58 protein-coding genes and 3 tRNA genes are annotated in these 56,450 nt (G+C 49.4%); 33 read left to right on the top strand and 28 right to left on the bottom strand.

The genetic code is table 11. The annotated features are described in order from the left end of the window. Positions 1–151 precede the first annotated feature (151 nt). The 4 genes from G465_RS0102955 to G465_RS0102940 form a co-directional block, all read right to left on the bottom strand. Positions 152–670: an REP-associated tyrosine transposase gene (locus G465_RS0102955; RefSeq protein ID WP_022652995.1), complete on the bottom strand. Its 519-nt coding sequence runs from the start codon at positions 668–670 to the stop codon at positions 152–154. Between the two features lie 168 nt (positions 671–838). After that, positions 839–1,363 carry a single-stranded DNA-binding protein gene (gene ssb, locus G465_RS0102950; RefSeq protein WP_022652994.1) on the bottom strand — a complete coding sequence of 175 codons (525 nt, stop codon included), beginning with the start codon at positions 1,361–1,363 and terminating at the stop codon, positions 839–841. Positions 1,364–1,407: 44 nt separating this feature from the next. Continuing rightward, entirely contained in the window at positions 1,408–2,115 is a 708-nt protein-coding gene (locus tag G465_RS0102945) for an SAM-dependent methyltransferase (protein ID WP_022652993.1), read from the bottom strand. After that, positions 2,115–2,705, bottom strand: coding sequence for a Maf family protein (locus G465_RS0102940; protein WP_022652992.1), 591 nt, complete (start codon positions 2,703–2,705; stop codon positions 2,115–2,117). Before G465_RS0102940 ends, G465_RS0102945 begins: the two co-directional genes overlap by 1 nt. A 54-nt stretch (positions 2,706–2,759) precedes the next feature. On the opposite strand from G465_RS0102940, the gene G465_RS0102935 reads away from it, so the two are divergent. The 10 genes from G465_RS0102935 to G465_RS13210 all read left to right on the top strand — a co-directional run bounded on the left by G465_RS0102935 (position 2,760) and on the right by G465_RS13210 (position 11,720). Continuing rightward, positions 2,760–3,257, top strand: coding sequence for a YceD family protein (locus tag G465_RS0102935; RefSeq protein ID WP_022652991.1), 498 nt, complete (start codon positions 2,760–2,762; stop codon positions 3,255–3,257). Positions 3,258–3,283: 26 nt separating this feature from the next. After that, positions 3,284–3,463 (top strand): 50S ribosomal protein L32, encoded by a 180-nt coding sequence (gene rpmF / locus G465_RS0102930; RefSeq protein WP_022652990.1) that lies wholly within the window; start codon positions 3,284–3,286, stop codon positions 3,461–3,463. Between the two features lie 96 nt (positions 3,464–3,559). Further along, positions 3,560–4,612 carry a phosphate acyltransferase PlsX gene (gene plsX / locus G465_RS13215; RefSeq protein WP_052165365.1) on the top strand — a complete coding sequence of 351 codons (1,053 nt, stop codon included), beginning with the start codon at positions 3,560–3,562 and terminating at the stop codon, positions 4,610–4,612. Continuing rightward, positions 4,609–5,571 carry a beta-ketoacyl-ACP synthase III gene (locus G465_RS0102920; RefSeq protein ID WP_022652988.1) on the top strand — a complete coding sequence of 321 codons (963 nt, stop codon included), beginning with the start codon at positions 4,609–4,611 and terminating at the stop codon, positions 5,569–5,571. Before plsX ends, G465_RS0102920 begins: the two co-directional genes overlap by 4 nt. Positions 5,572–5,598: 27 nt before the next feature. Further along, positions 5,599–6,531 (top strand): ACP S-malonyltransferase, encoded by a 933-nt coding sequence (gene fabD, locus G465_RS0102915; RefSeq protein WP_022652987.1) that lies wholly within the window; start codon positions 5,599–5,601, stop codon positions 6,529–6,531. A gap of 5 nt (positions 6,532–6,536) precedes the next feature. After that, positions 6,537–7,277, top strand: a complete 741-nt coding sequence (fabG, locus tag G465_RS0102910) for a 3-oxoacyl-ACP reductase FabG (protein WP_022652986.1) — start codon at positions 6,537–6,539, stop codon at positions 7,275–7,277. 128 nt (positions 7,278–7,405) lie between these two features. Continuing rightward, positions 7,406–7,648, top strand: coding sequence for an acyl carrier protein (acpP, locus tag G465_RS0102905; protein WP_022652985.1), 243 nt, complete (start codon positions 7,406–7,408; stop codon positions 7,646–7,648). A 285-nt stretch (positions 7,649–7,933) separates the two neighbouring features. Next, entirely contained in the window at positions 7,934–9,175 is a 1,242-nt protein-coding gene (gene fabF, locus G465_RS0102900) for a beta-ketoacyl-ACP synthase II (protein ID WP_022652984.1), read from the top strand. Between the two features lie 84 nt (positions 9,176–9,259). Further along, on the top strand, positions 9,260–10,585 hold the full coding sequence (locus G465_RS0102895) for an aminodeoxychorismate synthase component I (protein WP_022652983.1): 1,326 nt from the start codon (positions 9,260–9,262) through the stop codon (positions 10,583–10,585). Positions 10,586–10,634: 49 nt separating this feature from the next. After that, the gene (locus G465_RS13210; protein WP_022652982.1) at positions 10,635–11,720 is read left to right on the top strand and encodes an alpha/beta fold hydrolase; all 1,086 of its coding nucleotides are present in this window, start codon (positions 10,635–10,637) and stop codon (positions 11,718–11,720) included. 33 nt (positions 11,721–11,753) lie between these two features. Here G465_RS13210 and G465_RS0102885 read toward each other — a convergent pair whose 3' ends face one another. Both G465_RS0102885 and phaR read right to left on the bottom strand, forming a co-directional pair. Further along, positions 11,754–14,273 (bottom strand): EAL domain-containing protein, encoded by a 2,520-nt coding sequence (locus G465_RS0102885; protein ID WP_027405112.1) that lies wholly within the window; start codon positions 14,271–14,273, stop codon positions 11,754–11,756. 138 nt (positions 14,274–14,411) lie between these two features. Then, positions 14,412–15,011 carry a polyhydroxyalkanoate synthesis repressor PhaR gene (gene phaR, locus G465_RS13205; protein ID WP_022652980.1) on the bottom strand — a complete coding sequence of 200 codons (600 nt, stop codon included), beginning with the start codon at positions 15,009–15,011 and terminating at the stop codon, positions 14,412–14,414. 487 nt (positions 15,012–15,498) lie between these two features. On the opposite strand from phaR, the gene G465_RS0102875 reads away from it, so the two are divergent. The 3 genes from G465_RS0102875 (at position 15,499) to G465_RS0102865 (ending at position 17,816) form a co-directional block, all read left to right on the top strand. Next, positions 15,499–16,044, top strand: coding sequence for a phasin family protein (locus tag G465_RS0102875; protein ID WP_022652979.1), 546 nt, complete (start codon positions 15,499–15,501; stop codon positions 16,042–16,044). Between the two features lie 169 nt (positions 16,045–16,213). Next, the gene (locus G465_RS0102870; RefSeq protein WP_022652978.1) at positions 16,214–17,344 is read left to right on the top strand and encodes a M14 family metallopeptidase; all 1,131 of its coding nucleotides are present in this window, start codon (positions 16,214–16,216) and stop codon (positions 17,342–17,344) included. Between the two features lie 271 nt (positions 17,345–17,615). Beyond that, on the top strand, positions 17,616–17,816 hold the full coding sequence (locus G465_RS0102865; protein ID WP_022652977.1) for a hypothetical protein: 201 nt from the start codon (positions 17,616–17,618) through the stop codon (positions 17,814–17,816). Positions 17,817–17,864: 48 nt separating this feature from the next. Here the strand turns inward: G465_RS0102865 and nadC are convergent, their stop codons facing one another. Continuing rightward, positions 17,865–18,710, bottom strand: coding sequence for a carboxylating nicotinate-nucleotide diphosphorylase (gene nadC / locus G465_RS0102860; protein ID WP_022652976.1), 846 nt, complete (start codon positions 18,708–18,710; stop codon positions 17,865–17,867). A 75-nt stretch (positions 18,711–18,785) separates the two neighbouring features. On the opposite strand from nadC, the gene G465_RS0102855 reads away from it, so the two are divergent. After that, positions 18,786–19,460, top strand: coding sequence for an energy-coupling factor ABC transporter permease (locus G465_RS0102855; protein ID WP_022652975.1), 675 nt, complete (start codon positions 18,786–18,788; stop codon positions 19,458–19,460). Between the two features lie 3 nt (positions 19,461–19,463). Here G465_RS0102855 and G465_RS0102850 read toward each other — a convergent pair. Continuing rightward, positions 19,464–19,535 (bottom strand) — tRNA-Arg (locus G465_RS0102850). 70 nt (positions 19,536–19,605) lie between these two features. Between G465_RS0102850 and G465_RS16130 the strand changes: the two genes are divergently transcribed. Then, the gene (locus G465_RS16130; RefSeq protein ID WP_022652974.1) at positions 19,606–20,526 is read left to right on the top strand and encodes an isochorismatase family protein; all 921 of its coding nucleotides are present in this window, start codon (positions 19,606–19,608) and stop codon (positions 20,524–20,526) included. Positions 20,527–20,578: 52 nt separating this feature from the next. Here the strand turns inward: G465_RS16130 and ispB are convergent, their stop codons facing one another. Continuing rightward, positions 20,579–21,556, bottom strand: coding sequence for an octaprenyl diphosphate synthase (gene ispB, locus G465_RS0102840; RefSeq protein WP_245556739.1), 978 nt, complete (start codon positions 21,554–21,556; stop codon positions 20,579–20,581). Positions 21,557–21,750: 194 nt separating this feature from the next. On the opposite strand from ispB, the gene rplU reads away from it, so the two are divergent. The 5 genes from rplU (at position 21,751) to G465_RS13195 (ending at position 27,943) form a co-directional block, all read left to right on the top strand. Further along, complete coding sequence (gene rplU / locus G465_RS0102835) at positions 21,751–22,062, top strand: 50S ribosomal protein L21 (RefSeq protein WP_022652972.1); 312 nt, start codon at positions 21,751–21,753, stop codon at positions 22,060–22,062. Positions 22,063–22,080: 18 nt separating this feature from the next. After that, positions 22,081–22,359 carry a 50S ribosomal protein L27 gene (gene rpmA, locus G465_RS0102830; protein WP_022652971.1) on the top strand — a complete coding sequence of 93 codons (279 nt, stop codon included), beginning with the start codon at positions 22,081–22,083 and terminating at the stop codon, positions 22,357–22,359. A 139-nt stretch (positions 22,360–22,498) separates the two neighbouring features. Further along, entirely contained in the window at positions 22,499–23,653 is a 1,155-nt protein-coding gene (gene obgE, locus G465_RS0102825) for a GTPase ObgE (RefSeq protein WP_022652970.1), read from the top strand. Positions 23,654–23,698: 45 nt separating this feature from the next. Beyond that, positions 23,699–24,595 carry a DMT family transporter gene (locus G465_RS0102820; RefSeq protein ID WP_022652969.1) on the top strand — a complete coding sequence of 299 codons (897 nt, stop codon included), beginning with the start codon at positions 23,699–23,701 and terminating at the stop codon, positions 24,593–24,595. A 66-nt stretch (positions 24,596–24,661) separates the two neighbouring features. Then, positions 24,662–27,943: a response regulator gene (locus G465_RS13195; protein WP_022652968.1), complete on the top strand. Its 3,282-nt coding sequence runs from the start codon at positions 24,662–24,664 to the stop codon at positions 27,941–27,943. Here G465_RS13195 and G465_RS0102805 read toward each other — a convergent pair whose 3' ends face one another. The 5 genes from G465_RS0102805 to G465_RS0102785 all read right to left on the bottom strand — a co-directional run bounded on the left by G465_RS0102805 (position 27,944) and on the right by G465_RS0102785 (position 30,938). Continuing rightward, positions 27,944–28,522, bottom strand: coding sequence for a peroxidase-related enzyme (locus G465_RS0102805; protein WP_022652967.1), 579 nt, complete (start codon positions 28,520–28,522; stop codon positions 27,944–27,946). It lies immediately after the preceding gene. Positions 28,523–28,534: 12 nt separating this feature from the next. Beyond that, entirely contained in the window at positions 28,535–29,518 is a 984-nt protein-coding gene (gene acuI / locus G465_RS0102800; protein ID WP_022652966.1) for an acrylyl-CoA reductase (NADPH), read from the bottom strand. 65 nt (positions 29,519–29,583) lie between these two features. Next, a complete protein-coding gene (acuR, locus tag G465_RS0102795; protein ID WP_022652965.1) occupies positions 29,584–30,222 on the bottom strand; it encodes an acrylate utilization transcriptional regulator AcuR in 639 nt (212 codons plus the stop codon). A gap of 44 nt (positions 30,223–30,266) precedes the next feature. Further along, positions 30,267–30,689 (bottom strand): Arm DNA-binding domain-containing protein, encoded by a 423-nt coding sequence (locus tag G465_RS0102790; RefSeq protein ID WP_022652964.1) that lies wholly within the window; start codon positions 30,687–30,689, stop codon positions 30,267–30,269. A 173-nt stretch (positions 30,690–30,862) separates the two neighbouring features. Then, a tRNA-Phe gene (locus tag G465_RS0102785) sits at positions 30,863–30,938 on the bottom strand. Positions 30,939–31,238: 300 nt separating this feature from the next. Between G465_RS0102785 and G465_RS0102780 the strand changes: the two genes are divergently transcribed. The 8 genes from G465_RS0102780 to G465_RS0102745 all read left to right on the top strand — a co-directional run bounded on the left by G465_RS0102780 (position 31,239) and on the right by G465_RS0102745 (position 40,115). Next, entirely contained in the window at positions 31,239–32,501 is a 1,263-nt protein-coding gene (locus G465_RS0102780; RefSeq protein WP_022652963.1) for an EAL and HDOD domain-containing protein, read from the top strand. A gap of 96 nt (positions 32,502–32,597) precedes the next feature. After that, positions 32,598–33,089, top strand: coding sequence for an Lrp/AsnC family transcriptional regulator (locus G465_RS0102775; protein WP_022652962.1), 492 nt, complete (start codon positions 32,598–32,600; stop codon positions 33,087–33,089). 131 nt (positions 33,090–33,220) lie between these two features. Then, positions 33,221–33,595, top strand: a complete 375-nt coding sequence (locus tag G465_RS0102770; protein WP_022652961.1) for a CidA/LrgA family protein — start codon at positions 33,221–33,223, stop codon at positions 33,593–33,595. Then, a complete protein-coding gene (locus G465_RS0102765) occupies positions 33,592–34,299 on the top strand; it encodes an LrgB family protein (RefSeq protein ID WP_022652960.1) in 708 nt (235 codons plus the stop codon). The genes G465_RS0102770 and G465_RS0102765 overlap by 4 nt, the downstream gene beginning before the upstream one ends. Before the next feature lie 148 nt (positions 34,300–34,447). Continuing rightward, positions 34,448–36,538, top strand: a complete 2,091-nt coding sequence (locus tag G465_RS15880) for an AAA family ATPase (protein WP_022652959.1) — start codon at positions 34,448–34,450, stop codon at positions 36,536–36,538. A gap of 4 nt (positions 36,539–36,542) precedes the next feature. Then, the gene (locus G465_RS0102755; RefSeq protein WP_022652958.1) at positions 36,543–38,213 is read left to right on the top strand and encodes a VWA domain-containing protein; all 1,671 of its coding nucleotides are present in this window, start codon (positions 36,543–36,545) and stop codon (positions 38,211–38,213) included. 73 nt (positions 38,214–38,286) lie between these two features. After that, complete coding sequence (locus G465_RS0102750; protein ID WP_162138803.1) at positions 38,287–39,447, top strand: AAA family ATPase; 1,161 nt, start codon at positions 38,287–38,289, stop codon at positions 39,445–39,447. Next, complete coding sequence (locus G465_RS0102745) at positions 39,447–40,115, top strand: DUF3226 domain-containing protein (RefSeq protein WP_022652956.1); 669 nt, start codon at positions 39,447–39,449, stop codon at positions 40,113–40,115. Before G465_RS0102750 ends, G465_RS0102745 begins: the two co-directional genes overlap by 1 nt. Before the next feature lie 47 nt (positions 40,116–40,162). On the opposite strand, the gene iscX is transcribed toward G465_RS0102745, so the two are convergent. From iscX to iscR, 8 genes are read right to left on the bottom strand one after another with little or no spacing between them, the layout of a single operon-like run. Then, positions 40,163–40,357, bottom strand: a complete 195-nt coding sequence (iscX, locus tag G465_RS0102740; RefSeq protein ID WP_022652955.1) for a Fe-S cluster assembly protein IscX — start codon at positions 40,355–40,357, stop codon at positions 40,163–40,165. Between the two features lie 11 nt (positions 40,358–40,368). After that, complete coding sequence (gene fdx / locus G465_RS0102735) at positions 40,369–40,707, bottom strand: ISC system 2Fe-2S type ferredoxin (protein ID WP_022652954.1); 339 nt, start codon at positions 40,705–40,707, stop codon at positions 40,369–40,371. Between the two features lie 11 nt (positions 40,708–40,718). After that, the gene (hscA, locus tag G465_RS0102730) at positions 40,719–42,578 is read right to left on the bottom strand and encodes a Fe-S protein assembly chaperone HscA (protein ID WP_022652953.1); all 1,860 of its coding nucleotides are present in this window, start codon (positions 42,576–42,578) and stop codon (positions 40,719–40,721) included. A gap of 57 nt (positions 42,579–42,635) precedes the next feature. Continuing rightward, positions 42,636–43,163 (bottom strand): Fe-S protein assembly co-chaperone HscB, encoded by a 528-nt coding sequence (hscB, locus tag G465_RS0102725; protein ID WP_022652952.1) that lies wholly within the window; start codon positions 43,161–43,163, stop codon positions 42,636–42,638. Next, entirely contained in the window at positions 43,160–43,483 is a 324-nt protein-coding gene (iscA, locus tag G465_RS0102720) for an iron-sulfur cluster assembly protein IscA (RefSeq protein ID WP_022652951.1), read from the bottom strand. Before iscA ends, hscB begins: the two co-directional genes overlap by 4 nt. Positions 43,484–43,507: 24 nt before the next feature. Beyond that, a complete protein-coding gene (gene iscU / locus G465_RS0102715) occupies positions 43,508–43,900 on the bottom strand; it encodes a Fe-S cluster assembly scaffold IscU (protein WP_022652950.1) in 393 nt (130 codons plus the stop codon). Positions 43,901–43,927: 27 nt separating this feature from the next. Beyond that, positions 43,928–45,151 carry an IscS subfamily cysteine desulfurase gene (locus G465_RS0102710; protein WP_373277219.1) on the bottom strand — a complete coding sequence of 408 codons (1,224 nt, stop codon included), beginning with the start codon at positions 45,149–45,151 and terminating at the stop codon, positions 43,928–43,930. 31 nt (positions 45,152–45,182) lie between these two features. Further along, on the bottom strand, positions 45,183–45,668 hold the full coding sequence (gene iscR, locus G465_RS0102705; RefSeq protein WP_022652948.1) for a Fe-S cluster assembly transcriptional regulator IscR: 486 nt from the start codon (positions 45,666–45,668) through the stop codon (positions 45,183–45,185). A 227-nt stretch (positions 45,669–45,895) separates the two neighbouring features. On the opposite strand from iscR, the gene coaD reads away from it, so the two are divergent. The 3 genes from coaD to G465_RS14930 are packed head-to-tail and all read left to right on the top strand — an operon-like array spanning position 45,896 to position 47,816. After that, a complete protein-coding gene (gene coaD / locus G465_RS0102700) occupies positions 45,896–46,405 on the top strand; it encodes a pantetheine-phosphate adenylyltransferase (RefSeq protein ID WP_022652947.1) in 510 nt (169 codons plus the stop codon). After that, on the top strand, positions 46,402–47,352 hold the full coding sequence (locus tag G465_RS0102695) for a Nudix family hydrolase (protein ID WP_022652946.1): 951 nt from the start codon (positions 46,402–46,404) through the stop codon (positions 47,350–47,352). Before coaD ends, G465_RS0102695 begins: the two co-directional genes overlap by 4 nt. Further along, the gene (locus tag G465_RS14930; protein WP_022652945.1) at positions 47,352–47,816 is read left to right on the top strand and encodes a hypothetical protein; all 465 of its coding nucleotides are present in this window, start codon (positions 47,352–47,354) and stop codon (positions 47,814–47,816) included. Before G465_RS0102695 ends, G465_RS14930 begins: the two co-directional genes overlap by 1 nt. On the opposite strand, the gene ubiA is transcribed toward G465_RS14930, so the two are convergent. The 3 genes from ubiA to G465_RS0102675 form a co-directional block, all read right to left on the bottom strand. Beyond that, a complete protein-coding gene (ubiA, locus tag G465_RS0102685; RefSeq protein ID WP_022652944.1) occupies positions 47,813–48,676 on the bottom strand; it encodes a 4-hydroxybenzoate octaprenyltransferase in 864 nt (287 codons plus the stop codon). The genes G465_RS14930 and ubiA overlap by 4 nt on opposite strands. Before the next feature lie 7 nt (positions 48,677–48,683). After that, positions 48,684–49,289 (bottom strand): chorismate--pyruvate lyase family protein, encoded by a 606-nt coding sequence (locus tag G465_RS15305; protein ID WP_027405108.1) that lies wholly within the window; start codon positions 49,287–49,289, stop codon positions 48,684–48,686. 106 nt (positions 49,290–49,395) lie between these two features. Then, positions 49,396–49,486: transfer RNA gene (locus tag G465_RS0102675), tRNA-Ser, on the bottom strand. A gap of 117 nt (positions 49,487–49,603) precedes the next feature. Between G465_RS0102675 and G465_RS0102670 the strand changes: the two genes are divergently transcribed. Then, positions 49,604–51,196, top strand: a complete 1,593-nt coding sequence (locus G465_RS0102670; RefSeq protein ID WP_022652942.1) for an NAD+ synthase — start codon at positions 49,604–49,606, stop codon at positions 51,194–51,196. Between the two features lie 25 nt (positions 51,197–51,221). Next, a complete protein-coding gene (lolA, locus tag G465_RS0102665; RefSeq protein WP_245556738.1) occupies positions 51,222–51,860 on the top strand; it encodes an outer membrane lipoprotein periplasmic chaperone LolA in 639 nt (212 codons plus the stop codon). Between the two features lie 5 nt (positions 51,861–51,865). Here the strand turns inward: lolA and G465_RS0102660 are convergent, their stop codons facing one another. From G465_RS0102660 to G465_RS0102650, 3 genes are all read right to left on the bottom strand, one after another. Then, positions 51,866–53,020: a GGDEF domain-containing protein gene (locus G465_RS0102660; protein WP_211213661.1), complete on the bottom strand. Its 1,155-nt coding sequence runs from the start codon at positions 53,018–53,020 to the stop codon at positions 51,866–51,868. A gap of 368 nt (positions 53,021–53,388) precedes the next feature. Then, entirely contained in the window at positions 53,389–55,194 is a 1,806-nt protein-coding gene (aspS, locus tag G465_RS0102655) for an aspartate--tRNA ligase (RefSeq protein ID WP_022652939.1), read from the bottom strand. 61 nt (positions 55,195–55,255) lie between these two features. Further along, the gene (locus G465_RS0102650) at positions 55,256–55,882 is read right to left on the bottom strand and encodes a DUF502 domain-containing protein (RefSeq protein WP_022652938.1); all 627 of its coding nucleotides are present in this window, start codon (positions 55,880–55,882) and stop codon (positions 55,256–55,258) included. Positions 55,883–56,450: the final 568 nt, after the last annotated feature.

Genomic DNA, 56,450 nt, shown 5'->3' with positions numbered 1-56,450 from the left:
GTGGATGCGCTACGCTTATCCCCCCTACGTTATTTGTTTCGCAATCTTTTTTTTCGGCAATTCCATGCCGTACGTAAACATTCAGATCACCAAAGGTGCAACACGGCAGCAGAAGGCGGAGTGGATGCGCTATGTTTATCCACCAAATTACTCACTCAAACTCCATCTGCTTTACTATATCCGGTAACGGGTAACCCCAATCGTTCGGATACCAGCCTTTAGCGAAAAATTTATGAAATGATGACCACGGCCAATCTTTAACTTGCTGTACTAGGCCATGTTTAACTGGATTAAAATGAATGTAATCTAAATGATTTTGCCAATCTATTTCATCACGAATTTGGTGTTCCCAAAATCGGCGTTGCCATACTTGGCGTTCATTTCTGTGATTGGTCTGTCTATCTAAATCTCGTGATACGCGTTTCTTTATTTCTCGCCAACGAGATGAAAAATCGCTATCACCCTGCGGTAATTGCCAAATGCAGTGCAGGTGATCCGGTAAAATTACAATGGCTTCAATGATAAAAGGTTTTTCAAGCAATGTTTGCCTGAAAGCCTGCCGTAAACAATCAATATGATTTTCGTTGTTAAACCATGGTTTTCTGTTTTTTGTCACGACGGTGAAAAAATATTTTCCGCCCGGGCTTTGGGCTCGTCGATAGTTGCTCATGTTTGAAGTTGGGCAGGTGTTGGTGGATGCGCTGTGCTTATTCGCCCTACGCCGGTGTATTCCTTTTGGTTGGTGGATGCGCTACGCTTATTGACCCCACACCAGTATTCGGGTTGAGATAATCGTAGCGCGTCCACTCAATAAAAATCCGTTTAAATAAATTGAGATTTAAAACGGAATATCATCGTCCATATCGTCAAAATTCGCCGGCTGATTGCTGATTGGCGCGGGGGCTTGACGGCGTGGGGCGGGTGGGGGTGCGCTGGGGCGGGCGGGGGGCGTATCGTCACGCATCGCGTGATAACCGTTATCTTCCATCATCGGTGGCACAGCATCATAGCCACCGCCCATTCCACCACTGTCACGCCCCCCTAACATCTGCATTTGGTCAGCAATAATCTCTGTGGTGTAACGATCTTGGCCGTTTTTATCTTGCCACTTACGGGTTTGCAAACGGCCTTCGATATACACCGGACGGCCTTTTTTCAAATACTCACCAGCAATCTCAGCCAAACGGCGATACATCACAATATTGTGCCACTCGGTACGCTCTTGTTTTTGGCCGTTTTTATCTTTCCATGTATCCGTTGTGGCAATACTGAAATTGCACACCGCTTCACCGCTGGCCATATACCGAACTTCTGGGTCACGTCCCAGATTGCCTACCAAAATCACTTTATTGACAGAGGCCATGTTGAAATTCTTTCATCAGAGGTTAGGGAAAATAGCGTTTATGCTTATTGGGTTGAGTCTACAATAAATAAAGCAGGTCGCTTGTGAAAGTCAACCTGATTGCGTGGCCATTTTGCCACGGGTTGGCTGATGATCGTCTCGCTGGCGAGAGTCAGATCACAGGCCACCGTTAAACGTGTGTCAGGGGCCAGCGTTTGTAACAAGCTGTCGATCATCGCCATATTGCGGTAGGGCGTTTCAATAAATAACTGTGCCGCCTTTTCTTTGCGTGAACGCTGCTCCAACTGTTTCAACGTTTGCTGTCGTGTGGCGGTATCCGCTGGTAAATAACCATGAAAACTAAAACGCTGCCCATCCGAACCCGATGCCATTAAAGCCAAAACAATCGACGAGGGCCCCGCTAGTGGGCAGACGGTAAAACCGGCTTGGTGCGCACGCTTTGCTAATTTCGCCCCCGGGTCGGCAATGCCGGGGCAACCCGCATCAGAAATCAATCCCACATCGTGCCCAGCTTGTAGCGGCGCTAATAACGCAGCAACGGCATGATCTGGCGTATGTTCATTCAGCTCTTGTAACCATAATTGCTGCAATGGGGTGTGCAAACCCAGCGTTTTCAGATGGCGGCGCGCTACTTTGGCTGTTTCGACCACAAAATGCTGTAAATGTTGTACCCGCTGTAACTGCGCGGGTGCGAGCCAATCGGGCATTGGCATCTCACCCAGTGGTGTTGGAATCAGAAATAGCGTGGCCATTACAATACCTCAAGCCCTTCGGCTGCCAAAAAGCCAATCAAAGCAAAGACAGGCAACCCAATTAAGGCGTTCGGGTCGGTCGATTCAATGCGCTCGATCAACGCACCGCCCAAACCCTCGCTTTTTGCTGCTCCAGCACAGCGCAGCGCATCCGGCTCGCGGGCAAGGTAGGCGGCGATTTGTGCGTCGCTGTAGTCACGCATCACCACACGCGTAATATCCACCATCTCTTGGCTGTGTCCGGTTGCGCTATTGAAAAGACAGAGCGCGGTATGAAAGGCCACTGTCTGGCCACGCATGGCTTGAAGCATGGCAACAGCTTTTTCGTGCGTTCCGGGTTTGCCCAGTTGTTGCCCCTCTAACAGCGCCACCTGATCCGAACCAATAATCAAGGCTTGTCGATAAGCATGAGCCAGTGATTTGGCTTTGTCGCGGGCGAGGCGTTGTGCTGTGGCGGCGGCAGTTTCACCGGCCAGTGGTGTCTCATCACAGTCCGGTGCAATAGCGGCAAAATCCAGTCCAAAACGAGCTAACAAAGCGTGGCGAAAGGGAGAGGTCGAAGCCAAGATTAAACGGGGTGTGGTGGACATAAGTATGCGTTTTCTTTGACAAGGTAAAGCGCTGGATTATATCATGCGCGGTTTATGTCAACCCCGATTTTGATCGACAGCCTCTCATTTGCCCGAGATCGGCAAAGCCGCAGTGGCCGCATAGCATTGGCTAAGCTGGCACGAGTGGTCGAGGAACTGGCCGCTACTGATGGTGAGCTGGTGTGGTCGCTACAAGGTGATATCGATACCTTGTCGCGTCCTTTTTTGCGCTTGCAAATTCAAACCGTACTGACCTTGCGTTGCCAACGTTGTCTCGAAACCATGCCGTTCTCGCTTGATGTTGACAGCCGTATCACACTCTTTACCTCTGAGGCTCGCCTCGAGTCGGCCTGTGAAATGGACGAGAGTTTAGATGCGATTGTTGCAACAGAAGAACTCAATATAGAGGCGTTGATTGAAGACGAAGTGCTGTTGGCCCTGCCGATAGCGCCGCGCCACGAAAACTGTGGCAATGCGGCACTGGAGCGCAGCCGTGCCGAACGCCCCAACCCCTTTGCCGTGCTGGCCAGCCTGAAACGCCAGCCCGAGTAAAACCCTATCCGTTTCAAGGAGTCATCATGGCTGTTCAACAGAACAAAAAATCCCCGTCCAAGCGCGGTATGCATCGTGCCCACGACTTTCTGACCGCCCCTGCTTTGGCAGTCGAAGCTTCCACCGGTGAAGTTCACCTGCGCCACCACATCAGCCCTAACGGTTTCTACCGTGGCCGCAAAGTCGTGAAAGCAAAAGGCGAATAAGCTTTTGCTCCGGCGGCATGGACTGAGTTTCAGGCCGAATCAACCCAGTCAAGCCGTGCCTTTCGCACGGCTTGACTTTTCCCGCGTCTTACTCAAATGACCCTAACCGTTGCCATTGATGCAATGGGCGGCGACGTTGGCGTTGCCGTCACCGTGCCAGCGGCACTGGCCTTTCTCGAACAGCATTCCGACGTCCATCTGATTTTAGTTGGACAAGAAGAGGCTATCTCTGCCCAACTACAAAAGGCCCATCTTCGCGATCACCCTCGGCTGACCATTCATGCCGCGAGTCAGGTGGTTGAGATGGATGAATTGCCGCAAATTGCTTTAAAAAATAAAAAAGATTCTTCGATGCGGGTGGCCATTAACTTGGTCAAAGAAGGTCGTGCTCAAGCTTGTGTGTCGGCGGGTAATACCGGCGCTTTGATGGCAACGGCGCGCTTTGTTTTAAAAACCTTACCCGGAATTGATCGGCCAGCGATTGCCAAATTGATGCCAACGCTCAAAGGCGAGACCTGTATACTCGATTTGGGTGCTAATGTCGATAGCTCACCCGCGCAGCTACTACAGTTTGCCATCATGGGGGCATCTCTGATTGGTGGCTTGCACAATAAAGCTGCGCCAACCGTCGGCTTGTTGAACATCGGTTCTGAAGACATTAAAGGCAATGATATTGTCAAACAAGCGGCGGAGTTACTCCGGCAATCGGCATTGAATTTCTACGGTAATGTCGAAGGGAATGATATCTACGCCGGCACCGTTGATGTGGTGGTGTGCGATGGCTTTACCGGTAACGTTGCATTGAAAACCTCAGAGGGTTTGGCCCACATGGTGGCAACCTTCTTACGCGAAGAATTCACCCGTACTTGGTGGGCTCGTTTATGTGCGCTGGCGGCCTTGCCGGTATTGCGCCATTTTAAAAAACGGGTTGACCCGCGCCGTTATAATGGCGCAAGTTTGCTTGGCTTACGCGGTATCGTGGTGAAAAGCCACGGCGGTACCGATTCGTTTGGCTTTCAGTGTGCATTGCAACAAGCGTTCGATGAAGTGCGTGCCAATGTAAGTCAACATATTACTGAACAGGTCGCACAACAGTTACAACACTGTGCGGCATCCGCAGACCTTCTCCAAACTGAAATCAGCCCATGACCTATGCACGTATTGTTGGAACTGGCAGCTATCTCCCTGAGCGTGTGCTGACCAATGCCGAACTTGCCCCCCGTATTGGCAGTGACGAAGAATGGATTGTCAGTCGTACTGGGATTCAGGCTCGCCACATTGTTGCGGATGATCAGAAAACCAGTGATTTAGCCGTGATTGCTGCTCAACGCGCCTTAGCCGCTGCCAATCTTGCTGCCACTGACATTGATTTGTTGATTGTTGCAACGGCTTCAGGGGATATGCAATTCCCCAGTACGGCAAGTATTGTGCATCAAAAATTAGGGATGACACCGCAAGCTGCCGCTTTTGATGTGGCGGCGGTGTGTGCTGGGTTTGTCTATGCACTCTCGACTGCGAATGCCTTTATCCGTAGTGGACAAGCGCATCGTGTATTGGTGATTGGGGCCGAGACTTTCTCGCGCATTCTCGATTGGAATGATCGTCGTACCTGTGTGTTGTTTGGCGATGGCGCAGGGGCGGCGGTGTTGGTGGCGGATGATGAGACAGGGATTCTCGGCTGTCACATTCACACGGATGGTCGCTTTGGGTCGATTCTGAATGTGCCAGCCAGCATGCAGCATGGACAGATTGTCGGTAGCCCTTATCTGTATATGGATGGTCAAGCGGTATTCAAATTTGCTGTCAAAGCCTTATCAGAATTAGCGGCTCGCACCTTAGAACAAGCTGGTTTTGCACAATCTGAGCTCGATTGGTTGGTGCCGCATCAGGCTAACCTACGCATTATTGAAGCCACAGCGCGTCATTTACATTTGCCGATGGAAAAAGTGGTGGTTACTCTGCCACAGCAAGCCAACACCTCTGCTGCCTCGATTCCTCTGGCTTTGGATGCCGCAGTGCGCGATGGCCGGATTCAACGTGGCCAGTTAGTGATGTTAGAAGGCATTGGCGGTGGGTTTGCGTGGGGCTCGGTGCTGCTGCGTTATTGATTGTTCGCCTCATACAAAGGAAGAAAGATGGCATTTGCGTTTCTGTTTCCGGGTCAGGGTTCACAAAGCCTGAAAATGATGGATGGTTTTAGCGCCTTCCCGTTGGTCAAAACCACTTTTGAAGAAGCCTCTGCTGTGCTGGGCGAGGATTTGTGGGCGATGTTACAGGCAGAAACGCCTGATGCGATTAACCGAACCGTGAACACCCAACCTTTGATGTTAACGGCAGGGGTGGCCATTTATCGTGCATGGTTGGCCGCCGGCGGTGCAAAACCGCAATGGTTGGCTGGACACAGTTTGGGTGAATATAGTGCCTTGGTAGCGGCGGAGAGTTTGGCTTTTGCTGATGCGGTCAAATTGGTGCGTTTACGCGCTGAGGCGATGCAAAGCGCTGTGCCCGAAGGCGCCGGTGCGATGGCTGCTATTTTGGGCTTGGAAGATGCGGATATTATGGCTGCATGTGCCGAAGCTGCACAGGGCGAGGTGGTGTCTGCGGTGAATTTAAATGCGCAGGGACAAGTGGTGATTGCCGGACAAAAGACCGCCGTGGATCGCGCGATTGAGGCGTGTAAAGCACGTGGCGCAAAACGTGCTTTAGCTTTGCCGGTTTCAGTGCCTTCGCATTGTGCGCTGATGCAACCTGCAGCAGAAAAGTTAGCATTGGCATTGGCTGAGACGCCTCTCCATGCCCCAACGATTCCAGTGATTCACAATGCCGATGTGGCCTCGTACACCGAAGCCGCTGCCATTCGTGACACTTTGGCGCGTCAACTGTATCAACCGGTGCGTTGGACAGAAACCATTGCTTACTTAGTCGCCCAAGGGGTGACGCAGCATGTTGAATGTGGGCCGGGTAAGGTTTTGGCTGGTTTGGGCAAACGCATTGATAAAGCGGTCAATACTTTGGCTTTGACCGATGCAGCAGCGATTGAAGCGGCGATGGCCGCATTAGCGGAGTAATCAAGATGTCGATGCAAGGAAAAATCGCACTGGTCACCGGTGCTTCGCGCGGTATTGGTGCCGCCATTGCTGATAGCTTAGCGGCAGAGGGCGCTGTGGTGATTGGGACGGCTACGTCTGAAGCCGGCGCTGCTGCGATCAGCGAGCGTTTGGCGGCCAGCGGTGGCGTAGGCATGGTCTTCCGTACCGAAAGCGGTGCTGAAGGGGTGGATACACTCTTGGCTGCTGTCGAAGAAAAATATGGTGCAGTGGCGATCTTGGTGAATAATGCCGGTATCACCCGCGATCAGCTGCTAATGCGGATGAAAGACGATGATTGGGATGCCATTATGGAGACCAATCTTAAATCGGTGTATCGTCTCTCGAAAGGCGTATTGCGCGGCATGATGAAAGCGCGTTGGGGCCGTATCATCAACATCGCCTCTGTCGTTGGGGTGATGGGGAATGCTGGGCAGTGTAATTATGCTGCAGCTAAGGCCGCTATTATCGGTTTCTCGAAATCCTTGGCACGTGAAGTCGGTAGCCGCAATATCACCGTGAATTGCGTTGCACCGGGCTTTATTGCCACCGATATGACTGCTGCGCTACCAGAAGCGCAGCGAACAGCACTCGAAGGCCAAATTGCGCTGGGTCGCTTAGGTGAAGCACAAGATATTGCCGATGCGGTCGCGTTTCTGGCCTCTTCTCGCGCGGGTTATATCACGGGTACGACCTTGCATGTCAATGGTGGTATGTTAATGGTATAGTCGCTGTGCAGTGTTGCCAGCGCTTGTTGCACAAGCAATTGTGCGGATAAGCATTTTTTTTCTGGATTTTTTGTTAGAATGGCGCGGTTTTTTGCAGCCCGCCATAAAAAGGGAAAGGTTTACTCCAAATGGAAAACATCGAACAACGTGTTAAAAAGATCGTCGCAGAACAACTGGGCGTCAACGAAGCAGAAGTCAAAATCGACTCTTCTTTCGTCGATGATCTGGGTGCCGACTCTCTCGACACGGTGGAACTGGTGATGGCACTGGAAGAAGAATTCGGTTGTGAGATTCCAGACGAAGAAGCAGAGAAAATCACCACAGTGCAACAAGCTGTGGACTACATCAACAAGCACCAGAACCAGCAGTAATTCCGCTTGCCGGAATATCAACCTCTGCCGGTGTGCTGTTTGCACACATTCAACAACGGCAGAGGTTTTTTGCTGTCTGGCCAACTCAAACAATCGTTTTAGCTGTCAACAGCCTCCCACTGCCCGTTTCAATGTGCCTGTGGCAAGTGCGGTAAGATTTTCGGGCTTGTGGGTGACAGATGATGTCAAACAACGGCGTAAGCTTGGCTGGTTTAACCAGATTTAAGACACGCGGTCAAAGTTCCCCTTACATCAGTGGGATAGATGTCAATAAAGGAGTTTCCCTTGGCACGACGCAGAGTTGTGATTACTGGTCTTGGGCAAGTTAGCCCAGTTGGCAACGACATCGCGACTGGCTGGGCCAATATCGTGGCTGGCCAATCTGGCATTACCCGTATCACGCGCTTTGATGCCAGCGACCTTGCTTGTCAAATTGCTGGTGAGGTAAAAGGCTTTAACATTGGTGATTACATTTCACCAAAAGAAGCCCGCCGGATGGATGTGTTTATTCATTATGGGATTGCGGCAGCGTTTCAAGCGGTTGCCGATGCTGGGTTAGAAGACCTGCCCAATTTGGATAAAACACGAGTTGGGGTCAATATCGGCTCGGGTATCGGTGGGTTACCATTGATCGAAGAAACTGGGGTGGCGTTATATGAAGGGGGACCGCGTAAAATTGGGCCTTTCTTTATCCCAGGTTCGTTGGTTAATTTGATTGCGGGTCATGTTTCGATCATCAAAGGCTTTCAAGGGCCAAGCTATGGCATCGTATCCGCATGTACCACTGGTGCACACTGTATCGGTGATGCGGCAAGATTGATTCAGTATGGCGATGCCGATGTGATGGTGGCTGGTGGAGCAGAAGGGGCGATTACCCGCCTTGGGATTGGCGGTTTTGCTGCCATGAAAGCGCTCTCCACACGTAACGATGATCCGGCAACCGCGTCTCGTCCTTGGGAGACTGGCCGTGATGGTTTTGTGATGGGTGAAGGTGCGGGTGTGGTCGTATTGGAAGAATACGAACATGCAGTGAAACGCGGCGCCAAAATTTACGCTGAATTAGTCGGTTTTGGGATGAGCTCGGATGCTCACCACATCACCGCACCCAATGCCGAAGGCCCTGCTCGGGGTGTCTTGAATGCCCTGAAAGATGCAGGGATGGCGCCTGATGAGGTTGATTATGTCAACGCTCACGGCACCTCGACACCATTGGGCGATGCCAACGAAACCCGCGCGCTAAAAATTGCGTTTGGCGACCATGCAAGTCGACTGGCGATCTCATCGACTAAGTCGATGACAGGGCACCTCTTGGGCGGTGCTGGTGGTGTCGAAGCGGTGTATTCGATCTTGGCGCTGTATCACCAAATCGCGCCGCCGACCATTAACTTGTTCGAACAAGATATCGCTGGTGAATGTGATTTGGACTATGTGCCGAATCAAGCCCGCGACATGAAGATGAATGTAGCGATCTCCAATTCCTTCGGCTTTGGTGGCACTAACGGGACGTTGGTGTTCAAGAAAGTCTAAAAGACGCTGCAATTCGGGTGAATAGTTTGCCCACTCTGGCCGCCGTGATACGCTCACGGCGGTTTTATTTTTTCTTGGCTCTGCATGTTTACTCATACTTTCGCTGTCACTCCTGATTTGCACGCCCTGCATGCTCATTCTCCTGCGGTATTCCCGACTTTGCTGCAATCGGTGGCTCATCAGGGGTGGGATATTTTGTTTGCTTTGCCACGCCACACCCGCTTGTTTCAGCAACATGAGGGCAGTGAATTGCTCGCAGCTTTAGCCGCCTTGCCGGTGGTGGCAAATACCTCTCCGCTGAACACACCTTTGCCTTTTACCGGTGGCTGGGTGTTTTATTTGGCGTATGAGGTGTTACATCAGTTCGAACCAACGGTACCAGCACCCTATGCCGATGCTTTTCCTTTGGCAGCCTTAGCGCGGATTCCAGCGGCAATTTTGGTCGATCGTGAACAGCAACAAGCCTATGCTGTCGCTGAAACAGAAGCTGAATTGCAACAACTGCTGCAGATGGTGTCTTCGGTACCGACTTGGCAGGCGCCTGCCCTCACCATGACGGCATTGAGCGAAGACCCTCCCGAAGCGTTTGTTGAAGGTGTGGTGAAGGTACAGCGTTATATCCGCGAAGGGGATGTCTTCCAAGTCAATCTCTCGCGACAGTGGCAAGCGACATTAGCCCCATCACAGCAAGCAATAGATGTTTTTGCCGCCTTACGACATGCCAACCCTGCGCCCTTCTCGGCGTTATGGCAATTTAATCCACATCAGGCAATTGTCAGTTCTTCACCTGAACGATTGGTACGGGTACGTCAAGGCTGGGCCGATACGCGCCCGATTGCAGGAACCCATCCTCGGTCGAGTGATCCGGAACAGGATGCGGCTTTGAAAGCCAATATGATTGGTAGCCTGAAAGAGCGTGCAGAGCATGTGATGTTGATTGATTTAGAGCGTAACGATTTAGGCCGGATTTGTGTGCCGGGGACGGTCGAAGTCGATGAGTTGATGACTGTCGCCAGTTATCCCTTTGTGCATCATATCGAATCGAACATCCGTGGGCGCTTACAAGCCAACATCAATGTCTTGCAACTGTTCCGTGCTTTATTCCCCGGTGGCACCATTACCGGTTGTCCTAAAGTGCGTTGTATGCAGATTATTCGTGAGTTAGAAACCACGGCTCGCGGTGCTTATACCGGCAGTTTGGGCTATCTCAATCACGATGGGCGCTTAGACAGCAATATCCTAATTCGCACCTTTATGATGGAAGGCGATCAGCTGCGTTTCCGCGCTGGCGCTGGCATTGTGGCGGACTCCGATCCCGAACGTGAATTACAAGAAACCCGCCATAAGGCACGGGGATTGTTACGGGCATTGGGGGTCGATGGGCAAGATAGGGGTACGCTGGTCAAATGACACTGAACGCGGCATGATGCTGATTTTATCGCTTTGAGGTGGCGTCGTGATGTCCAGTTTGCCCTTGGTAGAAAAACAGCGTCTGCGTATTCGTGATTTTGTGACAGTGGATGGTGTGGCGTTACCAGATTTTGATTTAGGGTATGAATGCTATGGCACACTGAATGAAATGCGTAGCAATGCTATTTTAGTGTGCCACTACTTTTCTGGTAACAGCCATGCGGCGGGTCGCTATCAACCAGACGATCCTTTGCCGGGGTGGTGGGATAGTTTGATTGGCCCTGATAAAGCGTTTGATACCAATCAATTTTTTGTGATTTGTTGCGATACACTGGTCAACCAGAACCTCAACGCCATTGCTACCGGCCCTGCGGCGATCAACCCTGCCACCGGCTTACCGTTTGCGATGGATTTTCCCGAAATCACGATGCGTGATTTTGTGAATGCACAACGTCAAGTCTTGCGTCATTTCGGGATTGAGTCGCTGTACGCGGTGGCAGGGCCATCAATGGGTTCGATGCAGGCCTTGACGTGGGCGGCGGCTTATCCTGATGAAGTCGGTAAGGTGATTGCGGTGATTCCGGCTGGCTTATCGTCAGATGCCTATTTAATCGAGCGAACTGAACAATGGGCAACACCGATTCGTCTGGATCCTAATTGGCAGCAAGGGCAATACTACGGTCAAACCCGACCTGAGCAGGGGTTACAAGCGTGTATTCGTCAAATTGTGCTCGACGCACTGCACCCTGATTATCTCAACCCCATCTTTGGCCGTCGCAAAAACGACCAAGGTGAGTTTTCGATTCTCCATAGTTTGCAAAAGCGTGCGGCGGAGACGGCAGCATTGTCCGATCCCAATGCCATCTTGTATTTAGTCCGGGCAAATCAACGCTATGACTTGCTAGAAGATCTGCAACAAGGCGATGCGCGTACGATTACCGCACCCTTGCTGTTTATCGCTGCCGAGAGTGATTTGTTGTTATATCCAGAGCGTGCTTTGGCGGCAGCGAATTGGCTGCGAACACAGGGAAAAACTGTCTATTGGCTGACCTTGCAAGGCAGCGGCGGACATTTGGATGGTGTGAATGCAATTGCAGAATTAAGCGAAGAAATTCAGCAGTTCTTGTTGGCGTAAGCAAGACACACCCGCCGCCTAGGCGGCGGGGGATTAGAGTGCGATATGTAGCAGAAATTGCTCGTGTAATAGCTCGTCAATTTCTTCAACGGGTAACGGACGGCTAAAGAAATACCCTTGGCCGCTTTCGCAGTTTTTATCGCGTAAGAAATTAAGTTGTTCGACGTTTTCAATGCCTTCGGCCACCACTTGCAGTTCAAGACTTTTAGCAAGAGAGATAATGGCTGAGGTAATCGCCGCATCGTCACGATCTTGATGCAAATCCATCACAAAAGAGCGGTCGATCTTGAGAATTCCAATCGGCAGTTGTTTCAGATAGGCCAATGAAGAGTAGCCTGTCCCAAAATCATCAATTGCCAATCTGACACCCAATTCTTTCAGCCGCGACAAGGTGCGGGCAGTGGCTTGGGCGTTTTCCATCGCTGCCGATTCGGTGATTTCTAATTCGAGGCAGTGTGCAGGTAAGTTGTGTTGTTCCAACGCATCGCGCACATTGGTCACAATATCATCTGACATCTTTAATTGGCGATGCGAGAGATTGACCGCCACTGGGCCGGGGAGACAGCCTTCGTCTAACCAGCGGCGCGCATCGGCACACGCGCGGTCTAATACCCAACGGCCAAGCAATACAATCAGCGACGATTCTTCCGCGATTGGGATAAATTCCCCCGGCGAAACAAAACCCAATTCTGGATGTTGCCAGCGCAGGAGTGCTTCAAGGCCATTCATCCGGCCCGTTCGCAGCTCATATTTGGGTTGGTAATACACCTGCATTTCATTGTTATTGATGGCTTGGTGCAAACTGGTTTCTAGCCGCATCCGTTCCAAGGTTGCCGTATTCATGTCAGCAGTAAAGAAACGGAACGTGTTTTTACCTTGTTCCTTGGCGCGATACATCGCGGTATCGGCATTCATCAACAGCGTTTGCACATCTTGACCATCTTCGGGATAGACACTGATGCCAACACTGGCTGTCACATAGACATCGTGTTCACCAATTCGCATCATGCCAGCCAGACTATCAATGATTTTTTTGGCAACTTGGGCGATGGATTGAATGTCGCGAATATCTTCCAAAATCACCGTAAATTCATCGCCCCCCAAACGGGCTACGGTATCACTGTCGCGCAGCAAACTGGTTAGGCGAGTGGCGACGGTTTTCAATAGCTGATCGCCTGCCGCATGGCCAAGGGTATCGTTGACAAATTTGAAGCGGTCGAGATCGAAGAACATCAACGCCAACAGGCGCTGGTGGCGTGAAGCGGCGGCCAGTCCTTGATTCATCCTCTCCATAAACAAGGTGCGGTTAGGAAGACCGGTCAGCGCATCGTGGTTAGCAAGGAAATGTAGCCGTTCTTCAGCCAATTTCCGCTGCGTAATATCGGTGAAGATACCGGCAAAATGGGTGAAGTTGCCGCTGTTGTCACGAATACCGGTGATGGTTAAATGTTCGCTGTATAGCTTACCGTCTTTGCGGCGGTTGGTGACCTCCCCTTCCCACACGCCATGCTTGTATAAGCTGGCCCACATGTGTTGGTAGAATTCTGGCGGTTGTAAGCCTGAATTGAGAATGCGAGGGCTTTTTCCTAACACTTCTTCTTTGCGCCAACCGGTGATGCGGGTAAAGGCAGGATTGACGGTTTCGATAATCCCGTTGGCATCGGTAATCACAATGCCTTCTAAGGTTGAATCAAATACCTTGTCTGCTAAGCGCAGGTTTTGGCGCGACAAATTGAGGGCTTCATCACGTTCTTTAAGCGCATATTGCAGCTCGTTGACGTATTCATGCTCAATCGAGGTCAGAATATCCGAGAAACTGACAACCCCAATTAAACCGCCATGCTCATCAGTCACCCCGAGGTGGCGAATATGTTTTTCTGCCAATAATTTGCGCGCGTAATACAAGCTAGAGCTGGCACGGGCGGTAATCATGGGCCGTGACGCAATGTCACCCACGCGGGTGATGGTGGTGCGTTGGTTGAGGTGCCACAACACATCGCGCTGGGTCAAAATGCCATAAGCACCATCATCGAAAAACACTACGATGGCTTCGAGATGCGCTGCTCGCATTTTGGCAACAGCATCAGCAAAGCTACAGCGTTCGCTGATCGGCTCGGGTGAGACAAAGGGAATTGAATCGAGGCTTTTGAGTTTGAGGAAGAATTCCGCACCCTGATTTAACACGACATCAGTTTGCGACAAAATCCCGCAATAGCTGCCTTCGGCATTGACCACCAGATAGTGTCGGATGCGTTCCTGTTTAAACCGGATGACCGCCTCAGAAAACGGTGTGCCAACGGCCAGCGTTTTGACGGGGCTGCTCATCACTTCAGAAATGGGACGCTCGAAGGTATGAGGATCGGCAAAATCAAGATCTAGCGCGTCCGCTTCGGTCCAGATACCTATTGCGCGCCCCTCGTCCATGACGATGATCGAGCCACACATGGCATCACGCATCATTTTCCCTGCTTCACTCAGGGTCGTGGTGGGGGGACAGGACAGAATAGAGGGTGAGATGACCTGCTCGACTGTCTTGTTAAGCACAAGTTTCATTAGGCTAAAGGCTCGTGGACAAAAAACTGTAAAAGCGGACGGCCATTATATCGAGATTCAAAACACTCATGACAACAAAAACTGCTTTGCATGACGATGCGCAAAAGAAATTTTCAATGTCAGGTGTGGTAATCCTGATTAAGGTTTACGTTTATTCGGATCTTTCTCGTCATTTATTGGGTTTTCAGCATTTGGCTGATTATAATTGGCAGGAAAGCCAAAACCGCTAAAAAGATTTTTTGCTCTTTCTTGCATCTGATTTTGCATTTCAACAAACATATTGGTACTTTGCTCAAGATAGCTTGTCATCATATTTTGCATGGCAGGCCCTTGGAACTTCATAAATTCACCCCACAAATTCGGGCTGGTGAAGACGTTATTGTCCCCATAGACCGAACGTGTTTGATCTTGCAGTTTTTGTTGCATTTGTGCGAACAACTCGAGATTTTTTTCTAAATATCCGCCCATCAAGCCCTGCATTGCATTGCCATAAAAACGAATAATGCGGGTTAACACATCGTAAGAGAACATCGGTACACCGCCGGTTTCCTCTTCCAGAATAATTTGTAGCAATACACTGCGGGTAATGTCATCTTGTGTTTTAGCATCAATAACTTGAATTTCGACTTGCTCTAACACTAACTGTTTGACATCACTTAGGGTGATGTAAGAACTGGTGGCCGTATCGTACAAGCGGCGGTTGGGATATTTCTTAATCACACGTTTTTCATTGTTCATAATATTTTCCTCCGGAGTCTTTATATTCGTACTACTGGATCGAGCTGCGACTTTAGCATAAAAAGGTTTGTGCATCGCAGCTGTCATCTTACTGAAAAAACTTTGAAAACAAGGCTAATTTCTGTGCGGTGCAATAATTTTGTTTGACGCTGCCCTGTTAGCCTGCCTACAATGGGCCTCTATGAATGCAGCCCAACTTGGCAGTGTTCATGATGAGTTTATGCGTCCTGCCAATGTGTGTCGCGATTGTACTTGTGTGTTGTCGTATGTCGTCCTAGCTTAAAATTAGGGCGATGAATAAATCGCTCTACTGCTTAGGAATGGGTCATCGTAGAGAATTTCCTCTGGTTTCCCTCCCCCCGCCAACCCCACTGTATCGGGGTTACTGAATTAGCAGCGTAGTGCTTGGTAAGGTGCATCTCAACAGAATAGATCGCAAAGATCAAACAAATACCGTCACGGTTTCCGCTCAGCTAAAGGAGAAGTCATGTTTAACACCCCCGAACAGTTCACTAAAGTTTCTGCTAACGGCCTGCAAACTCTGCTGCGTTTTAGCGAAATTTCGCTCAATGGCTTGGAACGTCTGATTAAACTGCAGTTGGAAACTACCAAGCATACGCTGGAAGAACAAGCAAAATTGGCACAAGAATTTTCTTCCGTGTCCGACAATCAAGAAGCCATCAAACGCGTCAATCAATTGGCTGCGGCTTCGGTTGAGCAATTAGTGGCTGCTTCGCGCAACTTCTATGATGTGGTGTCTCAGACCCAAGGCGAATTGTCCAAATTGGCTGAAGACAACCTGAGCGAGTTCAATAAAAACGTGGTTACTGTGTTAGACCAAATCGCACAAAATGCCCCAGCGGGTAGCGATACTGCGGTTAATGCACTGAAATCTTCGATTGCTGCAACTGCCGCCGCAATGGACAGCATGACTAAAGCTGCCAAACAAGTGGCTGAATTTGCCGATACCAGTGTTAAAGCTGCTAGCACCGCTACTGCTGATGCAGTGAAAAACGCCAGCAACAAAAAATAAGCCGACCTCTCGTTAGGCCATGCTAACCCGACTTCGGTCGGGTTTTTGTTTTTGTGGTGTGGTTTTAGTGCCAAACCATGGTGGTATCCGATACGATAGCGTCAGATTGTGGTTTTTTAGAGAAAGGAGCGCGTAGAAAGTCGCCAACCCTGCTTTCTGCGCAGACAGTATGATCAAAATCAGCAGTGCATTTGATGCCGGTAGTATTGAAGTCCTTGCCGCCGACGAATTCGAAGACATTCGCCTCCAATTACGGCCCGACTGCGCCGCCGATATTCGGCAATGGTTTTATTTTCGGGTGCAAGGGGCTGCCTACCAGAATTGCACCCTGCGGTTATTGAACGCCGCCGAGGCCGCCTATCCGGCGGGTTGGGAAGATTACCAAGCCATGGCTTCCTACGACCGCGTGAACTGGTTTCGGGTGCCAACACGCTATGAATCTGGCCAACTGATTATTGATCATACTCCGCTTGCTAATAGTATTTATTATGCTTATTTTGAACCCTATTCTTGGGAACAACATCTTAATCTGATTGGCGAGGTACAAAGTTCGGGTTTGTGTCAGGTGCACGATTTGGGTAGCACGATACAAGGTCGAGACATGAACCTGCTGACCATTGGTCATGAAGTCAGCTCGGACTACAAAATTTGGGTGATTGCCCGTCAACATCCGGGCGAAACGATGGCCGAATGGTTTGTTGAAGGGTTGTTACGCCGTCTGCTTGATTGGCAAGACCCTCTATCACGCGCCTTACTCGATCGGGCGACTTTCTATGTCGTACCGAATATGAATCCAGATGGCGCGGTGTTGGGTAATTTACGCACCAACGCAGCGGGTGCTAATTTGAATCGTGAATGGCAAACTCCTTCGCTGACAAACAGCCCAGAAGTGTTGTTGGTGCGCGACAAAATGTTAGAAACCGGCGTTGATTTATTTCTTGATATTCACGGCGATGAAGCTTTGCCCTATGTCTTTGTCGCTGGTTGTGAAGGTAATCCCAACTACAGCCCACGTTTAGCCAGTTTAGAACAACTGTTCAAGCAGGCCTTTATGCAAGCTAGTCCTGATTTCCAAATTGAACAAGGTTATGCCCTTGATGCACCAGGGCAGGGTAATTTGACGATGGCAACGAATTGGGTGGGACAGCAATTTGACTGCTTGGCATTCACTTTAGAAATGCCGTTTAAAGATAATGCCAACTTGCCGGATGATGATTATGGTTGGAATGGGCAACGTAGTTTGCGCTTAGGCGAGGCAATTTTGCATCCGATTTATCAGGTATTAAATCAGCTACGCTAAAATTTTTGCTGATTGCTGCTTTGGCATATTGCGCTAAGCCGTATTTTTCTTTACATTGACGTTAATTTTGCTGCAATGCAAAAGACCACCACCGAACCGGCCCGTGGTCCTAACGTCAACTACCCAGTGACGATCCTTCCCTGTTGGGGGCATCCCCCGACAGAGTGCCGAGACTCGGTTAAGCGCCGTGTCTTTCGGGCGCAATCGTGCCCTGACGCTGTTCGCTGTTTGCGAACACCCGACGACACGTCATGTGCAAGGAGATAAAATCATGACAGAAAATATGACCCCTACTGCTAGCCAAGCTTCACCTCGCCGTTTGCGTCCTGCCCCTGCTGTGGCACGCTGTGAGGCCTGTGGTGAGCATTTTTCTTACACCATCGGCAATCATCGTATTTGCCCCGCCTGTCGCAGCATGCAAAGCTTCGAGCAAGCTCGTGCCCGCTTAGGCGATCAAGTCTTATTCATGTGATCGATGCAAGACTGACAACGCCCCGCATTAAGCGGGGCGTTTGTTTTGTTAGAACGTAAAACGCATCGAGAGGTCGATGGCTTGCACATGCTTGGTCAGGCCACCGATGGAAATACGGTCAACTCCAGTCGCAGCAATCTCGCGCACTGTTTCTAAATTGACATTACCCGACGCTTCGAGCTGAGCGCGACCGGCGGTGAGGGCAACGGCTTGGCGCAGTTGTGAATAATCCATATTGTCGAGCAAAATCAGCGTAGCACCGGCGGTTAAGGCTTCTTCTAATTCAGCATGGTTTTCCACTTCAATTTGAACTGGAATATGCGGCGGAATGTCGCATTTGGCTTGTGCTAATGCAGCAGTGATGCTGCCTGCTGCTAAAATATGGTTTTCCTTAATCAAGACGCCATCGTACAAACCCACTCGCTGATTGACTCCACCGCCGACTGTCACTGCATATTTTTGTGCTAAACGTAGGCCTGGCAGTGTTTTACGGGTGTCCATAATCTGGCATGGCAGCCCTGCAATCGCGTCAACATAGCGGCGTGTTTCGGTGGCGGTGGCGGACAAGGTTTGTAAAAAATTCAGTGCACTGCGTTCGGCGGACAGCAAAGCGCGCGCTGGGCCGGTGATGTGACAGAGGACGGTATTGGCGGTTTGTGTCGAGCCCTCGGCAACTTGCCAATCAATTTGGCATTCGGGGTTGAGCTGGCGAAAGCATTCGTTAAACCATGCTTGGCCGCATACCACTAAGGATTCACGGGCGATGACTTGGGCTTGTCCCTGTCGATCGGCTGGAATCAGCGAAGCCGTGACGTCGCCACTGGCAATGTCTTCTGTCAGTGCTTGAGCCACTTGGGCGGCAATGTGATGAAAAGCAGGAAGAGAAGCAGTCATATTGTTGGATCAGAAGCAAAAAATAGATTGTATGCCATAGTTTGAGATGCTTTGCAGCATTGTGAGAGCCCCATTATGAATTTCCCTGCTCATTTTTTTGATGCTTCGACACAGTATCTAGCGCTGTTGCTGGTGTGTTTGGTGTTGTTCAAAGCTGCGTGGTCAATCCAATGGCGTAAATTGGATGCCCGTGCTTTGAATGCGTGGATGGGAGCGTGTGTTGTTTTGATGTTGTTGTGGTCGCTGAAAGGTGGGTTTCAGCCTGGTTTGGCCTATCACTTACTCGGAGCAAGTGCCTTTACCTTGTTAGCAGGGCCAGCAATGGCCTTGTTGGGGATGGCGATTGTGTTGGCAGCTGTGACCGCCTATGGCATGGCTGATTGGTGGGCGTTTGGCCCTAATTTTTTGGTGATGGCGGTAGTGCCGGTGTTGATTACCCGCTATGGCCTGCAACTGGCACAAAAACATCTGCCTCCGAACTACTTTATTTATATTTTCTTTAATGCTTTTTTTGCCGGTGGAATCAGTATGTTCTGCACCGGCCTGAGTGGTGTCTCTACTTTGGCGTTGGCCGGCGCCTATCCCATTGATTATTTGTTTGGCGATGCACTGGCCTTTTACTTTTTATTATCGTGGTCAGAAGCGTTTACCACTGGTTTGTTGATTGCGATTGTTGTGGTGTACAAACCGCATTGGGTGATCACTTTTGATGATCGCCGCTATTTGTATGATAAAAAAGACGGTCGTTAACTACGTCCCCACCGGGAATCGAACCCAGATTTAGGTCTTAGGAGGACCTCGTTCTATCCATTGAACTACAGGGACTTCGGCCAAACCGTTATTCTAACTTTTACCATCGGCTCGGTACAGAGCTCTATTTTGATGAGGACATTACATGCTAATCGACGTCAATCAAGCCACATTACTTGTGGTTGATATTCAAGAAAAATTACTGCCAGCGATTCACGACCCACAGAACCACGTTACACAAGTCAGAAAACTGATTAAAGCGGCGGTGGATGCCAATTTGCCGGTGGTGTTTTCTGAGCAATACCCGAAAGGGATTGGGCATACCGTTGCTGCGATACGCGAATGTGCGCCGGATGCACCGGTGGTGGAGAAAATGCACTTTTCTTGTGTTGCGGCCGATTGTTTGCCAAGTAGCCTATTAGAACGGCCACAGGTGGTGTTATGTGGCATGGAAGCGCATGTTTGTGTATTACAGACCGCGCTTGAATTGAAGGCCTTAGGTAAAACAGTGTTTATCGTCAGCGATTGCATTGCATCGCGTAGCGAACACGACTACCAAACCGCGCTGCGCCGCTATGAGCAAGAAGGGATTTATCTGGTTACCCGCGAAATGGTGTTGTTCGAGAGTTTGCGTGTATCGGGTACGCCACTTTTCCGACAAATGAGCCAAAGCTATCTGGTCGAAGGCAATGTTCGTTTATCACGACAAGGCAATGAGCAAGGGGTGATCTATAGCGCCACCTTGCAAGGGAAACCCTTTAGCGACATTTTGCCATTGCTGACCACAGAACCGCTGCCAAGCAAATTAGAAGCACCACACCAACTGAATTGCGCCGGCTTCACTTTAGAAAACAAGGCAGGCCAAGCCGGTTCTTGGAAAGTCTATGCCTATTTACATCGGCATTATGGTGTGATCGATCGCGAAGCAGCGAAAGCAGGGTTAAAACTGTACGCAGAACATACCCTCGATGCGATCTTATCCCCAGGCAAACACCCGAATATCGACCGCTTGCTGACGATTGCCGCAGGTAGACAACCCGCGTTACAGCTACACGCCCACGCCTAATAAGAAAGCCGCCCCGATTGAGGGCGGCTTTTTTAATGGAGATAGGTTTGCTTTATGCGTCTCGATTGACTGCGAGTTGAGCTAATTCTTGCATCGCGGTTTTGACGGGGCTATCTGGAATCACTGCCAATGCTGCAATGGCTTTGGCTGCCACTGCTTCAGCCTGTTGCCGCGCATAGGCCAAGGCTCCCGAACGGTGCACGGCTGCTAATACGGCGTCGAAGTGGTCACGGCTGGCATTTTGCAAGGCCTCCCGCACTAATTCAGCATCTGCCGTTTCACCTTGCCGCATCACATAAATCAACGGCAAGGTCGGTTTACCTTCGGCCAAATCATCGCCGAGGGATTTACCAATCGTGCCAGCATCACCCGAGTAATCCAGCACATCATCAATAATCTGGAATGCAGTACCTAAATACATACCGTAATCGGCAAGCGCTTGGATATGGGCTTCATCAGCTTTCGCTGCCAACGCACCAACACGCCCTGCTGCTTCAAACAGTTTTGCCGTTTTATATTGAATGACTTGCAGATATTGTTGTTCATCAATATCGGTGTTGCCGATATTTAATAACTGCAATACCTCGCCTTCCGCAATGATGTTAGTGGCTTCAGCCATCACTTCCAAGATACGCATATCGTGACAGCTGACCATCATTTGAAAAGCACGAGTGTAGAGAAAATCGCCGACAAGCACGCTAGCAGCATTGCCAAACAGCGCATTGGCGGTTTCTCGACCTCGGCGTAAATCCGATTCGTCAACCACATCATCATGCAACAAAGTCGCGGTATGAATAAATTCGATCATGGCGGCCAGCTCGTGTGCGACTGGGCCTTGTAAACCGCAGGCTTGCGCCGACAGCAATACCAAGGCTGGTCGCAGGCGTTTACCACCGGCACCAATAATGTATTCAGCGACCTGACGAATCAGAACCACATCTGAATAGAGGCGCGCGCGGATGACGCGATCAACCGCATGCATATCTTCAGCAATCAGAGAGCGAAACAACGGTGCCGACACAGCCCGCATCCTATGAACAAAAAACGGCGCAATCATAGCAGAAAACCGCCAATAGGCCGAATTTCGCCGCATCAAGGGTGTGTTCTTACGCGGATGGTTTGCTACTATTAGCGCAGAAATTTGACCGAATTCAGGCACTTGCGTACAATGCTTTTCTTCTCGCTCAACGTGGCGAGATTTTTTATTCTCATGGAGTACCAGTCATGTATGCGGTCGTAAAAACTGGTGGCAAACAATACAAAGTTGCCATCGGCGAAAAACTTAAAGTAGAACAGATACCTGCAGACATCGACAGCCAAATCACCTTGAACGAGGTGTTGTTGGTTGCCGACGGCGAACAGGTTGTAGTCGGCACACCACTGGTTGCAGGCGCCTCGATTCAAGCTACCGTGATTTCTCACGGCCGCGGCGAAAAAATCCGCATTTTCAAAATGCGTCGCCGTAAGCACTATCAAAAGCATCAAGGCCATCGCCAGAACTACACCGAAATTCGCATCGACGCGATTTCCAAGTAATCTCAGGAGCGTATACACATGGCACATAAAAAGGCAGGCGGCAGTTCACGTAACGGTCGCGACTCACAGGCAAAACGTCTGGGTACCAAAGTTTACGGCGGCGAGTTGATCCCCGCTGGTTCCATCATCATTCGTCAACGTGGCACTCGTTTCCACGCTGGTGATAACGTCGGTATGGGTAAAGACCACACCTTGTTTGCAAAAGTTGACGGTTACGTCTCTTTCGCAGTCAAAGGTGCTAGCAAACGCAAAACTGTGTTTGTGACCCCTTACACTGGCGAAGAAGCTGCTGCGTAATTCAGCTTCCAGACAGCTGTTCCAAGCCCTATCCTCACGATAGGGCTTTTTTGTTTTTACTGATTTCAGCACTCACGGTGGCGTGGCGCTTGGCATCGAGCGGTGGTTTCAGAGGCTGAAGTCGATACGGAGGATGAACATGAAGTTTATTGACGAAGCACGAATTGAAGTCATGGCTGGTAAGGGTGGCAACGGCTCGGCCAGTATGCGCCGTGAGAAATTTGTCCCACGAGGCGGCCCCGATGGCGGCGACGGTGGGCGTGGAGGTAGTGTCGTCGCGGTGGCTGATGAAAATATCAACACGCTGGTTGAATACCGTTTTGTTAAAAAATACATCGCGAAAAATGGCGAAAATGGCCGTGGCGCAGATTGTTATGGCAAAGGCGGTGATGATATTGAGCTGCGGATGCCAGTCGGCACGGTGATTGTTGATGCCGATACCGGACAACAACTGGCCGACTTAGCCAAACACGGCGAACGCGTGGTGTTAGCGCAAGGCGGCAAGGGTGGCTTGGGTAATATCCACTTTAAATCATCGGTCAACCGCGCCCCACGCCAATTCACCCACGGTGAAGCAGGCGAAATTCGTTCGCTGCGCTTAGAACTGAAAGTCTTGGCGGATGTTGGTTTATTAGGGATGCCGAATGCTGGCAAATCGACTTTGATTCGGTCGATTTCAGCAGCGCGCCCCAAAGTGGCGGATTATCCTTTCACCACCCTGCATCCTAATTTAGGTGTGGTGCGCTTAGATGAAAACCGCAGTTTTGTGGTGGCGGATATTCCCGGCTTGATTGAAGGGGCGGCAGAAGGCGCCGGTTTAGGACATCGTTTCTTAAAACATCTGGCCCGTACCGGTTTATTATTACACGTCGTCGATTTAGCACCCTTTGACGAAAACGTCGATCCGGTGGCCGAAGCACACGCCATTGTGAATGAATTGCGTAAATATGATGAAACGCTGTACCAAAAACCTCGCTGGCTGGTCCTGAACAAACTGGATATGATTCCAGAAGAAGAACAGCAAGCACGCATTGATGCTTTCTTAACCGCCTATGGTTTTGATCGCAGCCCAGTGGAGTCTTTTGCAGAATACGATCCACAGCGGCCACGTTATTTCACCGTTTCAGCCCTATCGAGCGAAGGCACTCGCGATTTGTGCTATGCCATCGCCGAACATTTGGAATGGTTAAAAGCCCATCAACAACCCAGTGCCACAACAGACGCAGAAGCCGCTGTTGCTGCCACGACGACCGCCGCGCTCAAACCTGCTACGGCAGAATCCTCCCCGTCCTAACACGAGAGCGGGTGAAGGGGGAGCGCGGTTTTTTGGGAAATTTGCATGAAAAAACCTCAAACCGCCTCCCTCGCTTACCTATTATTAACCCTCACGGCACTGTTTTGGTCGGGCAATGTGGTGATCGCCCGCGCCATGCAAGGCGCTATTCCACCGATGACATTATCGTTTGGTCGTTGGGTACTGGCTTGTAGTGTGTTGGCCCCCTTCGCCTTACGACTCTCTTGGCGTGATCGCCATCTGTTGTGGGCGCAACGGTGGCGGGTGTTGGCATTGGCAGTATTTGGTATCGCGGGGTATAACTCGTTGCTCTATACCGGTGTGCAATACACCACCGCCACCAATGCCGCACTATTAAATTCTTTTATTCCCATTCTGACCGCGCTCTTTGGTGCGCTGTGGTTTAAACAAAGCATGAGCGTACGGCAGGGGATAGGTATGGGCTTGTCGTTTGCTGGGGTGTTGGTGATTATTTCGCATGGCGAAATGGCGCGGCTGTTGGCACTCGACCTCAATCGTGGCGATGTGATTGTATTTAATGCCATGATTTCTTGGGCCTTATATACCTTATTGTTGCGTGGCTTAGACACTCGCATCGACCGTCTTGGGTTACTTGGCGCACTGACTGCGGTGGGTAGTGTGTTGTTGCTGCCATTTTTTCTCAATGAGTTTCTCGCAGGGCGAACCCCGGTTGCAGGTTTGGCAACATGGGCCACCTTTGCCTATGTCGGTACGTTCCCGTCGGTATTGGCCTATTTGTTCTACAACTATGGCGTCGGTCAAATTGGCCCCGCGAAAGCCGCCGCCTTTGTGCACTTAATGCCGCTGTTTGTCGCTGGATTAGCCACACTTTTTCTTAACGAATTTTTACATTTTTATCATTTCTTCGGCATGATCGCTATTTTTAGTGGGCTTTATTTATCAACTTACACAAAAAGTTAAGTTTTTCAGCATAATAGTGGCTTATCTATCCGCCCGTGTTTTGATTACGATAGCGACCCCCCGCCTATGCCGACCTCCGCTTCCCTCAATCCTCTGCCATCAGCTTCTCTCGAGAAGAAACAACATCTCGAATGGTTAAGCTTATTTTTGTTGCTGACGGTGTTGGCGGCGGCATTAGGTTATTTTCTGTATCTCGACCGACAGCAGATCGAAGATGCCGAGAAGCAACGGCTTGATGCCCAAACCCGTGTGATTGAGGCCAGCATCACCCGCCAACTCGAAGCCGTCAACCGCACCCTGATTGCCATTCGCACCGATATTCACTATTGGAACAGGCAACCCCATGGCCGTGAATTGGCCAATCGCCGCCTGCGTGCTTTTGCCGATGCCATGCCGGGAGTGCGAACTTTTATGGTGATTCAGCCAGATGGGATTGTCTGGGCCTCGAATCGACCAGAATTGATCGGGATGAATTTTGCTAAACGGGATTATTTCCGCACTGTTCGACGCGAACCTAATGTCGGGAAACTCTATCTCAACCCACCTTTCCAAACCGTGTTAGGCACTTTTTCAATGAATGCGGTGAAAATGGTGCCGGATGAAGATGGTTTTTTTGATGGTATTGTGTCAGCCACACTCGACCCAGAAGAGTTCTCTTTTTTACTCGACTCAGTTCGTAACACGCCAGATATGTGGACCTCAATTGCCCACGAAGATGGCATACAGTTTTTGATGGTACCGCCTCAGCCTGGCATGGCAGGTTTACGTTTAGATACCGAAGGCTCTTTTTTTAGTCAACATCGCGCCAGTGGCCGCAGCCATAGCGTGATGCAGGGGAAAGTGTACGCCACTGGTGAACGACGTTTTATTGCAATGCGGTCAGTGAATCCTGATTTTTTACAACTCAATAAAAGTTTAGTCGTTGCCGCGACGCGTGATTATGAACTGGCCTTTGTTAGCTGGTGGGGCAATGTGAAACGGCTGTGTCTGGTGTTTGGCTTGTTAGTGTTCTCGACTGGTGCTGGGCTGGCTTGGATTCAACACCGCCGCCATCAATACGAACAACAACGACAGTTTGATGCCGATATTTTACGCCGCCGGACCCATGAGGCAGAAAGCGCCAGCGAAGCAAAAAGCTTGTTTTTGGCCAATATGAGCCATGAGATTCGTACCCCGATGAATGCGGTTTTGGGCTTGTTACAACTGCTACACCGCACCGCGCTAGATGGACAACAACAAGAATATGCCACCAAAGCAGAGGCCGCAGCGCGGTCTTTATTGGGGATTTTGAACGATATTCTGGATTTTTCTAAAGTCGAAGCGGGCAAACTCGAACTTGAATCCGCCCCCTTCCGTCTCGATCAGGTGCTACGCAATTTGTCGGTGGTTTTATCTGCGGCACTCGGCAACAAGAAAGAAGTCGAGGTGTTATTCGACCTCGATCCAGCCTTGCCTCATGCGCTGTGCGGTGATGCCTTGCGCTTGCAACAGGTCTTGCTCAACTTAGCCGGTAATAGTGTGAAATTCACTCAACATGGTGAAGTTGTCGTTAGGTTGGTGGTCGTAGAACAAGATACCGAACAAGTGACAATCGCGTTTTCAGTACAAGACACCGGTATTGGCATTGCCGAAGATAAGCTAGCGTTTATCTTTGAAGGCTTTTCACAGGCAGAAGCGTCCACCACCCGCCGCTTTGGTGGTACTGGCCTTGGGTTGGCGATTAGCCAACGTCTGGTTGGGTTGATGGGCGGCGAAATTAGCGTTAACAGTGTACTCAACCAGGGCAGCTGTTTTCATTTCACCTTGTCTTTTCCGCTCAACCAGCAAGAGAGCAATGCCCTCTCCAGTCGGCTACCTTCACAAGCTCATCAAGGATTACGGGTGTTATTTGTCGATGACAACAGCGGTGCCCTCGATTTATTAAGCCGGATGGCAAGTCGGTTTGGTTGGCAAGCCCATCAGGCGCACAGTGGCGATCAAGCAATCGCCTTGGTCAAACACAGTGATTTACGCTTTGATGCCGTGTTTATTGATTGGCAGATGCCGACCAAAGATGGCTGGGACACCGCCACTGCTTTACATACTTTGTGCCATGCCAATACCCGTTTGATTATGATGGTGACGGCCTATGGCCGTGAACAACTTGCCTCCCGTGCCAACCAACATCCGGAAGTCATCCATGCGTTTCTCAGTAAACCGGTGACGCCCTCGATGCTGTTTGATGCGGTAGCAGAAGCCAACTATGGTAGCCGTACCCCTGCCCTCAGCCCGACACAACGTGTGCAACGACTGAGTGGCTTGCATATTTTGGTGGTGGAAGACAACAGTATTAACCAACAAATTGCCCGCGAATTGCTTAGCCAAGAAGGGGCAAAAGTCGAATTGGCTAACAATGGCAAGCTAGGTTTAGAAGCGATTCGGCAACAAGTCCGGCCATTTGATGTGGTGTTAATGGATGTGCAGATGCCAGAAATGGACGGTTACACCGCCACGCGTGTCTTAAGACAAGACATGGGAAATCAAGCCCTCCCCGTGATTGCCATGACTGCCAATGCGTTTTCTTCTGATCGTGAGGCTTGCCTTGCTGCTGGGATGAATGACCATGTCGGGAAACCGATTGATTTAGATGAGTTGGTGCGGACGATTCAACGCTACTGTGGCAGTAAAATTGGAAGCTGGACACCAGTGCCGACGCCGATCCCAACGGCGACGCCCCATGCCCAAGCGGCGACTACTGCCGAGTTTGACCCCGATCTTGCGCGACAGCGGTTGCAACTGTCGATGGATCTGTTCCTGACCCTAGTTGAGCGTTTTATCGAAGATCAACAAGATTGCGTTAAACAGGTAGCTACTGCCTTGAACCAGCAAGACACACCAACGGCACAACGGTTATTACATACCCTGAAAGGTTTGGCGGCGACATTAGGGGCGTATGCGTTATCTTCGCAGGCGGCTACATTGGAGGCCGAGTTAAAACAAGACGGTAAATTGTCCGATTGGCCGGCGGCACAGGACAGACTTGCTGCGTTGTTAGAACATACTGTAACCGATTTGCAGCAATATCTTGCTCTCCATCGAACACCGGCAACGGTTAGCGTACAAAGTGCCCTTGCGCCGGCACAACAGCAGCAATTACAACAAGGTCTCGCCGAGATTTTGCCCTTGTTGGAACAAAACAACCTTGCCGCATGGGATCAATACCAACAGATCTGTCAACATCTGCCACCGCCGGATCTCGCCGCTTGGTCTGACTGGCAAAAAGCCATGAACGAATTGGATTTCCCTGCGGCAGTAATGGCCTGTCGACAATTATTGGCTGAATTGCAACAGGCCGATAGTGCAGGCTAATTAGGCTTTCGCCACGCGCCCCATCAAATAGAACGGTTCGTTTGGTGGGGTGCCGGTGAGGTGAACTAGCCGATTGCTCATGGCAAAAAATGCAGTGATTGCGCCAATATCCCAGATAGCTTCTTCATCAAACCCTTGCTCACGCAACAGGTCAAAATCAGCCTCTTCGATTTCACCGCCTCGGGTGGAGAGCTTGATAGCAAAGTCGAGCATGGCTCTTTGTTTGGCGGTTAAATTGGCTTTGCGATAATTGGTTGCCAATTGATCGGCCAACAGCGCATCTTTTGCTCGCACTCGCAATACGGCACCATGTGCCACAACACAATATAAACATTGGCCTGCGGCAGAGGTTGCTACCACAATCATTTCGCGCTCGGCTTTGCTCAAACTGCTGGGTTTCTCCATCAAAGCATCGTGATAATCAAAAAAAGCGCGAAACTCTGCCGGACGGTGAGCTAACATCAAAAACACATTTGGCACAAAACCGGCTTTTTCTTGCACCGCCACAATACGAGCCCGAATATCCTCAGGCACTTCGTTCAAATCAGGTACGGCAAAACGGCTAATGGCTGCAGACATGGGGTTTCTTTCTTAACGGTTAACATCAACAATCACACGACCACGCACTTGACCCGCCAACAGTTGCTCTGCCGTCGCGATCACCTCACTCAAACCAATTTCACGACTCAATGCCGCCAGTTTGTTCAAGTCTAATTCTTGTGCCAATCGTTGCCATGCCAGCAAGCGTTCTTCACGCGGTGCCATCACGCTATCCACCCCAACTAAAGTTACGCCACGCAAAATAAACGGTGCTACCGAAGCAGGAAAATCCATCCCTTGTGCCAAACCACAGGCCGCGACAACACCACGATAACGCATGCTGGCGCAGAGATTGGCGAGGGTGTGGCTACCAACGGTATCAATCGCCCCTGCCCACCGCTCACGCGCCAACGGTTTGCCAGGGGCATTCCAATCTTGGCGGTCTAATACTTCACTCGCGCCCAATTGCTGTAAAAACTCGCTTTCTTGTGGCCGACCCGTGATAGCAACCACGCGATAACCGGCTTGTGCCAACAGCGCAATCGCCACCGTGCCAACGCCACCATTGGCCCCTGTAACCGCAATTTCACCTTGTTCCGGTGTTACCCCCTGCTTTTGTAATGCCATTACACATAACATCGCGGTATAACCGGCGGTACCGATGGCCATGCTTTGTTGTGGTGTTAAACCTTCTGGCAGAGGAATTAACCAATCGCCCTTTAAGCGTGCCCGTTGCGCCAAGCCGCCCCAGTGCGTTTCACCCACGCCCCAGCCGTTCAAGATCACTTCACTGCCGACAGCGATATCGGGGTGTTGGCTGTCTTCTACCGTCCCCACCAAATCAATCCCCGCTACCATTGGGAATTTCCGCACCACCGGCCCTTTGCCGGTAATCGCCAGACCATCCTTATAGTTCAAGGTTGAATAGCGAACAGCCACCGTAACATCACCCTCCGGCAAACTGCTGTCATCCAGTGTCCGAAGGGCTGTTTGATATTGCCCTTCCACCTTATCCACTATCACCGCGTTAAACATGGCTTCTCCTCATATGTAGAACCAAACTATTTTTAGACCGATCGTCTTAAAATAGCTAAAAAAATTTACTTGGTTAAAGCAGCAAAAAACACTTGGGCGAATTGCCGCAGTGGAGCGTCATTGGCGACCAATTTGGCACGCAATACCGCACCTTCCCAACCCATCCAAAAAAATGCCGCCCATTGCGTACAGTCGATCGCTGCTGCTAACTGGCCTTGTTGTTGCGCTTGTTGCAGACAATCCGCTAAACGCCGTTGCCAATCTTGAAATACGGCTTCGAGTTGTTCGCGAAATGCCTCGGGCAACACTGCCATTTCTTGCCCCAAATTGCCAATCAAACAACCTCGGCGAAATTGATAACGCGCCATACCAGCGCAGGCTTCATCAATAAAATAAGCAATGCGTTGCAAAGGTAAGCGACTGCTATCCGTGAAACAGCGGTCTAACTTGCGTGCAAAGTACTCAGCATAGGCTGCAATCACCGCCTGACCAAACGCTTCTTTGCTGGCAAAGTAGTGATAGAAAGAGCCTTTTGGTACACCGAGCTGTTTCAAAATTTCATCGATACCGGTGGCAGCAAAACCTTTTTCCGTTAATACCGCCACCCCACAGCGAATCAACGCTTCGCGGGTTTCAAAGCGATCAGCAACCCGCTTCGCAGGCCGCCCACGCCGACGGATCGGAAAAGAGGCTGTGTCATTCATGAGGAAAATAATAGACTGATTGTTCTAAAAATAGCAAGACAATCTTAAACAAAGAAAAGAGAGCGATTTAACGCTCTGAAAAAGAAAAACGCCCGACTTAGTAAAAAGTCGGGCGTTGTAACCTGGTGGCCTTGCCAGCCGTCAAACCAAGCACGGGCCACCGATTCAAAGCTATTAGCTGAACTCTTGGCGGCCATGAATTTATCTTCTTGGCGTTGGACAGAAGGGTTAATGCCTTGCTTGATTAGCCCTTTCAGGCGGTCACGCTCTAATCTGGCTGCTTTAAGGGTAGTACTGGGATAGGTGCCAAGAGACAGCAAACAGGGTTTACCGTCAAACCGATAGCGAAAACGCCACCACTTTGAACCGTTGGGCTGGATGTGCAATGCAAGGCCTTCACCATCGGACAAGGTAAAGGGTTTTTCTTGTGGCTTGGTTGCCTTGATAACGGGGTCAGTTAGCTTCATGGCAGGCCTTGTGTATAACGGTTGCCATGCGATTCTAGTTATACACAAAGTTATACACAAATTTTACTGCTACCCCTGTTGCCAAGGATTGCCCACGAATAGCAAAAAACCCAGTAGGCACAAGGCTCTTACTGGGTTTATTTGGCAATGCTAGGCACTGCTTTTTAATTCTGTGGTGGCCAATCGCGGAATCGAACCACGGACACGCGGATTTTCAATCCGCTGCTCTACCAACTGAGCTAATTGGCCATTTCGCTTGCATCGTTGCTGCAGCGAGAACCGTATTAAACCCGAACTCGGTTTTGCCGTCAAGCCTTTTTTGAAAAAAGTTTTTTCAGAGGTGTTTGTCTTGAGTTGTCAGACAACAGACAGCGTATGTGGCATCCTCAAGCGGATTGGCCAGCCATGATAAATAACAATTTATTATGGCATAAAGTTTTGTATTTTTGTTGCAAGAGATTGCTTTTGTCATTATGCTTGAAGATGCCATTGTTGTTTTAGTTGATAGGCGAAGTCTTTTGATTTGCTCCCTCGTGCAAAGGTAATTCTATGACAACAGTTATCTCCGACCCTAAAATCCGCCAGCCGATTTTTGTTGGGCGACAGCCAATTTTAGACAGTGCTTTTCGTTTATTTGGCTATGAACTGTTGTTCAGGCGCCAAGTGGGGTTGCATGCGGGGGTAACGAACGATTTTCAAGCGACAGCACAAGTCATCGTCAATGCTTTTTGTGAGCTGTCGATGGGGAATTTGCTAGGTAGTTATAAAGGCTTTGTGAATGTAAACGAAGCCTTTTTATTTGAAGAAGTCATCAGTCTCTTACCCGCACAGCAAGTGGTGTTGGAAGTGTTAGAGCATGTGACGCCAAGTCCTGCCCTCGCCAAGCGTTGTGCTGAATTGAAAAAGGCAGGGTTTTTAATTGCTGTTGATGACCTTGAGCATTACGACCCTGCTTGGGATCCGATTCTCGAACTCGCTGATATCATCAAAATCCCACTTGTCCCGGGCAAGGAAAGTACCTTACTACCGTTGTTAGATCAGCTGCGCCGCTTCGGGGCGCGCTTTTTGGCCGAGAGAGTGGAAACACGAGAGCAAGCCGAGATGTGTCGCGCACTGGGCTTTTCTTATTTCCAAGGTTATTTCTTTGCCAAACCGTCGGTGCTCAGTGGTCAAGGGCTGAGTCCAGCCCGATTGACGATCATGCAGTTGTTGGCTTTATTAAACGACGATAACAGCAGTACCCATGATATCGAACTCACGATTAAAACCGATCCCAGTTTAACCGTGAATCTATTGCGTCTGACCAATTCTGCCCACTACGGTTACGGTACCCGTATTCATTCGATTTTGCAGGCGGTGACTTTACTGGGCCGCAAACAGATTGCCCGCTGGTTACAGTTGTTGCTGTATGTTGAAGATAACGGCAATGCCACTCCCACACCCCTGTTCCGTACTGCCGCCGCCCGTGCGCGTCTTATGGAGTTATTGGCACAAGAAACCCGCCCCGATTTGGCTGATGAGGCTTTTTTATGTGGCGTATTATCGTTAGCGCCGGTGTTGTTGGGCATGCCAATCGAAGCATTATTGCGGCAGATCCCCGGTTTATCGACACATATTTCTTATGCTTTGTTGTCGCATCGAGGGTGTTTAGTGTCTTATCTGAATGTGGCAGAAGCGGTGGAAAACGAAAATGAACACCGCTTGGGTTGTAGCTTTGACATCATCGAAGCCGAGGGATTTTGTCCAGAATGGGTCAGCTTGGCACAAATCGATGCCCTGACTTGGGCTAATGCTTTGAAAATTGGTGAATAGTTGTTGAAGCTGATGGCAACTTTATTGCAATGAATTGATATTATTGCCTCCAAGATAGATTAAAATATCGAGAACTCATCTTAGAAGAGCGATAAAATGCCCGCGCAACACTTTGACAAAACCGACTTAAAAATTCTTGCCACGTTGCAACGTGATGGCCGCTTAAGCAATGTCGAACTCGCAGAAACCGTTGCTCTCTCTCCCTCGCCTTGTTTGCGCCGATTGAAACAACTCGAAGAATCGGGTGTGATTCGACAATATGTCGCGCTACTCGAACCTGCCCGTCTTGGCTTGGGGTTACAGGCCTTTGTCCGTGTCAGTTTAGAAAAACGTGGCACCACCTACGCCAAACAATTTTCAGAAGCCGTTTCACATTGGCAAGAAGTGATTAACTGTTTTGCCATGACCGGCGAGATGGATTATTTGCTGCAAGTGTATTTTGAAGATTTAGAGCACTTCTCGCGCTTTGTGATGGATAAATTGCTGCAACACCCAGGTGTCGCCGATGTGAAATCCAGCTTTGTGCTACATGAAGTCAAACGCTCGACCGCTCTGCCTCTCAATCACCTAGAATCTATCCTCAGCTAATCCCCGCCGCCTATCCGAATATGGATAGGTGTCAACAGAAATAGTGGTCATACCAATCATCCAAAAGTGAAAAGATTTGACCTCGTTCACTTTTAACGGCAATTTTCTGCTTTTCGCCTCATTTTATTGCCATGTTAGAAACTTTAATTGTGTTGGTTGCCTACCAGTGGTTTGGTGAAATGGTGAGCCATGCGCTTAGCCTTCCCATTCCGGGGCCGGTGTTAGGCATGTTGTTTTTATTTTTAACTCTGATGACACGGCGAGGCATTCCCCATTTTTTGGGCGAGAATGTTCCAAAGCTGATGGCGTGGTTGGGTTTGTTGTTTGTGCCGGCTGGGGTGGGAGTAATTCAGTATTTAGATTTGCTAGAACGCGCTTTTTGGCCACTGACAATCACCTTGCTGGTGGCCTTGTTTGCCACCCATTTAGCGACCGCCGGCAGTTTGAAACTGTTACTGGCGCGTCATCGTTTGCGGCGTTTGCGTAAATTGGGAGGGAAAGCATGAGCACATGGCAATTTATGTTGCAGTCGCCGCTGACATGGTTATTCGTCACGTTGCTGACTTTTCGCGGCATGGTAACGCTCAATCGCCGCTGTAAAGGCCATCCATTGGCTAACCCAATTATTTTGTCGAATGGTTTGATTATTGCCCTTTTGCTTGGCACGGGCACTTCATACACCACCTATTTTGCTGGTGCGCAGTATGTCCATTTCCTACTGGGCCCCGCCACCGTTGCCCTTGCCGTGCCTCTCTACGCCCAACTCCCACGCTTACAAAAAGCACTTGGCCCGTTGTTAATCGCCCTGCTGATCGGCGGGACGGTTGGCATTATTAGCGGCATTGGTAGCGGCATGTTGTTTGGGTTAGATCGTGAACTATTGCTTACCCTCGCTCCGCGTTCAGTGACGACACCGATTGCGATGGGGATTGCAGAACATATCGGCGGCGTGCCGCAGTTGGCTTCGGTGTTGGTGATTTTGACTGGTATGTTGGCCTGTGTTTTGACCATCCCTTTGCTACAACGTTGGAAGTGGGACAGTGACATCGTGTTGGGATTCAGCTCCGGCATTGCCGGTCACGGCATCGGCACCGCACGGGCTTTTCAAATCTCGGCTGGCGCAGGGGCTTTTGCAGGGTTGGCGATGGGGCTGAATGGCGTACTCACCGCTGTGTTAGTGCCTCTGCTGTTGTGGCTGACTCGGCTTTGAGCATGTTGTCGTCTTGGTACGAGCTGTAGCGGCGTGGTGTGGGCTGAATTTAGATTTTTACAAACATTTTGCATAAAAAATTGCTTTGGCAAGCTATTTCTGAAACACTTGGCATTCGTTTTTTATTCTTCTGTTTGTTGAGCCAACGATGAGCCAAGTTCTACAACCGCGTCCACAGACCGCTGCCGCCCCTCTCTCTTCGCTTTCGCCCGAAGCCGCCAGTTTTAAAACCAAACTACAACGCCTGTTGGCTTTGTTAAATCAGGGTTTGGTTGAGCGTGAGGGGGTATTAAAAGCCGCATTGTTAACCGTATTAGCCGAGGAAAATTTGGTTTTGGTTGGGCCTCCAGGCACAGGAAAAAGTTTGGTAGCTCGGCGGATTGCACAAGTCTTAAGTGATGATCAAGATGGGCATGATTATTTTGAATATCTGCTCACCAAATTTTCGACACCAGAAGAATTATTCGGCCCACTTTCTATTACCGAATTAAAAGCCGACCGTTTTAAGCGCAATACTCAGGGCTATTTACCCACTGTCAATGTGGCTTTTTTAGATGAAATTTTCAAAGCCAGTTCTTCTATTCTCAATGCGTTATTGACGATTCTTAACGAGCGCATGTATCACAATGGCGCTCAAGCCCAAGCTGTTCCTTTACAGGCGTTAATTGCTGCTTCGAATGAATTACCCACCGATGATGAGGCTTTAGGTGCTTTATATGATCGGTTTTTGGTGCGTATTTTTGTGGATTATGTCAGTGAAGATCGTTTTGAATTGTTATTCAATACAACGACAGAACCGGAGTTTGCGCCGGAAGATCGTTTAACACGGCATGAAATAGCGCGCTTACGTCAAGCTGCGAAAACTGTCACGATTCCAAATGATATTGTTCAAGGCATCCAAAGTATTTGGCAACAACATAAACAAGCCTTTCAAGAAGATGCGCGTGAGAGTTTATCTGATCGCCGCTTGAAAAAAATTATTAAATTGCTACGGGTTTCTGCGGCCAGCAATGGTCGGCGCGAGGTAGATTTGTCTGATGTGTTGTTGTTGAAAGATTGTTTGTGGAACCACCCCGATAATGCACCCAAAGTCCGAGAGATCATTACATCGACTTTGAAAGGCCTAAGCCGTTTGGTGCCGATGGACAAAGAGAAAAATATTCCGGTTTATGAAGTGGATAGCGATGGTGAAACGGTGGTTGCTGCGTTTCAAAAAAGTAGCGAAATCGGCAAAAAGCCGAACCGTGCTGCAATTAGCGCAGTGGTGAAAGGTTTTGTCGGCAGTGGCACGGCTGACGATCCGCTGTTAATTCGCTCGGTGGAAGATTTTATGGATTTGGCGCGTGCGGATGTCGGACAAAAAGGCTATCACTTCCGCCAAACAGCCGACCTAGATTTTTCAGCCATTAGTGATTGGCCAATATTTGATTTTCAGGGACATTACGAGGGGGACGGTTTTCGTCTTGATCGCGAATACAGCGTAAGGCCGCTATTTAATACCGTGCGCAATTCACAGCTACAAAACATCCGGCTTGGTGAAAGTGCGATTGCTCTAAATGCAGAAAAAACAACCATTCTGGCATGTCAAGCAGAAAAGAGATTGATTGGATACAGCATCACTGGTTGCACCTTGCTTGATTGTGAAGCGTGGTCTTTTGTAGGGTTAGCAAAAAATAGCCAGATTGCGCGTTGTCGTACGACAGGAGGGCCACTAACTGATATTGATACTGATATCTGTTTTCTTGATAGCATTATATACAATAATTGCCAGATTCTTGATTGTGAAGTGAAGGTTCACGGATCACCATATTGTGGCATTGCCCATTCACTCGAAAGTGGAACTGTAGTAGAGCGTTGTATTGTATCTGGAAGCGGTAGTTTGAGTTGCGGGATTGCATATTATTGTAGGAACAGTGTGGTGCGTCATTGTGCGATTGGCCCTTTGGCTGAGGTGAGCTATTACCGTATTGTTGCAGAAAATAAAAATGGTGGCCGTTTAGAACATAATATTTCGATTGAAAGTCATTCAAACCAAACAGGTGATGATGGTAATGGTCAGGAAGGTAAAACCGTTGCTGCTGCACTATTTACACAGCGTTATTTTGAATTGACCCTCGGTTGGGATTTCGAGCAGGTTTGGCGATGGGATCATCAAAATAATGTTCCAACTTTACGCCAAGTCGGTGAAAAAATGGTGGATTTGCTGGCTTTGCAGTTGAAAGACAATCTGTGGATTTAACACCATGACGATATTTTCTGCTGCATTCGCTGCGCTAAAATTTGGGATAAAACCCATTAAATATTTCATCGACAACACTTTCCGCAGCAAAGTGCGCCCTGTGCCGGGGAGTGTGTTGTATTGTGATTTATGGGTGGCGGTGGAGCATTCTGGGATTTATGTCGGCCGCCGGCAAATCTCTAATATCGTGGTCGATGGGATTGCTGAAAGTGAAGTGCAGCTTAGCAGTCCCGATAGCTTCACTTCAAAAAGCCTATTGGGTAGCAAAATCTATGTTTCTTGTGATCGCCACGGCGCAGTGGGGCATGATGCGGTGGCGGAGCGTTCATTATTCGATGTCGGTGAACGGTCGTTTTATGGCTTGGTGATTAAAAACTGTCATCAATTCTCTAGCAAATGTGTGAAAACGCTTGAAAGCGGTGCGCCTTCTTTGTGGGATCGGTTGAACCCATTGAACTGGATTGATAGCACATGGGAACCCACTATCCGCGAGCTAAAGCGCACTGCCGAAAGCCGCTTGGGGGCGACAAAGTGGCGGTTGTGGGATTGGGAAAATGATTTCGGTGATGACGAGGACGACGACAGCGGCGAACACAACACGCCTCGCCGCCCGTCCTCGCCGGCCAGCCAACCAACTGAATTAGATTGGCAAGCCCATCACGAATTTTTTAAAAACCTGCCGCTGAGCGCCAGCAATATAGCGCGCATTCGCGATGAACTGGGCACGTTGCAAGACTATCAGCGCGAAATCGCTGACGAAAATCTTCCTGCTGATGTGTTGAAAAAACTTGATGGTTTCGGCCAGTGGTTGCAAGAAATCAGCACTGCTTACGATCATGCAGAAGGTTTTTTGCGTGCCACTGGTGCGGATTTGTCGTATGGCGAATTAAAAGCCTGTCAGGAAGATTTCCAAGCATTGGCAAAGCAACTACAAGAAAACGCCCAAATTCGTGATCTTGTTCGCAAAATGGGCCGCCATTATCTGAGCGAAGAACACCGCAAACGGTCGCGTATTCCTGAAGCCAGCAAAAGCGAAGTGCATGGCGTTCACCGTAGCGATGATGTGATGCGGATGTTGCCGAGTGAGTTGTCGAATCTGGAAGATGACACCCTCGAAACCTTGTTTTTTGCGCGCTTGCTCGAGAAAAACCTGCTGACCTACGAATTAAGCGGCATCACTTTAGGTGTGGGCGAAACCACAGAAACACGCAAAAAACGAACAGGGCCGATTGTCGCGTGTTTGGATACCTCGGGCAGCATGGCCGGTTTGCCATTGCTGCGGGCAAAAGCGTTGTTGCTGGCGATATCGCTGATTTTAAAACGTGAAGACCGCGCTTTGCATGTGCTGTTGTTTGGTTCGAGTGGAGAAATCCGCGAATTTGCGATGGATGGCAAAGCCGATCTTGCTGGTTTGTTGCAGTTTTTGGGGACAGGGTTTGGTGGTGGAACAGACTTTGAAACGCCATTGCAACGTGCTTTTGAACTGATTAAACGGCACGAGAACTTCAAAAAAGCCGATGTGCTGATGATCTCCGATGGCGATTGCGCCGTATCGACAGCCTTTCTCCACACAATCGAAACACAAAAAAACACGCTGAATTGTATGGTGTATTCGGTGTTGTGTGCAGGCTCTCGGGTTGATGATCCATTCAGTGATGAAGTGGTCGTGCTATAAGTCAAACTGCCCCAGACGGATATTCATAATATTAAATTCCTATGATGATTCTGCTTTCTCTTAGGAGATGAAAATGCAATTAAAGTCACTTGATATAAAAAACTTTCGTATTCTTGAGGATTTTCAAGTTAATAGACTAGGCCGTGTTAATCTAATTGTCGGAAAAAATAACTCTGGCAAAACAACGGTACTAGAGGCAATACGTATTTATGCCGGAAACGCTAATTTACGTTTGCTTGAAATGCTTGCATCCAGTCATGATGAACGTGTCTATATCTCTGATAATATCAATGAGCTATTTGATAATGAAATACCCTTTCAAGCTTTTTTTACTGGCAGAAAGTTTCCCGATAATGATGCAAAAATTGTAATTGGTGAAATCGAGGGAGCTAATCGACTCACGATTGAGCATGGATATCTACTAGAATGGTCGGAAATCATTCATGAGAATGGTGAGGAAATTACTAAAAATCGCCTTAAACGTATTGCAAAAGATCAGCTAGATGATTTAGAGGGCGAACTACTGGATGCACTTTTTATTCATAAAAACGGACACCATGCTAGTATTCGTTTTGATAAAATCAATGCAATCCGGACAAGAGCCTACCCTCCCCTTTCAGGGTTGAATATATTGCCTTGTAACGTCATTCCAACTCAATTTGTTTCGTTAGATGAATTAGCCGATGAGTGGGATAAAATTGCACTGACCAACCATCAAGATACTGTTAAATCAGCATTAAAACTTATTGCGCCTGACTTTTTAGACATTACCTTTGTTCGTACTGAACAACAGAAGAAATCGTTTTCTAATCAATCCTTAAGCCGAACTGCAAAAGTTCGCCTTGCAGGGCAAGATCAGCCTGTGCCGTTGAATAGCATGGGTGATGGTATGCTGCGTATTTTACAATTGATACTCAAAATATTTTCTGCAAAAGGCGGGTTTTTGCTGATTGATGAATTTGAAAATGGGCTGCATTACAGTGTGCAGAAAAAAGTATGGGAATTGGTATTTGATTTAGCGGAAAAATTAAATATTCAGGTATTTGCAACAACACATAGCTGGGATTGCATTGAGAGTTTTGCAAAAGTTGCAATTGAAAAAACGGCAATAGAAGGTGTGTTATTCCGTGTTGGCCGTAGTGTAAGAACTAGCGATCAAGGTCGGGTGATTGCGACGGTGTTTGATGAGCAAAAATTATTCAACATTACCCAAGCCGATGTTGAGGTGCGCTAATGGTTGACCGTTTGTTGTTGGTTGAAGGTGAAGCGGATCGGGCTTTTTTTGAAATGTTATGTCGATCAAATACTATTCTTGCTGGCGTTCGAGTGGCGCCACCTGTTGAAGTGGGTGGGCGTAAAAATACCAAGCAAGGCATACTCAATATGCTAGAAACGCTCATCAATGACTTAAACGATGGTCGATTGCAAGCATTGGCTATTGTGGTTGACGCAGATCGAATCTCTGATGGCGGTGGATTTTCTAACACAATCAAGCAGATTACCCAAAAAGTGGCTTCTTTAGGATATGACAGATCACCTCAGGTTTTAGCCACAGGTGGGTTGCTCTACCAACACAATGATGGTTTACCCGATTTTGGTGTATGGGTGATGCCAGATAATGCAGCAGAGGGTATGTTAGAAGATTGGATTAAACAAACCGTATCTTTAACTGAACAGCCACTTTTGATTGAGGCTAAAAATACGGTAGCTTCGCTCACTGCTCCAAAGTTTAAAACTGTGCGGTTAAGTAAGGCGGAAGTAGCAACTTGGCTGGCTTGGCAGGAGAAGCCTGGAGAGGGGCTGTATTATGCGATAGAGGGTAAGCTACTCGATGTTGCTGCACCGCTTTATACCGGTTTGGTGAATTGGTTAAAGGCAGTGTTTCCTGCTCAAAATCTGTAATAAAAAACTGCCCCATCTCATACGGCAATGGGGCGGTGTTGAGTGGATTATTCGGCTTCTTCAATCCACATCATTTGAATGGCTTCTAAAATTTTCTCACCACAATGTTTTCGATCATCCTCAAAGCCCTCTAAAGCCAATACCCACTGCATCAAATCCGTAAAACGGACTGTTGTTGGGTCGATGTCGGGGTGTGTTTCCGTTAAAGCAATCGCAATATCACGGCTATCAGTCCATTTCATCGTGTCGCTCCTTAATGATGCTCGCGGGCATGGTTAACGGTATAACGCGGCAGCTCGACCACTAAATCTTGATCGGCAATCATGGCCTGACAGGATAAACGCGAGTTTGGCTCTAAGCCCCACGCCTTATCCAACATATCGTCTTCCAATTCATCCGACGGTTCGAGCGATTCAAAACCCTCGCGCACTACGACATGACAGGTGGTACAGGCACACGACATTTCACACGCGTGTTCAATTTCAATGTCGTTTTCGAGTAGGGCATCACAAATACTTTGCCCACTTTCAGCATCAAACATGGTGCCTTCGGGGCACAAATCAGCATGAGGTAGAACGATGATTTTTGGCATGGTGGCATCCTTTATAGATCGGTGATTTTCTGCCCTGCCAAGGCGCGGCGGATATTTCGGTCCATTCGTGCAGCGGCAAAATCGCCGGTGACGGTATTGAGGCGCGAAGTCGCTTGGTTAATGGCAACCGTTGCTTGTGCCGTGATGGCGCTGCGTAAGGCGGCAATGGCGTTATCAATGCGCGAGCGTTCTTCGCCTGCTAATAAATCACCATCCGCTTGTAAGGCATTTTCCGTGGTAGCAATCAGACTTTCTGCATCAATAATCGCCTCACGCAATTTTCGTGCAGCAATATCATCTTTCACATGCGATAACGAGTCGGTCAACATATGGGCAATCTGCTCATCAGTTAAACCATAACTCGGTTTCACACTGATACTGGCCTCGACACCGCTGGACAATTCACGGGCAGAGACCGACAGCAAACCATCGGCATCAATTTGGAAACTGACCCGAATGCGTGCTGCGCCAGCCACCATCGGCGGAATACCGCGCAACTCAAATCGCGCCAAACTGCGGCAATCGCTGACCAACTCCCGTTCACCTTGTACGACATGAATCGCCATCGCCGTTTGGCCATCTTTAAAAGTGGTGAATTCTTGGGCGCGGGCGGTAGGGATGGTGCTATTGCGTGGGATGACTTTCTCCACCAATCCACCCATCGTTTCCAAACCAAGCGATAAGGGAATCACATCCAACAACAACCAATCATCGTCAACTTTATTCCCTGCCAACACATTCGCCTGCATCGCTGCGCCTAAGGCAACCACTTGGTCAGGATCGAGATTGGTTAAGGGCGTTTGACCAAAAAACTCTGCTACCGCTTTGCGAATATGTGGCATCCGCGTGGCACCACCGACTAACACCACCCCTTTGATATCGCCAACCTGTAAGCGGGCATCGCGTAGGGCACGGCGTACAGGGAGCAAGGTTTTTTCGACCAACGTTTTGGTCATGTCGTTAAACAAATCTTGCGTTAACGTCAGTTCAATCCAGCGACCATCGGATAACACCGCTTGAATCAGGGCTTCTTCGTGCTCCGTCAGCGATTCTTTTGCTGTGCGGGCATGGGTTAATAACAAACGGGTGTCGCTGTCAGACAGTTGTGACAGATTGGCCGTTTGTAGCATCCAACAAAAAATGCGTTGATCGAAGTCATCACCCCCCAAGGCGGAATCGCCGCTGGTGGCCAGCACTTCAAACACCCCTCGGCTTAACTTAAGGATGGAAATATCAAACGTTCCACCGCCTAAGTCATAAACCGCATATACCCCTTCCGAGGCATTGTCCAAACCGTAGGCAATGGCAGCGGCAGTCGGCTCATTTAACAGCCGTAACACATTCAGCCCCGCCAATTTTGCCGCGTCTTTTGTCGCTTGCCGTTGGGCGTCATCGAAATAGGCTGGTACGGTAATCACCGCGCCGGTTAATTCACCGCCTAACGTCGCTTCAGCTCGTATTTTCAAGGCTTTGAGAATATCGGCGGAAATTTGTACTGGGCTCTTGCGGCCTGCGCGGGTCTGTAGTTCGACCATCCCCGGGCCATCGACAAATTGATACGGCAAACTAGATGCATCAGGGAGATCGGCCAACCCACGTCCCATAAACCGTTTTACTGACACAATGGTGTTATGTGGATCTTGCGTCTGACAGGCACGTGCATCATAGCCGACATCTACCCCTTGATCTTCCCGATAGTGAACCACCGAAGGTAATAGCACACGACCGCGTGCATCAGGCAAAGCTGATGCGATACCACTGCGGACGCTGGCAACCAAAGAATGGGTGGTGCCAAGATCGATACCTACTGCAAGACGGTGTTGATGGGGGGCGGTTGATAGCCCGGGTTCAGCAATTTGCAAGAGAGCCATAAAAATCCATTACGTGTGATAGGGTGAGGGCGAATAAGGTCTAATCTGGCGCGCAGTTTAGAACAACAGCCCTTCAATGGCATCACTGATGTCTTGTTCTAATTTGTCGAGAAAACGCAGCTTGCGCACTAACAATGCCGCTTGGGGCAAATCAGGGTGATGGTCGAGGCAATCGGCCAATTGTTCAATCAGTGCTTGGCTATCGTCGTGCAAGGCAGCAGACAGTTTTTCTAGCTGACTGACATTATGTCCCGCTTGAGCTTCTTCAATCGCCTCGCGCCATTCCATTTGTGCCATTAAAAAGGCTGTCGGCATGGCGGTGTTTTGCTCTTCGGCGGTATCAACACCGGCAAGCTGTAACAAATAACGCCCCCGTGAAATCGGATGTTTCAGGGTTTGATAGGCCTCATTGGCATGTGTCGCCCATTGCAAGGCTAGCCGCTTTTCGGTGTCGGAAGCCTGTGCAAAACGATCGGGATGAACTTGGCTTTGGATTTGCCGATAGGCCGCATCCAAAGCCGCTGTGTCCACAGCGAACTGCTGTTTGAGGCCAAACAGCGTGAAGTAGTCGCTGTTTAAGTTCATACGTTAAAGCTTTCGCCACAACCACATTCATTTTTGACGTTTGGGTTGTTGAACTTAAAGCCCTCGTTCAAGCCCTCGCGCACAAAATCGAGCTCGGTGCCGTCGATATAGACCAAACTCTTGGCGTCGGTGAACAAGGTTACGCCATGACATTCAAAGCTGATGTCGTCTTCGGCTGGCTGATCGACAAATTCCAATTTATACGCCATACCAGAGCAGCCCGAGGTCCGTACACCAAGGCGTAGCCCTAGGCCTTTACCACGGCGTTGCAGGGTGTTTTGCACATGCAGTGCAGCTGATTCGGTAAGGGTAATTGGCATTATCTCTTCTCCCAAAAAAGTGCCTTATTCTGCAGACAGGCCATGTTTTTGTTTGTAATCGCTGACAGCAGCTTTGATGGCATCTTCTGCCAAAATCGAACAGTGAATTTTCACCGGTGGTAGGGCCAATTCTTCAGCAATAGCGGTGTTTTTAATCGCTAAAGCTTGATCGAGGGTTTTGCCTTTGACCCATTCGGTGACCAAAGAACTCGAGGCAATCGCCGAGCCACAACCATAGGTTTTGAACTTGGCATCTTCAATCACGCCTTGTTCATTGACCTTGATTTGCAATTTCATCACATCACCACAGGCCGGTGCACCCACCATGCCGGTACCAATCGAATCATCGCCTTTATCAAAGGCGCCGACATTGCGTGGGTTTTCGTAGTGGTCGAGGACTTTTTCGCTATATGCCATGATGCATTCTCCAAATTGAGTTTAAGGTTAGTGCGCTGCCCATTGCACCGTCGAGAGGTCGATGCCCTCTTTATACATATCCCACAGCGGGGACAATTCACGCAGTTTGCCGATTTTGTCGTGCAGCAGCTTGATGGCGAAATCGACATCGGCTTCGGTGGTAAAACGACCAATCGAGAAGCGAATCGAGCTGTGCGCCAATTCATCATCACGGCCAAGGGCACGCAACACATAAGACGGTTCGAGCGAAGCCGAGGTACATGCTGAACCACTCGACACGGCAAGGTCTTTAATCGCCATAATCAAGCTTTCGCCTTCAACATAGGCAAAGCTGACATTCAGATTGTGCGGCACGCGCTGTTCTAAATCGCCATTCAAATACACCGCTTCAATGTCAGATAGGCCTTTCCACAAACGATCACGCAACATGCGAATGCGCTCGTTTTCGGTTGCCATTTCTTCACGCGCTAAACGGAAGGCTTCGCCCATGCCAACAATTTGATGGGTCGCTAAAGTACCCGAGCGCATACCGCGTTCGTGACCACCGCCGTGCATTTGTGCTTCTAAGCGCACCCGTGGTTTACGGCGCACATACAAGGCACCAATCCCTTTGGGGCCATAGGTTTTATGAGCCGAGAAACTCATCAAATCGACTTTTAACTGGCTGAGGTCAATGACCACTTTGCCGGTGGCTTGGGCGGCATCGACATGGAATAACACCCCCTTTTCACGGCACAGTTGACCGATAGCAGGAATGTCTTGGATCACACCAATTTCATTGTTGACATACATCACCGACACCAAAATGGTATCTGGACGAATGGCATCAGCTAACACTTTCAGGTCAACCAGCCCGTTTTCTTGTGGGGTTAAATAGGTGACTTCAAACCCTTCACGTTCTAACTCGCGGGTGGTGTCGAGAATCGCTTTGTGTTCGGTTTTTACCGTAATCAGGTGTTTACCTTTGGATTGGTAAAAATGCGCCGCACCTTTTAATGCCAAATTGTTCGACTCTGTGGCACCGGAGGTCCAAACGATTTCTTTTGGATCACAATTCACCAACTGGGCGACTTGTTCGCGTGCTTCTTCCACCGCTGCTTCGGCTTCCCAGCCATAGGCATGTGAACGCGAAGCCGGATTGCCAAAGTGTTCGGTGAGGTAAGGAATCATTTTTTCCGCGACGCGTGGGTCGAGCGGGGTGGTGGCAGAGTAGTCGAGATAAATAGGGCGGTTCATGGTAGTTGGGCTCATGTAGATGTTGGCGATCACAAAATCAATTTACTTAGCGGGCATCAAGGCCACGATTGTGTTCAGCGCTGCGGGTTGTGGGGCGGCGATCTTGTAACAAGCTGTTTTGCTCATGGTGGTGCTGTTTTTCAACCAAACTGGCCAAATTGATATTGGCCAAATACGCAAATAAGGTGCGGTTGAGGTCAGTCCACAAATCATGTGTCATGCAGCGTTGTTTGCCACGGCAATTTTCTTGGCCGCCACATTGCGTTGCATCCAGCGGTTCATCTACCGCGATAATGATGTCGGCGACAGAAATATCTTCGGTATTTTTGGCTAAACAATAGCCTCCCCCCGGCCCGCGAACACTTTCCACCAAGGCTGCGCGGCGCAGCTTGCCAAAAAGTTGTTCGAGGTAGGAAAGCGAGATGCCTTGTCGCTCACTGATGCCGGCAAGCGTAACGGGGCCATTGGCTTGCCGTAGGGCAAGGTCGAGCATGGCGGTAACAGCAAAACGGCCTTTGGTGGTCAAGCGCATGATTAGGCTTTCCTTCCGGTATCAATCCTGTTTCACAGCATAAAATATCCGAGTAATTTAGTCAACTTATACCCCGTGGCCACCGCAGGCAAAAAAGCTGTAACAACTTTCGGTTTTTTCGGCAATTTTTTCATATTGCACTGCAAAAAATGTTTTGCCCTACCACTGTGAAAACAGGTACATTCGCTAAGCATTGCTTAAGCAAATTCTTTAAGGATGGATGTCAATTGAAGCGCGCTGTTTATGCAGGAAGTTTTGATCCGGTGACCAATGGCCATTTATGGATGATTCAGGAAGCGGTCGAATTATTTGATGAAGTCGTGATTGCGATTGGTGTGAACCCTGATAAATCTTGTACTTTCTCGATTGAAGAGCGGGCGGCAATGCTGCGAGAGACGACAACCCAATATGCAAATTTACGGGTTGAGGTGTTCGATAATCAGTTTCTTGTCAATTATGCACAATCGATTGGTGCCAACTACATTGTTCGTGGCATTCGTACTGCCTCTGATTATGAATACGAACGTGCCATGCGTTATGTGAATTCTGATCTCTATCCAAACATCACTACCGTATTCTTATTGCCACCGCGTGAGTATGCCGAGGTCTCTTCAACCATGGTCAAAGGTTTGGTTGGCCCGCGTGGTTGGGAAGATGTCATTCATCAATATGTGCCCGAGCCGGTGTATCAACGATTACGTCACTTTGCCGAAGCGAAAGGACAGCGCCGCGCATGAGTGTTTCTGTCGTTAAAGTCGTCGCTGGTGTGTTATTTGACAGCGCTGGCCGTTTTTTTCTGGCAAGCCGGCCTGAAGGCAAACCGTATGCCGGTTATTGGGAATTTCCCGGTGGCAAAATTGAAGCCGGCGAAACACCGCTGGCAGCATTGCAGCGCGAGTTACAAGAAGAACTCGGCATTCAGGTGCAACAATGCACACCGTGGATTCACAAACACTTTGTTTATGAACACGCCACTGTTGAGCTCAGTTTCTTTCGAGTGACAGCATGGACAGGGACTTTGCAGGCAAAAGAAGGTCAGTCATTTGCTTGGCATTTTCCTCATGAGGCCTTATCGGTGAGCCCTGTTTTGCCAGCCAATGGCCCTGTGTTGCGTGGGTTGAGTTTACCGCCGGTTTATGCGATTACCTGTGCAGCAGAATTTGGTGTCGTGCATTCGTTGGCTGCATTACAGCGTGGCTTACAGCAGCGGGCGGTGGGTATGGTGCAGATTCGTGAGCCCCAGATGTCTACTGCACAATTGGCTGATTTTGCCGCCGAGATTGTGGCGCGCTGTCGTCCAGCCGGTTGTTTAGTGGTGCTAAATGGTGAACCCGAGCTGGCGCAGGCATGGGGGTTGGATGGCGTACATTTGAATCGGCATCGCCTCATGGCGTTACCCACTCGCCCAGAACTGAATTGGGTGGGCGCGTCAGTGCATAACGCGGCAGAACTGGCTGCTGCAACACGCCTTGGCTGTGACTATGCTCTGTTGGGGCCGGTCCAAGCGACACAGACTCATCCGAATCAACGGCCTTTGGGATGGACTGGATTTGCTGCATTATCGCAACAAACGCGGATTCCACTGTATGCCTTAGGCGGGTTATCACCGTTAGAACTACCAGTAGCCCAAAAATACGGCGCACAGGGGATTGCCATGATGCGTTATGGTTGGAGAGCTTGGTAGTGAAGGGGTTTAACCTACAACAATCACCGCGCAAATGGGCTTTGATTGCCGTGGCATTATTATTATTTGCCGCGCTAAAAGCATGGATGGTGATGCATTTCTTACATGGTGAGCAACAAGCCACCGTGGTAACCGTAGCCTGTGCTGATCCTGTCGCTGGTTGTCAAAGCGAGGGGTTGTCGGTGCGCTTTGATCGTCCGCCGGTGCATACCCAACGCTTTGTGGTCGATTTGCAACTCGATCAAGCAGGCACGACCCCCCCCTCGGCCTTGTTTAGCATGGTAGGGATGGAGATGGTGCCGGTGCGTTATCACTTTGTGCAAAAAACCGCACAACATTGGACGGCCGAGGTGATTTTGCCGGTCTGTGTCAGTGGCCGGCAAGATTGGCTGATGTCGTTAGATGCCAATGGTCGCCGCTACCATCTACCATTTGAAGCTGGTTGGTTAGCAGGACAGCACTAGCGTAAACCAAAGTCGGCTACCAAACCCACAAAGATCACGAAACCCACTTTGTTGTTATCCAAAAAGGCTTGAAAACAGGCCATTCGCTCACGGTGGCGGATGGTCTGATACTGTTTCATCATCAACACCGCTGCTGCACATAGACTCGCGATAAACCACACCCCTAAGCCCTGTTGTGCCGCAATTGCGGCCATGATGCCAAGAAACATGACGTGGCAGACCATCACAGCTAACACATCATAATTGCCGAAGGTAATCGCTGACGTTTTAATCCCAATTTTGAGATCATCGGGTTTATCACACATGGCGTATTCGGTATCGTAAGCCAGCGTCCAAAACACATTGGCAATTAACAACTGCCATGCCAATAGAGGTACTTCGTTATTCAATGCAGCAAAAGCCATCGGAATACCAAAACCAAAGGCAATACCAAGATAGGCCTGCGGCAGGGGGAAAAAGCGTTTGGTAAAAGGATAACTGCCTGCCAATACTACCGCTGGTAGGCTCATCCACCACGTTAATTGATTCAGTGGTAATACCAACAGAAAAGCGATGGCAGCCAAACCGGCGGCTAATAACAGCGCCTCACGTTCACTGACAGCGCCGCGTGCAAATGGGCGGTGTTTGGTTCGTTCGACTGCACCATCAAAATGGCGATCGGCATAGTCGTTAATAACACAACCAGCAGACCGCATCAGGAACGTTCCGGCAATAAAAATCAGCACGACCCATATATTGGGCTGCCCATTACCTGCTAACCACAATCCCCACAAGGTGGGCCATAACAGTAATAGGGTGCCAATTGGCTTATCAATACGGGCTAATTGGGCATAGACCACGAGTCGTTCACGAGCAAGCATAGCAATATCAACGGGAACCAGTTGGGTTGGAAAGAGAAAGAGCCGGTGTCAGTTTTGCAATCAGTGTCGGTAAAAACACTTCTTGTACCAATAATTGACCACCATGCCGTGCGCTAAATGCTGCCCGTCGTGCCCATAAGTGATCGGGGCGAGGGAGCGATAACAAACACGGTGTTTCATCCAACGAGATCAGAAAAGGCAGTGCTGCATGGAAGAGTGGATCACCGAGCTGTAAACGGCGAAAACTCAGTGGGCTGCGATTAAATGGCGCTTGGTCGGCAAATAGCGTAAAGCCAAGTGATCGACCGCCACGATCGAGGGTTTTACACCATTCACGATCACTGCTATCGCATACACTGGCAGCATAAATCACTGCCTCACCATCTAGGCGTAAGCACACTTGGCGGCACAATACCTGTTCAACGCCCTGTCCTAACATGGCCGCTTCGTCATGTGTCGGTGGACGGTGATTTAAACCAATCAAGCGGACACTGAAAGGATAGTGTGTGGCTAGAAGTCGATTGGTTAGGGAATCGGGAGTGAGTAACCAGTCTGCCAATATTGGGTTAAGGTCTGGCGGCAGCATGGGCTGCCAAGCATCGAAAGCAATCATGCCGCACATTATGCCAAAGAACGCTGCCGAGGCAGCAGCTTTTGCAGGAATTTGGCTGCTAAAAACAAAAAACCCGCACAGATTAACTGTCGGGCTGGTGAGATGCTGGCGGAGAGAGGGGGATTCGAACCCCCGTCAGGGTATTACCCTGAACACGCTTTCCAGGCGTGCGACTTAAACCACTCATCCATCTCTCCGCTGAGATGAAGACGCGCATTATAGGGAAGGCAGTTCTCTTTGGCAAGTGCTAATTGCGACACGGCCGGCGCATCTAAAGGTAAAATGATTTTTTCCGTTCACGATAGAAATGTGCCATGCGTATTGCTCTTGCTCAGTTTAACCCAGTTGTGGGAGATATCGCGGGGAATACCGCCCGAATTCAAGAACTTGCCCTTGCTGCGCGTGAGCAAGGCGCTGATCTGTTGCTGACTCCCGAGTTGGCACTGACGGGATATCCACCAGAAGATTTATTGCTGCGTCCGGCATTTTATCAGGCTGTGCGCCAAGGTTTAGACACACTATTGGAGATTGATGGCATCACCCTCGTTATTGGTCATCCAGTGCAATTTGGTGAAGAACGTTTTAATGCGGCGACGGTGTTCCGTGACGGTCATCAGCTTGGGCAATATCACAAAATGCGCTTACCGAATGAATCGGTATTTGATGAAGTGCGCTATTTCACCCCCGGTGTTGCGCCTCTGGTGTTTGAATGCGCGGGTAAACAAGTCGGTTTACTGATTTGTGAAGATATCTGGTCAAGTGAGCCAGCGGCGGAAGTCGCCGAGGCTGGCGCAGAGATTTTATTAGTATTAAACGCCTCTCCTTTCCATCGCAATAAACTGGCTGTACGTCAACAGCAAGTACAGTGGCGCTGTGAGGAAACCGGTTTGCCGGTGGTGTATCTGAATGCTGTTGGTGGGCAGGATGAATTGGTATTTGATGGCGCCTCGTTTGCTTGTAATGCGGAAGGGGAAACAGTGGCGCAATTACCGGCTTTTGCCGAAGCCTTGACCGTCATCGATTTCCCGTCGGTAACACCACAAACCGCTGTGATGACCACACAGCCGAGTGAATTGGCTAGTGTGTATCAGGCGCTGGTATTGGCGGTGCGTGACTATATTAGAAAAAATGGTTTCCCTGGGGTGTTGTTGGGGCTGTCTGGTGGGATCGATTCTGCCCTGACGCTGGCGATTGCGGTGGATGCGCTGGGGGCTGACGCGGTACATGCAGTGATGATGCCAAGCCGTTATACCGCAGAGATCAGCTTAGTTGATTCTCGCGATATGGTGCAGCGTTTGGCAGTGAAATACGATGAAATCGATATTTGGCCGATGTACGAGGACTTTCAACAGGCTTTGCACCCGTTGATTGGTCATTTGCCATTGGATACCACCGAGGAAAACTTACAGTCGCGCATTCGTGGCACCTTGCTGATGGCTTTATCGAATAAAACCGGTAAATTGGTGCTCACTACAGGCAATAAATCAGAAATGACCACCGGTTATGCCACTTTATATGGCGATATGGCCGGCGGTTTTGCTGTCTTAAAAGATGTGGCAAAAACGCTGGTGTATGCCCTGTCAGAATGGCGTAATCAACAGGATGAGGTGATTCCGCGCCGTATTATCGAACGTCCACCAAGTGCTGAATTGCGGCCCGATCAATGTGACCAAGATAGTCTGCCCGACTATGCCGTTCTGGATGCGATTTTAGAAGCTTATGTTGAACAAAATCGTTCAGTGCAAGAGATTATTGCTATGGGCTACGCTGCCGAAGCGGTTGAGAAAGTCACTCGTCTCCTCAAAATCAATGAATACAAACGCCGTCAGGCACCGGTGGGGCCACGCATTACCCACCGTGCATTTGGCCGTGATTGGCGTTATCCAATTACTCAACGTTTCCGTTGAGACTTTTAGGAAGGTTGGTTTGACCGTGAGATTTGCTTTAGTAAAGAAAAGCCGCCGCTGGCCTGCGCTGTTGGCGCTGATGTCGTTATTGGCAACACCGTCGGCATTCGCTGATGGTGTGGCAGAGCTTAAGCGTTTTGTCAGTGAAACACAGTCATTGAAAGCTGATTTTCAGCAAGAAGTCAGTGGTCGCGACCAAAAGTCAGAACAAGCGCGTGGCACATTACAGCTATCGCGGCCAGGCAAGTTTCGTTGGATTTACCAAAAGCCCTATGAGCAATGGATTATTGGCGATGGTAAGCGATTGTGGGTGTATGACCGTGAGCTGGCGCAGGTAACCTCGCGTCAGTTGGATGAGGCATTGGGCTCTAGTCCGGCCGCATTATTGGCAGGAAAGAATGAAATCGAACGCGATTACCAATTGCGCAATTTGGGCAAAGCAGACGGTTTGGAATGGCTAGAGGCAGTACCCAAAACAGCCGAGTCAGGTTTTCGGCACTTTCGGATGGGGTTTCGAACCGGCAATTTAATCTCGATGGTGCTGACGGATAATTTTGGTCAAACCACTCGCTTAAGTTTCAGCAATATCAAGAAAAACCCCGCTATTGAAGCGGGGGAGTTTCTGTTTACACCACCTAAAGGTGTAGATGTGATTCAGCAGTGAGTCGTTCAAGACTCATAGACATAGGTATCACGTCCCCCTTTTTTCGCTAAGTACATGCGGTGGTCGGCCAATTCGACCAGCGCATGGACTTCCTTGCTGTCGTCTAACGATCGTTCAGCAATCCCAATGCTGGCGGTGATCGGACTACCGTCTGGCCGTAAGCCAAACCCTCGTTCACGCAGACGCTTGACCAGATGTAATGCGCCTTCGATCGGGGTATCGGGGGCCAGAATTAAAAATTCCTCTCCTCCCCAACGAATCAGCATGTCTTCAGTGCGGATGGCTTCTCGCAACCGCGTCGCGGCCTGACGTAACACTAAATCGCCTGCTTCATGGCCATATTGGTCGTTCACTGATTTGAAATGGTCAAGATCAATAAATACCAAAGACATAGGCCGTTGGTGCCGCAGCGAGATGTGAAAGTGGATGGTAAGTAATTCTTCACCACTGGCACGGTTAAAGCATTGGGTCAGTGGATCGTGCGAGGCTTGACGGTTTAATTGCCGCATTAAATGTAACTGGCTCATCCCCGCTAGGGTTGCCACACCAGAAATCAAGGCCAACAGCCACGACGTTGCCAGACGATCGCCGCTATTGTTCATCAGCGTGCCTAGGTCAAACACAATAAACAGCACTTGTGCAACCAAGGCAGGGGCGGCAAATAAAATTCCTTCTAAGAAAGTCAGAGGAAAGATACTGAGCCCTGCCAACATGACAAATGGTAAAAAAGTGTAGCCAACAATCGCTGGGTTGTTGGTCATCTCAACAACCCAATAGCCGCTTAAGGTGAGGTTTGAACTCAGGAAAAAGAGCGAGGGAATACAGAATAATAAGGCCAGTGCCCGATAAGCATCTTGAATCTGCGAGGAATGAGGATAGGCCTTGACCAAAATCCAAAACGCGATACTGACCGCTACCCGTTGAATGCTAATCCATCCCCACAAGGGCCAAGGTAAAAAGAAAGCATCGACCACCACCCATAGGGGCGTCAAAATCGCGAATAGCATGGCAACTAGGCGCACTCGCGAAATCATCATTTCGCTGCGGCGCCGTGCGAGTAAGGAAGAATGCGTGGCGGGCGTCAGCAGACAATGAAAGTCGTGTTGACTGATACTGTCGCCGTAAATACGCCGGAACCATTTCGTTACATGACAAAACATGAGCATGCCACTTTTGAAAAAGGGAAAGCAGTTGTTGTAACTGCTGAGAAGCTATGCTGCAGTGTACACCGAGAAGTCAAGTCAGACAGGACGAGATGAGATATTTTTATGTTACAACCAAGCATGTTTTCTCCTCATGTCTTTTTTATGTATGGGGTTTTGTAAAACCCTGAAAATATCATGACATTTGCTTTCTACAACAGGATGAAAACTATAGCCAAGCTAAAAAGCGAATGAAAGGATTTATTTGATAGGAATTAGATTTAGCGCAAAGATTGGCGAGATTGTGTTCAAGATATTCACAGCGTTTTAAGACATCTTTTTGCGAAAAAGCCAGTTTATACTGGCTTTTTCGTTTCAATCAGGGATTAACTGGATGGGGTCTCTGCTTTTTGCCGTAAGCGCAAATTTAGCTCTTTCAATTGTTTCTCATCCACTGCGTTTGGTGCTTGTGTTAACAAACATTGTGCGCGTTGTGTTTTCGGGAAGGCGATGACATCACGGATCGATTCTGCACCGCACATTAACGTTACCAGACGATCTAAGCCGAACGCCAAACCACCGTGTGGCGGCGCACCAAATTTCAGATTATCCAGCAAGAAACCAAATTTATTCTGCTGTTCTTCTGGGGTGATTTTTAATGCGTTGAACACTTTTTCTTGCACATCGGCACGGTGAATCCGCACAGAACCGCCGCCAATTTCCCAACCGTTCAGCACCATATCATAAGCACGTGCCAAACACGCCCCAGGATTGGTTTCCATTAAGTCTTCATGGCCAGGTTTCGGGCTAGTGAAGGGGTGATGGCAGGCTGTCCAGCGATCATCATCCTCGTCGTATTCAAACATCGGGAAATCAACCACCCACAATGGCCGCCATGCTTTGACAAAGTAACCGCCGGCTTCGCCACGCTCGTGACCGATTTTGATACGCAAAGCACCAATCGCTTCGTTCACAACTTTAGCTTTATCGGCACCAAAGAAGATGATGTCACCGTTTTGTGCGCCGGTGCGGTTGATGATTTCGGTCAGGGCGGCGACAGACAAGAATTTCACGATCGGCGACTGCAAGCCACTATTTTCATCGTTGGTGATTTTGCTGGCATCGTTGACCTTGATGTAAGCCAACCCTTTTGCGCCATAAATCGCAACAAATTGGGTGTAATCATCGATGTCTTTACGCGACAGGCTTGAACCACCTGGGACGCGCAAGGCCACGACACGGCCATTTGGCATGTCAGCTGCACCACGGAAGACTTTGAATTCTTCCGTTTTCATCACATCGGTCAACTCGGTGAATTGCAACGACACCCGTAAATCGGGTTTATCCGAGCCGTAGTAATACATGGCATCGTTGTAGGTCATGCGCGGGAATTCGCCTAAATCAACATTCAGCACATCTTGGAAAATATGGCGCGCCATCCCTTCGGTGATGTCCATAATCTCATTCTCGTTGAGGAACGAGGTTTCCAAATCGATCTGAGTGAATTCAGGCTGACGATCTGCGCGTAAATCTTCATCACGGAAACATTTGGTGATTTGATAGTAACGGTCGAAACCTGCCACCATCAGCAATTGTTTGAACAGCTGTGGTGATTGTGGCAAGGCAAAGAATTCACCTGGGTGCACACGCGATGGCACCAGATAATCACGAGCCCCTTCTGGGGTCGAGCGTGTCAACATCGGGGTTTCAACATCGATAAAGCCTTGTTTATCCAAGTAATTACGCACACCCATTGCCACACGGTAGCGCAGACGCAGATTGCGTTGCATGGCTGGACGGCGCAAATCAATCACGCGGTTGGTTAAACGCACGTTTTCTGACAAATTTTCTTCATCAATTTGGAACGGTGGCGTGGTGGCGCTGTTCAGAATTTCGATTTGTTTTGCCAGAATTTCGATTTCACCAGAAACCAAGTTGCTGTTGGTGGTGCCTTCTGGGCGGCGGCGTACCAAGCCAGTGATGGCTAACACAAACTCGTTGCGGCAGCTATCGGCAGTGCTAAATGCTTCGGGGGTATCAGGATCAATCACCACCTGTACCAGACCTTCACGGTCGCGCAAGTCGATAAAAATCACGCCGCCATGATCGCGGCGACGGTGCACCCAGCCTTTGATAGTAACCATTTGGTCGAGATAGCGGGTGTCGATGAGTCCACAGTAATCGGTACGCATTGCAAGAACTTTCGTTTTCGAATTCGTTGTTATAAAGATGAAAAACACAAAGGGTGCTAGTTTAGCGCACCGCCTTGTGACTTGGGGCAACTACACCCATAGAAATAATGTATTTCAGCGCATCATCAACCGACATATCCAGTTCGCGTGTCGCAGATTTTTTCACCATGATGAAATAACCCGAGGTGGGGTTCGGTGTCGTCGGGACATAAACACTGACAAACTCTTCTTCGCCGAGGTGTGCCGCTACGTTGCCGCTTGGTGTGCCGGTCAGAAAAGCAATGGTCCATGCTTCTTGATGGGGGAATTGCACTAATAAAGCCTTACGGAAAGATTGCCCCGAGCCAGATAACAAGGTGTCAGAGACTTGCTTCACACTCGAATAAATCGATTTCACCACTGGGATACGCACCATCAGGGCTTCCCACATCCGCACAATGCGCTGCCCCAAAATATTGGCGGCAAACATGCCAGTAAACAGCATCACTAATAAAGCACCGAGCAACCCTAAACCCGGAATGTGAAAACCGAACAGATGTTCTGGTTGCCAGCTACCAGGTAACCATTGCAAGGTTTGATCCATGGTGCTGATGATAAGATTCAACACCCAAAGCGTGACGGCTAACGGCAGCCACAGCAAAAAACCAGTAACGATATAGCCTTTTAAAGTCAATTTGGCTTGTTTCACAGTGATCTCTCTGTGTTCAGGGTAATAAAAGGAAGCAGACAGATTGGGGGCGATTGACATAAAGCAAATCGCGTAGACTTGTCACAATTTTGACACAGCGCAACAAAATTGGCTTAATCTTTTGCGTGTTTACTCAGGACGTTGCACAGTTCAAAGTCGCTTGTCTTTTTGCAGTGCAACAACTACAGTGGTTTTGACTGTTTTAAGGGCGGGACACGCTCGGTTCGCCTGTGAAGTGAGCGGTGCAGCAATGCCGCCAGCAGCAGGAACCCACCGAAGCGACTCAGGTGCGGCTCAATGCCGCGCTTGAGCGCCGTAGGAATCTCCGGCCTTCAGGCCGGGGAGGATGTCAAAAAGGTTGTTAAGTATAACGCAAGCCACTGCAGATAGGCTGGATGCCAAATTGTGTGCGGTGCGCGTTTCCCAACGATAGACAGGAAAATGTATCAACTGTCATCATTAAGCAACAACTTTATGGCATAAAGACCCTGCTGATCATAAAGTTGTAGAAAAACCACACAGTATCACGCCCTTAAATTTTGAATTGTTACTGACTCACTACGGAGCT

Source organism: Aquaspirillum serpens DSM 68 (assembly GCF_000420525.1).
GTDB lineage: Bacteria > Pseudomonadota > Gammaproteobacteria > Burkholderiales > Aquaspirillaceae > Aquaspirillum > Aquaspirillum serpens.
This window is presented reverse-complemented; position numbering and strand designations above follow the sequence as displayed.

Bases quoted from the DNA above. Each gene is read 5' to 3' on its own strand.
- G465_RS0102955 (WP_022652995.1), bottom strand. From the start codon at position 670: ATGAGCAACTATCGACGAGCCCAAAGCCCGGGCGGAAAATATTTTTTC.
- ssb (WP_022652994.1), bottom strand. From the start codon at position 1,363: ATGGCCTCTGTCAATAAAGTGATTTTGGTAGGCAATCTGGGACGTGAC.
- G465_RS0102945 (WP_022652993.1), bottom strand. From the start codon at position 2,115: ATGGCCACGCTATTTCTGATTCCAACACCACTGGGTGAGATGCCAATG.
- G465_RS0102940 (WP_022652992.1), bottom strand. From the start codon at position 2,705: ATGTCCACCACACCCCGTTTAATCTTGGCTTCGACCTCTCCCTTTCGC.
- G465_RS0102935 (WP_022652991.1), top strand. From the start codon at position 2,760: ATGTCAACCCCGATTTTGATCGACAGCCTCTCATTTGCCCGAGATCGG.
- rpmF (WP_022652990.1), top strand. From the start codon at position 3,284: ATGGCTGTTCAACAGAACAAAAAATCCCCGTCCAAGCGCGGTATGCAT.
- plsX (WP_052165365.1), top strand. From the start codon at position 3,560: ATGACCCTAACCGTTGCCATTGATGCAATGGGCGGCGACGTTGGCGTT.
- G465_RS0102920 (WP_022652988.1), top strand. From the start codon at position 4,609: ATGACCTATGCACGTATTGTTGGAACTGGCAGCTATCTCCCTGAGCGT.
- fabD (WP_022652987.1), top strand. From the start codon at position 5,599: ATGGCATTTGCGTTTCTGTTTCCGGGTCAGGGTTCACAAAGCCTGAAA.
- fabG (WP_022652986.1), top strand. From the start codon at position 6,537: ATGTCGATGCAAGGAAAAATCGCACTGGTCACCGGTGCTTCGCGCGGT.
- acpP (WP_022652985.1), top strand. From the start codon at position 7,406: ATGGAAAACATCGAACAACGTGTTAAAAAGATCGTCGCAGAACAACTG.
- G465_RS0102895 (WP_022652983.1), top strand. From the start codon at position 9,260: ATGTTTACTCATACTTTCGCTGTCACTCCTGATTTGCACGCCCTGCAT.
- G465_RS13210 (WP_022652982.1), top strand. From the start codon at position 10,635: ATGTCCAGTTTGCCCTTGGTAGAAAAACAGCGTCTGCGTATTCGTGAT.
- G465_RS0102885 (WP_027405112.1), bottom strand. From the start codon at position 14,273: ATGAAACTTGTGCTTAACAAGACAGTCGAGCAGGTCATCTCACCCTCT.
- phaR (WP_022652980.1), bottom strand. From the start codon at position 15,011: ATGAACAATGAAAAACGTGTGATTAAGAAATATCCCAACCGCCGCTTG.
- G465_RS0102875 (WP_022652979.1), top strand. From the start codon at position 15,499: ATGTTTAACACCCCCGAACAGTTCACTAAAGTTTCTGCTAACGGCCTG.
- G465_RS0102870 (WP_022652978.1), top strand. From the start codon at position 16,214: ATGATCAAAATCAGCAGTGCATTTGATGCCGGTAGTATTGAAGTCCTT.
- G465_RS0102865 (WP_022652977.1), top strand. From the start codon at position 17,616: ATGACAGAAAATATGACCCCTACTGCTAGCCAAGCTTCACCTCGCCGT.
- nadC (WP_022652976.1), bottom strand. From the start codon at position 18,710: ATGACTGCTTCTCTTCCTGCTTTTCATCACATTGCCGCCCAAGTGGCT.
- G465_RS0102855 (WP_022652975.1), top strand. From the start codon at position 18,786: ATGAATTTCCCTGCTCATTTTTTTGATGCTTCGACACAGTATCTAGCG.
- G465_RS16130 (WP_022652974.1), top strand. From the start codon at position 19,606: ATGCTAATCGACGTCAATCAAGCCACATTACTTGTGGTTGATATTCAA.
- ispB (WP_245556739.1), bottom strand. From the start codon at position 21,556: ATGCGGGCTGTGTCGGCACCGTTGTTTCGCTCTCTGATTGCTGAAGAT.
- rplU (WP_022652972.1), top strand. From the start codon at position 21,751: ATGTATGCGGTCGTAAAAACTGGTGGCAAACAATACAAAGTTGCCATC.
- rpmA (WP_022652971.1), top strand. From the start codon at position 22,081: ATGGCACATAAAAAGGCAGGCGGCAGTTCACGTAACGGTCGCGACTCA.
- obgE (WP_022652970.1), top strand. From the start codon at position 22,499: ATGAAGTTTATTGACGAAGCACGAATTGAAGTCATGGCTGGTAAGGGT.
- G465_RS0102820 (WP_022652969.1), top strand. From the start codon at position 23,699: ATGAAAAAACCTCAAACCGCCTCCCTCGCTTACCTATTATTAACCCTC.
- G465_RS13195 (WP_022652968.1), top strand. From the start codon at position 24,662: ATGCCGACCTCCGCTTCCCTCAATCCTCTGCCATCAGCTTCTCTCGAG.
- G465_RS0102805 (WP_022652967.1), bottom strand. From the start codon at position 28,522: ATGTCTGCAGCCATTAGCCGTTTTGCCGTACCTGATTTGAACGAAGTG.
- acuI (WP_022652966.1), bottom strand. From the start codon at position 29,518: ATGTTTAACGCGGTGATAGTGGATAAGGTGGAAGGGCAATATCAAACA.
- acuR (WP_022652965.1), bottom strand. From the start codon at position 30,222: ATGAATGACACAGCCTCTTTTCCGATCCGTCGGCGTGGGCGGCCTGCG.
- G465_RS0102790 (WP_022652964.1), bottom strand. From the start codon at position 30,689: ATGAAGCTAACTGACCCCGTTATCAAGGCAACCAAGCCACAAGAAAAA.
- G465_RS0102780 (WP_022652963.1), top strand. From the start codon at position 31,239: ATGACAACAGTTATCTCCGACCCTAAAATCCGCCAGCCGATTTTTGTT.
- G465_RS0102775 (WP_022652962.1), top strand. From the start codon at position 32,598: ATGCCCGCGCAACACTTTGACAAAACCGACTTAAAAATTCTTGCCACG.
- G465_RS0102770 (WP_022652961.1), top strand. From the start codon at position 33,221: ATGTTAGAAACTTTAATTGTGTTGGTTGCCTACCAGTGGTTTGGTGAA.
- G465_RS0102765 (WP_022652960.1), top strand. From the start codon at position 33,592: ATGAGCACATGGCAATTTATGTTGCAGTCGCCGCTGACATGGTTATTC.
- G465_RS15880 (WP_022652959.1), top strand. From the start codon at position 34,448: ATGAGCCAAGTTCTACAACCGCGTCCACAGACCGCTGCCGCCCCTCTC.
- G465_RS0102755 (WP_022652958.1), top strand. From the start codon at position 36,543: ATGACGATATTTTCTGCTGCATTCGCTGCGCTAAAATTTGGGATAAAA.
- G465_RS0102750 (WP_162138803.1), top strand. From the start codon at position 38,287: ATGCAATTAAAGTCACTTGATATAAAAAACTTTCGTATTCTTGAGGAT.
- G465_RS0102745 (WP_022652956.1), top strand. From the start codon at position 39,447: ATGGTTGACCGTTTGTTGTTGGTTGAAGGTGAAGCGGATCGGGCTTTT.
- iscX (WP_022652955.1), bottom strand. From the start codon at position 40,357: ATGAAATGGACTGATAGCCGTGATATTGCGATTGCTTTAACGGAAACA.
- fdx (WP_022652954.1), bottom strand. From the start codon at position 40,707: ATGCCAAAAATCATCGTTCTACCTCATGCTGATTTGTGCCCCGAAGGC.
- hscA (WP_022652953.1), bottom strand. From the start codon at position 42,578: ATGGCTCTCTTGCAAATTGCTGAACCCGGGCTATCAACCGCCCCCCAT.
- hscB (WP_022652952.1), bottom strand. From the start codon at position 43,163: ATGAACTTAAACAGCGACTACTTCACGCTGTTTGGCCTCAAACAGCAG.
- iscA (WP_022652951.1), bottom strand. From the start codon at position 43,483: ATGCCAATTACCCTTACCGAATCAGCTGCACTGCATGTGCAAAACACC.
- iscU (WP_022652950.1), bottom strand. From the start codon at position 43,900: ATGGCATATAGCGAAAAAGTCCTCGACCACTACGAAAACCCACGCAAT.
- G465_RS0102710 (WP_373277219.1), bottom strand. From the start codon at position 45,151: ATGAGCCCAACTACCATGAACCGCCCTATTTATCTCGACTACTCTGCC.
- iscR (WP_022652948.1), bottom strand. From the start codon at position 45,668: ATGCGCTTGACCACCAAAGGCCGTTTTGCTGTTACCGCCATGCTCGAC.
- G465_RS0102695 (WP_022652946.1), top strand. From the start codon at position 46,402: ATGAGTGTTTCTGTCGTTAAAGTCGTCGCTGGTGTGTTATTTGACAGC.
- ubiA (WP_022652944.1), bottom strand. From the start codon at position 48,676: ATGCTTGCTCGTGAACGACTCGTGGTCTATGCCCAATTAGCCCGTATT.
- G465_RS15305 (WP_027405108.1), bottom strand. From the start codon at position 49,289: ATGATTGCTTTCGATGCTTGGCAGCCCATGCTGCCGCCAGACCTTAAC.
- G465_RS0102670 (WP_022652942.1), top strand. From the start codon at position 49,604: ATGCGTATTGCTCTTGCTCAGTTTAACCCAGTTGTGGGAGATATCGCG.
- G465_RS0102660 (WP_211213661.1), bottom strand. From the start codon at position 53,020: ATGTTTTGTCATGTAACGAAATGGTTCCGGCGTATTTACGGCGACAGT.
- aspS (WP_022652939.1), bottom strand. From the start codon at position 55,194: ATGCGTACCGATTACTGTGGACTCATCGACACCCGCTATCTCGACCAA.